The 56,237-nt window shown below is 67.5% G+C and carries 46 protein-coding genes and 1 tRNA gene; 23 read left to right on the top strand and 24 right to left on the bottom strand.

Annotated features, from left to right (window positions below; translation table 11 throughout):
• The first annotated feature begins 225 nt into the window (after positions 1–225).
• The gene (locus VSO01S_RS09910) at positions 226–2,127 is read left to right on the top strand and encodes an ATP-binding cassette domain-containing protein (protein ID WP_068641868.1); all 1,902 of its coding nucleotides are present in this window, start codon (positions 226–228) and stop codon (positions 2,125–2,127) included.
• Between the two features lie 35 nt (positions 2,128–2,162).
• Complete coding sequence (locus tag VSO01S_RS09915; RefSeq protein WP_068641870.1) at positions 2,163–3,869, top strand: phospholipase D family protein; 1,707 nt, start codon at positions 2,163–2,165, stop codon at positions 3,867–3,869.
• Positions 3,870–3,873: 4 nt separating this feature from the next.
• On the opposite strand, the gene VSO01S_RS09920 is transcribed toward VSO01S_RS09915, so the two are convergent.
• Entirely contained in the window at positions 3,874–5,289 is a 1,416-nt protein-coding gene (locus VSO01S_RS09920) for an aminotransferase-like domain-containing protein (RefSeq protein ID WP_068641871.1), read from the bottom strand.
• A gap of 98 nt (positions 5,290–5,387) precedes the next feature.
• On the opposite strand from VSO01S_RS09920, the gene VSO01S_RS09925 reads away from it, so the two are divergent.
• The 8 genes from VSO01S_RS09925 (at position 5,388) to VSO01S_RS09960 (ending at position 12,262) form a co-directional block, all read left to right on the top strand.
• Positions 5,388–5,987, top strand: coding sequence for a LysE family translocator (locus VSO01S_RS09925; RefSeq protein ID WP_068641872.1), 600 nt, complete (start codon positions 5,388–5,390; stop codon positions 5,985–5,987).
• Positions 5,984–6,961 (top strand): DMT family transporter, encoded by a 978-nt coding sequence (locus VSO01S_RS09930; protein ID WP_068641874.1) that lies wholly within the window; start codon positions 5,984–5,986, stop codon positions 6,959–6,961. The genes VSO01S_RS09925 and VSO01S_RS09930 overlap by 4 nt, the downstream gene beginning before the upstream one ends.
• Positions 6,958–8,175, top strand: coding sequence for an aminotransferase-like domain-containing protein (locus tag VSO01S_RS09935; protein WP_068641876.1), 1,218 nt, complete (start codon positions 6,958–6,960; stop codon positions 8,173–8,175). The genes VSO01S_RS09930 and VSO01S_RS09935 overlap by 4 nt, the downstream gene beginning before the upstream one ends.
• Before the next feature lie 34 nt (positions 8,176–8,209).
• Positions 8,210–8,851, top strand: coding sequence for a glutathione S-transferase family protein (locus tag VSO01S_RS09940; RefSeq protein WP_068641878.1), 642 nt, complete (start codon positions 8,210–8,212; stop codon positions 8,849–8,851).
• Between the two features lie 5 nt (positions 8,852–8,856).
• Positions 8,857–9,801 carry a PhzF family phenazine biosynthesis protein gene (locus VSO01S_RS09945; RefSeq protein WP_068641879.1) on the top strand — a complete coding sequence of 315 codons (945 nt, stop codon included), beginning with the start codon at positions 8,857–8,859 and terminating at the stop codon, positions 9,799–9,801.
• Between the two features lie 5 nt (positions 9,802–9,806).
• Complete coding sequence (locus VSO01S_RS09950) at positions 9,807–10,778, top strand: threonine dehydratase (protein ID WP_068641881.1); 972 nt, start codon at positions 9,807–9,809, stop codon at positions 10,776–10,778.
• Positions 10,779–10,814: 36 nt separating this feature from the next.
• Complete coding sequence (locus VSO01S_RS09955; RefSeq protein ID WP_068641883.1) at positions 10,815–11,525, top strand: VOC family protein; 711 nt, start codon at positions 10,815–10,817, stop codon at positions 11,523–11,525.
• Between the two features lie 62 nt (positions 11,526–11,587).
• Complete coding sequence (locus tag VSO01S_RS09960; protein ID WP_068641885.1) at positions 11,588–12,262, top strand: histidine phosphatase family protein; 675 nt, start codon at positions 11,588–11,590, stop codon at positions 12,260–12,262.
• On the opposite strand, the gene cutA is transcribed toward VSO01S_RS09960, so the two are convergent.
• The 5 genes from cutA to VSO01S_RS09985 are packed head-to-tail and all read right to left on the bottom strand — an operon-like array spanning position 12,253 to position 15,963.
• The gene (cutA, locus tag VSO01S_RS09965; RefSeq protein ID WP_068641887.1) at positions 12,253–12,606 is read right to left on the bottom strand and encodes a divalent-cation tolerance protein CutA; all 354 of its coding nucleotides are present in this window, start codon (positions 12,604–12,606) and stop codon (positions 12,253–12,255) included. The two genes, VSO01S_RS09960 and cutA, sit on opposite strands and share 10 nt — an antisense overlap.
• Position 12,607: 1 nt before the next feature.
• Positions 12,608–12,862, bottom strand: coding sequence for a GlsB/YeaQ/YmgE family stress response membrane protein (locus VSO01S_RS09970; protein ID WP_068641889.1), 255 nt, complete (start codon positions 12,860–12,862; stop codon positions 12,608–12,610).
• Positions 12,863–12,913: 51 nt separating this feature from the next.
• The gene (locus VSO01S_RS09975) at positions 12,914–13,732 is read right to left on the bottom strand and encodes a creatininase family protein (RefSeq protein WP_068641891.1); all 819 of its coding nucleotides are present in this window, start codon (positions 13,730–13,732) and stop codon (positions 12,914–12,916) included.
• Between the two features lie 22 nt (positions 13,733–13,754).
• Entirely contained in the window at positions 13,755–14,600 is an 846-nt protein-coding gene (locus VSO01S_RS09980; RefSeq protein ID WP_068641893.1) for a DMT family transporter, read from the bottom strand.
• A gap of 25 nt (positions 14,601–14,625) precedes the next feature.
• The gene (locus VSO01S_RS09985; RefSeq protein ID WP_245684171.1) at positions 14,626–15,963 is read right to left on the bottom strand and encodes a PQQ-dependent sugar dehydrogenase; all 1,338 of its coding nucleotides are present in this window, start codon (positions 15,961–15,963) and stop codon (positions 14,626–14,628) included.
• A gap of 127 nt (positions 15,964–16,090) precedes the next feature.
• Here VSO01S_RS09985 and VSO01S_RS09990 point away from each other — a divergent pair, with 127 nt between their 5' ends.
• The 6 genes from VSO01S_RS09990 (at position 16,091) to VSO01S_RS10015 (ending at position 24,559) form a co-directional block, all read left to right on the top strand.
• Positions 16,091–16,843 carry an alanyl-tRNA editing protein gene (locus VSO01S_RS09990; RefSeq protein WP_068641897.1) on the top strand — a complete coding sequence of 251 codons (753 nt, stop codon included), beginning with the start codon at positions 16,091–16,093 and terminating at the stop codon, positions 16,841–16,843.
• Between the two features lie 43 nt (positions 16,844–16,886).
• Positions 16,887–19,109 carry a protein-disulfide reductase DsbD family protein gene (locus VSO01S_RS09995; RefSeq protein ID WP_068641899.1) on the top strand — a complete coding sequence of 741 codons (2,223 nt, stop codon included), beginning with the start codon at positions 16,887–16,889 and terminating at the stop codon, positions 19,107–19,109.
• A gap of 152 nt (positions 19,110–19,261) precedes the next feature.
• Positions 19,262–19,924 (top strand): thioredoxin family protein, encoded by a 663-nt coding sequence (locus VSO01S_RS10000; RefSeq protein WP_068641939.1) that lies wholly within the window; start codon positions 19,262–19,264, stop codon positions 19,922–19,924.
• Positions 19,925–19,963: 39 nt separating this feature from the next.
• Positions 19,964–21,067, top strand: coding sequence for a uroporphyrinogen decarboxylase (hemE, locus tag VSO01S_RS10005; RefSeq protein WP_068641901.1), 1,104 nt, complete (start codon positions 19,964–19,966; stop codon positions 21,065–21,067).
• 377 nt (positions 21,068–21,444) lie between these two features.
• Positions 21,445–23,562: a replication restart helicase PriA gene (priA, locus tag VSO01S_RS10010; protein WP_068641902.1), complete on the top strand. Its 2,118-nt coding sequence runs from the start codon at positions 21,445–21,447 to the stop codon at positions 23,560–23,562.
• Positions 23,563–23,626: 64 nt separating this feature from the next.
• On the top strand, positions 23,627–24,559 hold the full coding sequence (locus VSO01S_RS10015; protein ID WP_068641903.1) for a hypothetical protein: 933 nt from the start codon (positions 23,627–23,629) through the stop codon (positions 24,557–24,559).
• A 4-nt stretch (positions 24,560–24,563) separates the two neighbouring features.
• On the opposite strand, the gene VSO01S_RS10020 is transcribed toward VSO01S_RS10015, so the two are convergent.
• Positions 24,564–24,770 (bottom strand): hypothetical protein, encoded by a 207-nt coding sequence (locus VSO01S_RS10020; protein WP_153305198.1) that lies wholly within the window; start codon positions 24,768–24,770, stop codon positions 24,564–24,566.
• Between the two features lie 205 nt (positions 24,771–24,975).
• Between VSO01S_RS10020 and VSO01S_RS10025 the strand changes: the two genes are divergently transcribed.
• Entirely contained in the window at positions 24,976–25,638 is a 663-nt protein-coding gene (locus VSO01S_RS10025) for a hypothetical protein (RefSeq protein WP_068641907.1), read from the top strand.
• A 25-nt stretch (positions 25,639–25,663) separates the two neighbouring features.
• Here VSO01S_RS10025 and VSO01S_RS10030 read toward each other — a convergent pair whose 3' ends face one another.
• The 7 genes from VSO01S_RS10030 to VSO01S_RS10060 all read right to left on the bottom strand — a co-directional run bounded on the left by VSO01S_RS10030 (position 25,664) and on the right by VSO01S_RS10060 (position 39,238).
• Positions 25,664–27,463, bottom strand: coding sequence for a tandem-95 repeat protein (locus tag VSO01S_RS10030; RefSeq protein ID WP_153305199.1), 1,800 nt, complete (start codon positions 27,461–27,463; stop codon positions 25,664–25,666).
• On the bottom strand, positions 27,457–31,419 hold the full coding sequence (locus VSO01S_RS10035) for a DUF4347 domain-containing protein (RefSeq protein ID WP_068641911.1): 3,963 nt from the start codon (positions 31,417–31,419) through the stop codon (positions 27,457–27,459). The genes VSO01S_RS10030 and VSO01S_RS10035 overlap by 7 nt, the downstream gene beginning before the upstream one ends.
• Positions 31,420–31,501: 82 nt before the next feature.
• A complete protein-coding gene (locus tag VSO01S_RS10040; RefSeq protein WP_068641916.1) occupies positions 31,502–33,673 on the bottom strand; it encodes a site-2 protease family protein in 2,172 nt (723 codons plus the stop codon).
• Between the two features lie 3 nt (positions 33,674–33,676).
• On the bottom strand, positions 33,677–34,960 hold the full coding sequence (locus VSO01S_RS10045) for an efflux RND transporter periplasmic adaptor subunit (protein WP_161944428.1): 1,284 nt from the start codon (positions 34,958–34,960) through the stop codon (positions 33,677–33,679).
• 255 nt (positions 34,961–35,215) lie between these two features.
• Positions 35,216–36,109: an efflux RND transporter periplasmic adaptor subunit gene (locus VSO01S_RS10050; RefSeq protein ID WP_153305200.1), complete on the bottom strand. Its 894-nt coding sequence runs from the start codon at positions 36,107–36,109 to the stop codon at positions 35,216–35,218.
• Complete coding sequence (locus VSO01S_RS10055; protein WP_245684168.1) at positions 36,097–37,638, bottom strand: TolC family protein; 1,542 nt, start codon at positions 37,636–37,638, stop codon at positions 36,097–36,099. Before VSO01S_RS10055 ends, VSO01S_RS10050 begins: the two co-directional genes overlap by 13 nt.
• Before the next feature lie 619 nt (positions 37,639–38,257).
• Positions 38,258–39,238: an AEC family transporter gene (locus VSO01S_RS10060; protein ID WP_068641921.1), complete on the bottom strand. Its 981-nt coding sequence runs from the start codon at positions 39,236–39,238 to the stop codon at positions 38,258–38,260.
• 126 nt (positions 39,239–39,364) lie between these two features.
• On the opposite strand from VSO01S_RS10060, the gene VSO01S_RS10065 reads away from it, so the two are divergent.
• Genes VSO01S_RS10065 through VSO01S_RS10075 form a run of 3 tightly spaced genes read left to right on the top strand, consistent with a single transcriptional unit; the run spans position 39,365 to position 43,118 of the window.
• The gene (locus VSO01S_RS10065; RefSeq protein WP_068641922.1) at positions 39,365–41,458 is read left to right on the top strand and encodes an ATP-dependent helicase; all 2,094 of its coding nucleotides are present in this window, start codon (positions 39,365–39,367) and stop codon (positions 41,456–41,458) included.
• Positions 41,455–41,898: a hypothetical protein gene (locus VSO01S_RS10070; protein ID WP_153305201.1), complete on the top strand. Its 444-nt coding sequence runs from the start codon at positions 41,455–41,457 to the stop codon at positions 41,896–41,898. Before VSO01S_RS10065 ends, VSO01S_RS10070 begins: the two co-directional genes overlap by 4 nt.
• Positions 41,889–43,118: a phospholipase A gene (locus tag VSO01S_RS10075; RefSeq protein ID WP_245684169.1), complete on the top strand. Its 1,230-nt coding sequence runs from the start codon at positions 41,889–41,891 to the stop codon at positions 43,116–43,118. The genes VSO01S_RS10070 and VSO01S_RS10075 overlap by 10 nt, the downstream gene beginning before the upstream one ends.
• Here VSO01S_RS10075 and VSO01S_RS10080 read toward each other — a convergent pair.
• A complete protein-coding gene (locus VSO01S_RS10080; protein WP_068641924.1) occupies positions 43,115–44,047 on the bottom strand; it encodes an SMP-30/gluconolactonase/LRE family protein in 933 nt (310 codons plus the stop codon). The genes VSO01S_RS10075 and VSO01S_RS10080 overlap by 4 nt on opposite strands.
• Positions 44,048–44,264: 217 nt before the next feature.
• On the opposite strand from VSO01S_RS10080, the gene VSO01S_RS10085 reads away from it, so the two are divergent.
• The gene (locus VSO01S_RS10085) at positions 44,265–45,578 is read left to right on the top strand and encodes a tyrosine-type recombinase/integrase (RefSeq protein WP_068641925.1); all 1,314 of its coding nucleotides are present in this window, start codon (positions 44,265–44,267) and stop codon (positions 45,576–45,578) included.
• A gap of 155 nt (positions 45,579–45,733) precedes the next feature.
• On the opposite strand, the gene VSO01S_RS10090 is transcribed toward VSO01S_RS10085, so the two are convergent.
• The 3 genes from VSO01S_RS10090 to VSO01S_RS10100 form a co-directional block, all read right to left on the bottom strand.
• A complete protein-coding gene (locus VSO01S_RS10090; protein WP_153305202.1) occupies positions 45,734–46,486 on the bottom strand; it encodes a hypothetical protein in 753 nt (250 codons plus the stop codon).
• A complete protein-coding gene (locus VSO01S_RS10095) occupies positions 46,470–47,984 on the bottom strand; it encodes a deoxyguanosinetriphosphate triphosphohydrolase family protein (protein WP_084241788.1) in 1,515 nt (504 codons plus the stop codon). Before VSO01S_RS10095 ends, VSO01S_RS10090 begins: the two co-directional genes overlap by 17 nt.
• A gap of 416 nt (positions 47,985–48,400) precedes the next feature.
• Positions 48,401–49,021 (bottom strand): GmrSD restriction endonuclease domain-containing protein, encoded by a 621-nt coding sequence (locus VSO01S_RS10100; protein WP_068641929.1) that lies wholly within the window; start codon positions 49,019–49,021, stop codon positions 48,401–48,403.
• A 638-nt stretch (positions 49,022–49,659) separates the two neighbouring features.
• On the opposite strand from VSO01S_RS10100, the gene VSO01S_RS10105 reads away from it, so the two are divergent.
• Both VSO01S_RS10105 and VSO01S_RS27095 read left to right on the top strand, forming a co-directional pair.
• On the top strand, positions 49,660–49,914 hold the full coding sequence (locus VSO01S_RS10105; RefSeq protein WP_068641931.1) for a hypothetical protein: 255 nt from the start codon (positions 49,660–49,662) through the stop codon (positions 49,912–49,914).
• 20 nt (positions 49,915–49,934) lie between these two features.
• A complete protein-coding gene (locus VSO01S_RS27095) occupies positions 49,935–50,237 on the top strand; it encodes a hypothetical protein (RefSeq protein WP_153305203.1) in 303 nt (100 codons plus the stop codon).
• A gap of 50 nt (positions 50,238–50,287) precedes the next feature.
• Here the strand turns inward: VSO01S_RS27095 and VSO01S_RS10110 are convergent, their stop codons facing one another.
• From VSO01S_RS10110 to rsmB, 6 genes are all read right to left on the bottom strand, one after another.
• Positions 50,288–50,989: a hypothetical protein gene (locus VSO01S_RS10110; protein ID WP_161944429.1), complete on the bottom strand. Its 702-nt coding sequence runs from the start codon at positions 50,987–50,989 to the stop codon at positions 50,288–50,290.
• 301 nt (positions 50,990–51,290) lie between these two features.
• Positions 51,291–51,366, bottom strand: a tRNA-Phe gene (locus tag VSO01S_RS10115).
• Positions 51,367–51,418: 52 nt separating this feature from the next.
• Entirely contained in the window at positions 51,419–52,114 is a 696-nt protein-coding gene (locus VSO01S_RS10120) for a response regulator (RefSeq protein ID WP_068641935.1), read from the bottom strand.
• A gap of 20 nt (positions 52,115–52,134) precedes the next feature.
• Positions 52,135–54,417: a sensor histidine kinase gene (locus tag VSO01S_RS10125; RefSeq protein ID WP_068641943.1), complete on the bottom strand. Its 2,283-nt coding sequence runs from the start codon at positions 54,415–54,417 to the stop codon at positions 52,135–52,137.
• Positions 54,418–54,479: 62 nt separating this feature from the next.
• Positions 54,480–55,061, bottom strand: a complete 582-nt coding sequence (locus VSO01S_RS10130; protein WP_084241791.1) for a DUF4390 domain-containing protein — start codon at positions 55,059–55,061, stop codon at positions 54,480–54,482.
• A 37-nt stretch (positions 55,062–55,098) separates the two neighbouring features.
• Positions 55,099–56,237: 16S rRNA (cytosine(967)-C(5))-methyltransferase RsmB (gene rsmB / locus VSO01S_RS10135; RefSeq protein WP_068641937.1), on the bottom strand; the 1,139-nt coding region annotated here is incomplete at its 5' end.

Consider the following 56,237-nt stretch of genomic DNA (forward strand, 5'->3'; position numbering starts at 1 on the left):
CGGTTCGTTGCATTCGCTTGTTTTACCAAGCAGAAAGATCTGTATTTACCGATCTCCCCTGCAACCAGTTCACGTTGCCGTGTACTGCCGAGCCCATGATTCTATGCCAGATTTTCCGGCCAGGGAAAGTACCTATGAAAAAATTTTTCCCCTCCCCGGCCAGTGCGCCTGCGGTGCGCCCTGCGCCGCTCCAAGCGCACACAGGCGCCTCCGGATAATCCCTGCATGGCTTTACTTACTCTATTGGATGCCCAACTGGCTTATGGCCATGTCCCGCTGCTCGACCATGCGGAGTTCTCCCTCCAGTCGAGCGAGCGCGTCGGGCTCATCGGGCGCAACGGCGCAGGCAAGTCGTCCCTGCTCAAGATACTAGGGGGGCTGGAGACGCCTGACGACGGAACGCTGCAGCTGCAACAGGATCTGCGGGTCGCCTACGTGGCGCAGGAGCCGCGCCTGGATCCTCAAGCCACCGTCTTCACCGCAGTGAGCGAGGGCCTGGCGCATGTGATCGCCGCGCGCGATATGTATCTGAATGCCCCGGAGGGCGCCGACCTGAACGCACTCCAGTCCGAGATCGAGGCCTATGACGCCTGGAACTGGGAGCAGCGCGTCGAAGAAGCGCTGGACCGCCTCCACCTGGACGCCAATGCCCTCGTCGGCGCCCTGTCGGGCGGGACGAAGAAGCGCGTGGCGCTGGCCCAGGCCCTGGTCACCGCGCCCGACGTCCTGCTGCTCGACGAGCCGACCAACCACCTGGACCTGGACTCCATCGAGTGGCTGGAGCAGCTGCTGATCGACTTCAAGGGCAGCGTGGTCACCATCACCCACGACCGCGCCTTTCTGGACCGCGTCGCCACCCGTATCGTCGAACTGGACCGCGGCCAGCTGCGCTCTTACCCCGGCAACTTTGCCCAGTACCAAATACAGAAGGAAGAGCAGCTGGCCCAGGAAGAAGTCATCAACGCCAAGGCCGACAAGCTGCTGGCCCAGGAAGAAGTGTGGATTCGCAAGGGCGTCGAAGCGCGCCGCACCCGCAGCCAGAGCCGGATCGTGCGGCTCGAGGCGCTGCGCCAGCGCCGCGCCAGCCGGCGGGAAGCCCTGGGCAGCGTGAACATGGACGTGGCCACCGGCCTGCCCAGCGGCAAGATCGTCGCCGAGTTGACCGAGGCCACCAAGGCATTCGGCGACAAGGTGGTGGTGCGCAAGTTCAGCGCCACCATCCTGCGCGGCGACAAGGTGGGCCTGATCGGCCCGAACGGCGCCGGAAAGACAACCTTGCTCAAGCTCATCCTGGGCGAACTCGAACCCGATTCCGGCAAGGTGCGGCGCGGCGCCAATCTCCAGGCGGCCTATTTCGACCAGATGCGCGATGCACTGAACCTCGACGCCACGCTGGAAGACTTCATCAGCCCCGGCAGCGAATGGATCGAGATCGGCAAGCAGCGCAAGCATGTGAAGAGCTACCTGTCCGACTTTCTCTTTTCGCCCGCGCGCGCTGCCTCGCCCGTGCGTTCGCTCAGCGGCGGCGAGCGCAACCGACTGCTGCTGGCCCGGCTGTTTGCGCGGCCGGCCAACGTGCTCGTGCTGGACGAGCCGACCAATGACCTGGACATCGACACGCTGGAACTGCTGGAAGACCTCCTGCAGAACTACGACGGCACGGTCTTCCTCGTGAGCCACGACCGCACCTTCCTGGACAACGTGGTGACCAGCACCATCGCCTTCGAGGGAGATGGCCGCTGGCGGGAGTACGAAGGCGGCGTCCAGGACTGGCTGACCCAATCGCAGCGCGCGCGGGAGCTGGCTGCCCAGCGTTCGCCGGCCCCGAAACCCGCCGCGAGCGCGCCGCCTCCGCCTGCAGCAGCGCCCGCTGCCGATCGAACGGCCGTGCGCAAGAAGCTCAGCTACAAGGAACAGCGCGAACTCGAAGGGCTGCCCGACCTCATCGCCCGGCTGGAAGATGAACAGAAGCAGATCGCCGAGGCCCTCGCCCAGGACGGCGGCGCCATCTATATGAACGAGGCCGCCCGCGCTGCGGAACTGGGCGAGCGGCATGCCCAGATCGATGACGAATTGATGGCTGCGCTCGAGCGCTGGGAGGAATTGGGCCGCAGCGCTGCGCGCTAGGGCGCACCCGGAGGCAGCCAGGGTAGGCTGATGCGATGATGGCCGCCATGCTGTCGCCCGCACCCGCTCCCACTCTGCGCCGCTGGCACCGCGGCCTCCTGGCCACCCTGGCAGGCATCGCGCTGTTTGCCGGCGGCTGCGCGGAACTGCCGGCACAAGTGGAGCGCCCCGCCTCCAAGGCCTGGGCCGCCCCCGAGAGCACCTCGCTGGGCAGCCTGACCCAGGGCCTGCGGCAGAACGCGGGCAGCGGCAACGCCTCGGGCTTCCTGTTGCTGAGCGGTCCGCAGGACGCCTATGCAGCCCGCCTGGCGCTGATCGCGTCCGCCCAGAAGACGCTGGACCTTCAGTACTACGCCATCCATGCGGATGCCAGCGCCGGCAAGTTGCTTCGGGCCATCCGTGCCGCGGCCGGCCGCGGCGTGCGCGTGCGCATCCTGCTCGACGACTTCCACAGCACCGGTCGCAACGCCGTGGTCATGCGGCTGGCCTTCGAGCCGAACATCGAAATGCGGATGTTCAACCCGCTGGCCGGCTCCCGCGCATCCTTCCTCGGCCGCATGGTCAACGCGCTCGACGACGCCAAGACCTTGCAGCAGCGCATGCACAACAAGCTGTTCATCGCCGACAACGCCATGGGCGTCACTGGCGGACGCAACCTGGGCGATGCCTATTTCGGCGCCGGAACCGACGCCAACTTCGTGGACCTGGACGTGCTGGCCGCCGGCGCGATCGTGAAAGACCTGTCCCGCAGCTTCGACGACTACTGGAACAACGAGCGCGCCTACCCGGTGCAATCGCTCGTGACCCGGGAGGAGCTCGACAAGATCCGCGAGCAGGCGCGGCGCGCCCGCGCCGAGGAGGAAGAGGCGGCCAAGGCCAGGCCGGCACCGCCGGACGACGTGCCGATGGACCTGCGCAAGGCGCAATTCGTGTGGGCCCCCGCCGTGGTGCTGGTGGACAAGCCCGGGAAGATTCCGCTGAATGCGAACGGCAAGCGCACCGGCACCGCCGAACCTGCGCAGCCGGGTCTTGTCGTGCGCGGCGGCAACCCCGCCGCCCGCCAGCCCGCCGCTGCGCCCCCTGACGACAACGTGGTCGACGGCCTCCTCAGCCTGTTCGACCGGGCGCGCTCGGAGCTGAACATCGTCTCGCCCTATTTCGTGCCGGGCCAGGACATGAAGCAAGCGCTGGCCGCCGCCACGTCGCGGGGCGTCAAGGTGCGCGTGCTGACCAACTCCCTGTCTTCCAACGACGCGGTGGCCGCGCACGCCGGCTACGCGCGGCACCGCGAGGAACTGCTGGGCATGGGCGTGGAGCTCTACGAGATGCGCAGCGACCCGGCGGCAGCGGGCACGGGGCTCGACAGTTCGGGCATGCTGGGCAGTTCGGGCAGCGGCTCGTCGGCAGGCGCATCCAAGGCCATGCTGCACTCCAAGCTCCTGACGATCGACGGGCGGCTCATCGTCATCGGCTCCATGAACCTGGACCTGCGCTCGCAACTGCAGAACACCGAGATCGCCCTGCTGATTCGAAGCGAGGAGCTTTCAGGAATTGCCAACCGGCAGATCTCGGAAGGCTTGCGCAAAGGCGCATGGCGGGTCGACCGCACGGACGGCGGCCTGATCTGGCGAGCCCCCGAGGGCAGCGGCCTGAGCGACACGACGACCGAACCGCAGACCACCCTTGGCCAGCGACTGATGATCCGAGTGATCGGCCCGCTGGCGCCGGACCGCTTGCTTTGAGCGCCTAACGCGCCAGCAACTCACCCCGCACGCGGGCGAAGGTCTTCCAGAATGCCGCGTCCTGCCCGGTGGCGAAGTTCACCCGCATCAAGGTGCTGGGCGGACGGCGCGCATGAAAGAGCGACCCCGGCGCTATGAGAAAGCCCTCGTCCAGCATGCGCTGGGTCATGGCGTCGGTGTCCACGCCCGTCTCGACCCAGCCGAACAATCCCGCGGGCTCCGACGCAAAGCTGCAGCCCGCCGCCAGCGCCAGCTTGACCGTGCGGCCGCGCGCCGCGTCGAGCCGCGCGCGGATGCGCTCGCAATGGCGGCGCAGTTGCCCCTGGTCGATGCACCAGGCCAGCGCCCGCTCGAAAAGGGCCGGGGTGGTCAGCGTGGCCATCAGCTTGGTTTCCAGCAGACGGCCAAAGAGCTGCGGCGGCGCCGCCATGTAGCCGATGCGCCAGTTCGGCGCCAGGATCTTGGCGAACCCGCTCACGTAGATGGTGCGCTGCAAGCCGTCGAGCGCGCACAGCCGCGTCGCGTGGTCGGGCGCCAGGTGGCTGTAGGTGTCGTCTTCGACGATGTGGAAGTCGTGCTGGCTGGCCAACTGCAGCAAGCGGTGCGCGCTGCCCGGCGCGAGGCTGTAGCCGGTGGGGTTGTGCAGCACGCTCACGCTCACGAAGAGCTTGGGCCGATGGCCCTCGCCCGCTTCGCAATAACGCGCCATCACCTCCAGGTCCGGCCCGTCCGCACGGCGCGGCACCGGCAGGATGCGCATGCCCAGCGACTCCAGCCGCGCGAACTCGATGGCCCAGCCCGGCTCCTCCACCATCACCGGGTCGCCGGCACGCAGCAAGGTGCGGCTGACGATGTCCAGCGCGTGGGTGGCGCCCACGGTGGTGATGATCTGGTCGGGCGAGGCCGGCACGTTGATGCCCATGAGCTTTTGCGACAGGCTCTGGCGCAGCGCCAGGTCGCCGGCGGGGTCGCCGTACTGCAGCGACAACTCCTGCAGCATCGGGCCGCTGGTCACGCGGCGCACGGCCGCCGGCATGAAGGTCGACTCCATCCAATCCGGCGGGAACACGCCCATGCCCGGCTGCGGCTTGTCGCTTTGCCGGTGGAACATTCCGCGGATGAGGGAGCTGGCATCGGCGGCGACGGGGGACGCACCGGCTGATTCGGGCGCGGACGACGCCTGGGCCGGCGCCACGTCGCGCACGAAAAAGCCGCGCTGGCGCCGCGCCTCGATCAGGCCCTGGGCCAGCAGCTGGTCGTACGCGGCCACCACGGTGTGCGGGCTCACGCCCTGCTGCTTGGCGCATTCGCGCACCGACGGCAGGCGCGCGCCGGGCGCCAGAAGACGCGTACGGATACGCTCCGCAAAGCGCGCGGAAAGCTGATCTGTGAGAGAAAGGCCGGAGGTGCGGGTCAGCATGGCGCCATCTGTGTCTAGCCGTGCACCGATACAGATCCGATTGTTGTACTCGTATCTGTACTGGTACTGTAATGGTCCTCAAGTTTAAAGTGTGTGCAATGAACTGGCAAGAATTCACCGCGCTGCTGGTACTCGCCACGGCGATGAGCTTCTCGCCCGGCCCGAACACCACCCTGTCGACCACGCTGGCTGCCAACGGAGGACTTCCGCGCGCCATGCGTTTCATCTTCGCGGTGCCCGTGGGCTGGTCGCTCCTGCTGTGCCTGTGCGCCGCGGGCGTGGGCGCACTGATCCTCGCGGCCCCGGCGCTGCGCATGACAGTTCAGGTGCTGGGCATCGGCTACCTGCTGTACCTGGCGTGGAAGCTGGCCGGCAGCGCCTCCTTCGCATCGGCCAAGGACGCGCCCCTGCAGGTGGGCTTCTGGCAAGGCGTCGGCCTTCAATTCCTCAACATCAAGGCCTGGCTGCTCGCGCTGACCATCGTGGCCGGATGGATCGCGGGCCAGGCCGATGCGCTGCATCGCTTTGCCATCGTGGCGCCGGTGATGCTGGTCTTTGCCTTCACCAGCAACTTCGTCTATGCGCTGGCGGGTGCGCTGCTGCGCAACTGGCTGGCCCAGGGCCGTCGCCTGCTGTGGTTCAACCGGGTGATGGCCGCGGTGCTGGTGCTCACCGCCTACTGGATGGCCCGCGCATGAACGGCGCAGCCTCCACCCCGCGCCGGGCGCTGGGCATCCAGGAAGAAACGCTGGGCATGTGGCTGGGCGTGCTGGGCGTCGCCATCTTTGCGCTCACCCTGCCCATGACCCGCCTGGCCACCGGCACGCAAGCGGCGCCGCAGCTCTCGCCGTGGTTCGTGACCCTGGGGCGCGCCGCACTGGCCGGCGTGCTCTCGCTGGTCTTCCTGCTGGCAACCCGCTCGCCGCTGCCCAAGGCCGGGCACTGGAAGCCGCTTTGGATGGCGGTGCTGGGCAATGCGCTGGGTTATCCGCTGTTGCTGGCCTACGCGTTGCGCGTGGTGAGCGCCAGCCATGCCGCGGTCGTGACCGCATTGCTGCCGCTGGGCACGGCCGCGGTGGCTGCCTGGGTGCTGCACCAACGGGCGCGCCTCGGATTCTGGCTGTGCGCGGTGGCGGGCAGCCTGCTGGTGGTGGTGTTCTCGCTTCTTCGCGCACACCAGAGCGGCGCGGCCGGCGGCTTCTTCGAATGGGCCGACCTCCTGCTGGTGGCGGCCGTGCTGGCCGCCTCCCTGGGCTATGTCTACGGCGCGCAGATCACGCCGGAGCTGGGCGCCGAACGTGTCATCTGCTGGGTGTGCGTGCTGGCGCTGCCCTTCACCCTGCCGGGCGCCATCTGGCTGTGGCCGCAGCAGGAAGTGGCGGCGTCCGCATGGGTGGGCTTTGCCTACGTCGGCATCTTCTCCATGTGGGTCGGCTTCTTCGCCTGGTACCGGGGCCTGGCCCTGGGCGGCGCGCTGCGCGTGAGCCAGACACAACTGCTGCAACCCTTTGTCTCGATCCTGGCGGCCGTGCCGCTGCTGGGCGAATCCATCGATACGCTCACCATCGGCTTCGCGTGCGCCGTGGTGGCCACCGTGGTGGCCGGCAAGAAGCTGTCGCAGGCTCGCCCTGCCCCCTCATCCCCGAACGCAACATCCAAGGAAAAGCCATGAACTGGAAACTCGCCGCGCGCGCCGAAAAGATGAACCCCTCGGTGCTGCGCGAAATCCTCAAGGTCACCGAGCGCCCCGGCATCATCAGCCTGGCCGGCGGCCTGCCCTCGCCCAAGACCTTCCCGGTGCAGGCCTTCGCCGATGCCTGCGCCGAAGTGCTGCACAAGGACGGCAACGCCGCCCTCCAGTACGCGGCCAGCGAAGGCTACGCCCCGCTGCGCGAGGCCGTGGCGCAGATGCTGCCCTGGGACGTCGACCCGGCGCAGGTGCTCATCACCACCGGCTCGCAGCAGGGCCTGGACCTGATCGCCAAGGTGCTGCTCGATCCGGGCAGCCGCGTGCTGGTCGAAACGCCCACCTACCTGGGCGCGCTGCAGGCCTTCTCGCCCATGGAACCCGTGCCGGTGGGCGTGGCCAGCGACGCGGAGGGCGTGCTGGCCGACGACCTCGAAGCCAAGGCCAGGGACGCCCGCTTCGTCTACCTGCTGCCCAATTTCCAGAACCCCACCGGCCGCACCATGACCGAGGCGCGCCGCGCCGCCGTGAGCGCCGCTGCCCAGCGGGCCGGCCTGCCGATCGTGGAAGACAACCCCTACGGCGAACTCTGGTTCGACGAAGCGCCCGCGCTGCCGCTGACGGCGCGCAACCCGGAAGGCTGCATCTACCTGGGCTCCTTCTCGAAGGTGCTGGCGCCTGGCCTGCGCCTGGGCTTCCTGGTGGCGCCCAAGTCCATCTTCCCCAAGCTGCTGCAGGCCAAGCAGGCCGCCGACCTGCACAGCCCGATCTTCAACCAGCGCATGGTGTACGAGGTGATGAAGGACGGCTTCCTCGACCGCCACGTGCCCACCATCCGCGCGCTCTACAAGCGCCAGCGCGACGCCATGCTGGCCGCCCTGCGCCGCGAGATGAAGGGCCTGGACGTGCAGTTCAACAGCCCCGCCGGCGGCATGTTCCTGTGGCTGCGCATGCCCGAAGGCATCGACACGGTGAGCCTGCTGCCCAAGGCGGTGGAGCGCGGCGTGGCCTTCGTGCCGGGCGCCCCCTTCTACGCCGGCGCGGGCGACTCGCGCACCATGCGTCTTTCCTTTGTGACGGCGAGCGAACAGGAGATCGCCACCGCCATCGCCGCGCTGGCCGAGACCGTGCGCGAGGCCCTGGCGCACCACATGGCCGCCAAGACGCAACAATCGCTGGCTTCCATGGCCACGCCATGACCCCTCCAACCGAACACGACAGGACATTCAAACCATGCTGAAGATCTGGGGCCGCATCAGTTCGATCAATGTGCGCAAGGTGGTCTGGTGCGCGCAGGAGCTGGGCCTGAGCTTCCAGCGCACCGAGGCCGGCGGCAAGTTCGGCGTGGTGCAGACCGACGAATACCGGGCGCTCAATCCCAACGCCCTGGTTCCCGCCATCGAGGATGGCGAAGGCGCGCAGAAGATGCTGCTGTGGGAGTCGAACGTGATCGTGCGCTACCTGTGCGCGAAGTATTCGTCCGGCAACCTCTATCCGACCGAGCTCGTCCAGCGCTTCGACGCCGAGCGCTGGATGGACTGGCAGCAGACCACGCTGAACCGCGTCAGCGGCCCGGCCTTCCTGCAGCTCGTGCGCACGCCGGCGGACAAGCGCGATGCGGCGGTGATCGCGAATTCGATCACCGCCACCGAGCCGCTGTTCGCGCTGCTCGATGCGCACCTGGCCAAGAACGAATACATGCTGGGCGAGCGCTTTTCCATGGCCGACATCCCGCTGGGCTGCGAGGCCCACCGCTGGTTCGGCTTGCCGGCCACCGACTACACGCGGCCGTCCTGGCCGAATGTGGAGCGCTGGTTCGGCCAGCTGCGCACGCGCTCGGGCGCGCTCGGCGTGCTCGACCTCACGCTGGAGTAGCCGCCATGGCCCGCGCGCGCGCCTTCAAGCAACTCGACGTCTTCACCGACACCCCCTTCTTCGGCAACCCGCTGGCCGTGGTGCTGGACGGCACGGACCTGTCCGACGAGGACATGCAGCGCTTCGCGCGCTGGACGAACCTGTCGGAAACCACCTTCGTGCTGCCGCCCACCGATGCCGGCGCCGACTACCGGGTGCGCATCTTCACGCCCGGCGGCGAGCTCGGCTTTGCCGGCCACCCCACGCTGGGCACCTGCCACGCGTGGCTGGCGGCCGGCAACGAAGCGCGCCGCAAGGACCTGGTCGTGCAGCAATGCAATGTCGGCCTGGTGCGCATCCGGCGCGATGCGGCTCAAGCCGGCAGCCTCGCCTTCGAGGCGCCGCCGCTGCGCCGCAGCTCGCCCAGCCCCACCGTGCTGGCCAAGGTGGCCGCGGCGCTGGGCCTGAAGGCCCACCAGGTGCTGGCCGCGCAGATGCTGGACAACGGCACCGTCTGGCTCGGCCTGCTGCTGCAGGACGCAGACACGGTGCTGACCCTGTCGCCCGACCACCGCGCGCTCAAGGACATCGGCCTGAAGATCGGCGTGGCCGGCCTGCCCACGGCCACCACCGAAGACGCCCCCGCGCTGATCGGCCGCTCGAACCGGGAGGCCCGCGCCTTCGCGGGTTCGAGCCGCAAGGCCGAACTGCCGCCGTCATGCACGGCCGACCTGGAAGTGCGCGCCTTCGCAGCCGCCACCGGCATCGACGAAGACCCGGTCACCGGCAGCCTCAACGCCAGCCTGGCGCAGTGGCTCATCGCCGATGACCGCATGCCGCTTCGCTACGAGGCCGCGCAGGGGCAATGCCTGGGGCGCGACGGCCGCGTGCGCATCGAGCGCGACGACAGTGGCCAGGTCTGGGTCGGCGGGCAGTCGGTCATCTGCATCGACGGCAGCGCCACGCTGTAGCCGCCATGCGCTTCACGCCCGACGAGATGGCCGGCGCCCAGCGCACAATCTACGCCGCGATGCCGCCCACGCCGCAGTACGCCTGGCCCCTGCTGGGCCAGCGGCTCGGCTGCCGCCTGTGGACCAAGCACGAAAACCACACGCCGGCCGGCGCCTTCAAGATGCGCGGCGGCCTGGTCTACTTGGCGGCGCTGCGGCGCGAGCAGCCGCAGGTGCAGCGGGTGATCAGCGCCACGCGCGGCAACCACGGCCAGTCGATCGGCATTGCCGCGGCGCGCCATGGCCTGCAGGCCACCATCGTGGTGCCGCATGGCAATTCGGTCGAGAAGAATGCGGCCATGCGCGCGCTCGGCGTCCAGCTCATCGAGCATGGCGAAGACTTCCAGGCGGCCGCGGAGCACGCGCGCCAGCTGGCCGCGGGCGAAGGCATGCACATGATCGCCTCCTTCGCGCGCGACCTGGTGCTGGGCGTGAGCACCTACTGGATCGAGTTCTTCGAGCATCTCAAGCAGGCGGGCGAGGTGCCCGACGTGGTCTACGTGCCCATCGGCATGGGCTCCGGCTTTGCCGCCGCGGCCGCGGCGCGCGCCCACTGCGGCGTCGGCACGCGGCTGGTGGGCGTGGTGTCGGCCCACGCGACTGCGTACCTCGATTCCTGGCGTGCCGGCCGCGTGGTGCAGTCGCCGGCCAACACCTGGCTGGCCGACGGCATGGCCTGCCGGTCTCCCGATGCCGAAGCCCTGGCCATCGTGCAGCGCGAGGCCGAGGACGTGATCGCCGTCACCGACGCCGAAGTGGCATGGGCCATGCGCGCGCTGTACACCGACACGCACAACCTGGCCGAGGGGGCAGGCGCGGCCGCGCTGGCCGGCGCCTGGCAGCAACGCGAGCGATGGAAGGGCCGCGCCGTGGGCATCACCGTGAGCGGCGGCAACGTCGATGCCCCGGTGTTCGCCAAGGTTCTGCAGGGCAGCTGATTCTCGACAGGCCGGCGCGCTGCCAGAATCGCCGGCATGCCAAAACCCGCTCCACCCCGCGCAGAGGTCGATCACCTGGTGGTCGCGGGCCGAACGCTCGACGAATGCGTGCAATGGTGCGAAGCCACGCTGGGCTTGCTGCCGGGGCCGGGGGGCGCCCATCCGCTGATGGGGACGCACAACCGGCTGGTCCCGTGCTCGGCTAACGGCTTCGAGCGCAGCTACCTGGAGCTGATCGCCATCGAGCGCGGCAAGCAGCCCACGCGTTCGAAGAAGCAGCGCCGCTGGTTCGACCTGGACGACGAAGCGCTGCAGGCCACCTTGCAGCGCAAGGGGCCGCGACTCATCCATTTCGTGGCCCGCGTGCCCGATGCCCACCGGGCGGTCCACGCACTCGCGGCAGGCTCGCCGGCCATCGACCGCGGCGCGGTCATCGAAGCCTCTCGCGACACGCCGGCGGGCCGGCTCGAATGGCAGATCACGGTGCGCGACGACGGCCAGCGGCTGATGTACGGCGTGCTCCCCACGCTCATCCAGTGGGGCCCGGTGCATCCCACCGACAGCATGCCGGCGGCCGGGCTCGAACTGGTTTCGCTCACGGCGTCCCATCCGCGGGCCGATCTGCTGCGCGAAGCGTATGCGCGCATCGGACTGGCCGGCGTGGACGTCCTGCAAGGCGCGCCCGACCTGGTGGCCAGCCTGCGCACGCCCCGCGGCCTGGTCACGCTCGAATCCGAAGGGTACTGACGCCTTCGCGACGGTCGCACGCGAGACCGATTCCGCCCCGGCGCTTTGCCAGAATTCCGGCCATGGGAACCCTCTATCTCGTGCGCCACGGCCAGGCCTCCTTCGGTGCCGACGACTACGACCAGCTGAGCGAGCTGGGCCAGCGCCAGAGCCAGCGCCTGGGCGAATACTGGCGCGAGCGCGGCATGGAGTTCGACGCCGTCATCACCGGCACCCTCAAGCGCCACCGCCAGACATGGGAAGGCATCGCCCAGGGCCTGGGGCTCACGCGGGACGACGTGCTGCCCTGGCCCGGACTGAATGAATACGACAGCGAAGCGGTGATCGCCGCCATCCATCCGGACAAGCTCGCCAAGCCCGACACGCCCGAGATGTATCGCCACCACTTCCGCCTGCTGCGCGACGGACTCGGCGCCTGGATGCAGGGCAAGACGGCGCCCACCGGCATGCCGAGCTATCTCGACTTCCTGGCCGGTGTCACCTCGGCGCTGGACCATGTGCGCGACCGGCACCACGGCGCGCGCGTGCTGGTGGTGTCCAGCGGCGGGCCGATCAGCACCGCCGTCGGCCATGTGCTGGGCACGAGCCCCGAGACGACCATCGAGCTGAACCTGCGCATCCGCAACACGGCCGTGACCGAGTTCGCCTTCACGCCCAAGCGGCACATGCTGGTGACCTACAACACGCTGCCGCACCTGGACGGCCCGGCCTGGAAGGATTGGGTGACCTACGCCTGAGGCTTGGCGCCGGCCGGGCTGGTGGAGTCGAGCAGCCAGCGCAGGTAGTCGGGCGCGCCGCCGCTGACGGGCAGCTGCAGCACTTCGGGCAGTTCGTAGCTGTGCCGCTCGCGGATGAAGGCCTCGACCTCGGCAAAGCGCGCGCTGCGCGTCTTGACGAGGAGCACCCATTCGGGCTCGCGCTTGAGCTCGCCCTCCCAGCGATAGAAGCTGCGCACATGCATCACCTGCACGCAGGCGGCCAGCCCTGCTTCGACCAAGGCAGCCGCCAGCGACTCGGCTTCGTTCTCGGTGCCGAGCGCGGTGGTCACCACGCAAGGGTGGTCGGCAGGGGCCGCCGTCATCTCAGCCTGACTTCTTCTTGGCGATCAGGCCCCAGACGAACAGCAGCACGATGGCGCCCACCACCGAGGCGATGAAGCCCGCGCCCTGCCCCGCCGTGTACCAGCCCATCGCCTGGCCAAGATACGTGGCAGCCAATGCGCCCAGGATGCCTACGACGGTGGTCATGATGATCCCCATCGAGTCATCGCCCGGCTTGATCGCACGGGCGATGAGCCCTGCAACGAAGCCAATCAGGATGGTCCAGACAATGCCCATGACTGCAGCCCTTCTAGATGACGCCGGCCGCGGCGCAGCCGGTCGAGGCCATCATAGCGGCGGGGATGGATCGGTCCAGCGCGGCGAATCGACCAGGGTGGACAGCGGCAGGCGCGACACCTCCGCCAGCAGCAGCGCCAGTTGCTGCGCCGACGCATCCACCAGCGCCCGCCCCTGCTGCGCAGTCGCGGCCGCGGCATTGCCGGCCGCACCCTCGGCGTTGTAGTCCTGCATGGCCCAGCCCAGCTTGGCGCTGCGCCCGTTGCCCAGCAGCGGATACGCCTGCGCCCGCTGCTGCGAGGTGGAGTCGAAATTCTTGGCCGCGCCCATGTTCACCAGCTGGGGGGCCACGGCCAGCATCATGGCCGTTTCCGATTCGCCGGCATGCACGTCGAAGCGGCCGGGCGCATGTTCGCCCAGCGGCAGGTTGAACCAGCTCACGCTGTAGACGATGAGGTCGTGCGCTTCGCGCAGCTCGCGCGCCACGACGTCCATGGCGCCGGTGTGGCCGCCGTGCGCGTTGAACAGCACCAGCTTGCGCACCCCGGCGCGGGCCACGCCGGCGCCGATTTCCTTCCACATGCGGATCAGCGTTTCGGCCGACAGGGTGAGCGTGCCGGCAAAGCGCGCGTGCTCCGGGCTGAGGCCGATGTGCTGGGTGGGCAGGAAAATCGCCGGCAGCTCGGCCGGCAAGAGCGGCAGCGCCGCCTGGACGATGCCGTCGACCAGCAGGCTGTCCACCCCCAGGGGCAGGTGCGGCCCGTGCTGCTCAGTGGCGCCCAGCGGGAGCACGGCCACGGTCGTCGCCGGGTCGAGGGCGGCAAAGTCGCGGGTGCCGAGTTCGGCCCAGAAGCGGCGCAAAGCAGTCATCCCCGCATCTTAGTTCTCGTTCCTATCGTTGCTTGCTCAGCAACACCAGGGCGATGCCGCCCAGGATGGCGATTCCCGCCAGCCCCAGCCGCAGGGTCGGCGTCTCCGCGATGAGCAGCACCCCGCCGAGGGCGGCGATGAGCGGCACCGACAGCTGCACCGTGGCGGCGCGCAAAGCGCCCAGCCCCGGCAGTGCCGCATACCAGATCACGTAGCCCAGCCCCGAGGTGACGGCACCGGAAACAACGGCCAGCCAGGCACCCCGGGCATCGGCATGCGCATTCAGAGCCAGCACCAGGCTCAGCATCAGCGCCAGGGGCGCGGCACGCATGAAGTTTCCGGCGGTGGCGGCCAGGGGGTCGGCCACGCCGCGGCCGCGCAGCGAATAGATGCCCCAGGCCACGCCGGCTGCGGCCATCAGCGCAGCCCCCAACGGGGCGGGTGCGTTCACGCCGGGGGCCACCAGCCCCACCAAGCCGCCCACCGCCAGCACGAAGCCGACCCAGCCCCACCCGCCGAAGGACTCGCCGGCGCGCCACCCCACGCTCAGCATCGTGATCTGAACCGCGCCGAACAGCACCAAGGCGCCGGTGCCGGCCGGCAGGCTCAGGTAGGCAAAGGAGAAGCAGGCCACGTAGGCGAAGAGCATGGCCGCCGCCAGCCAGTCGCTGCGCGCCGGCGCACCCGCCGGCGCCCGCCGCAGCCGAAGCACCAGCGCCAGCGTGAGGGCGCCCGACACCAGGCGCAGGCTGCCGAAGCTCGCCGGATCGATGCTGCCCTGGGCCAGGGCGAGCCGGCACAGGATCGAATTGGCGGCAAAGGCCAGCATGGCCGCCATCGTCAAGGCGATGGTGCGAAGCGCGGGCATGGCCCGCTTTATAGGCTGCTTCAGCTCATTTGGCGGGACTCAGGCGCCAGACGGCGTTGCCCACGTCGTCCGCCACCAGCAGGGCGCCGGACTTGTCCAGCGCCACGCCCACCGGCCGGCCGCGGGCCTCGCCGCCTTCGGTGAGAAAGCCGGTGAGCACATCCATGGGCTGGCCGGAAGGACGGCCACCAGTGAACGGCACGAACACCACCTTGTAGCCCGAATGCGGACGCCGGTTCCACGAGCCGTGCTCGCCGATGAATGCGCCGGATGCGAAGCCCGGCGGCATGCCCCGCGCGTCCGAAAACACCAGGCCCAGCGCCGCCACATGGGCGCCCAGCGCGTAGTCCGGCACCACCGCCTTGGACACCATGTCCGGCCGCGGCGGCTTCACCCGCTCGTCCACATGCGCGCCGTAGTAGCTCCAGGGCCAGCCGTAGAAAGCGCCGTCCCGCACCGCAGTGAGGAAGTCGGGCACCAGGTCGCTGCCGATCTCGTCGCGCTCGTTCACCACGGTCCAGAGGGTGCCGCTGGTGGGCTCCCACCCCATGCCGTTGGGATTGCGCAGGCCGGTGGCGTACAGGCGCTTGCTGCCCGTGCGGGGGTCCACCTCCCAGATGGCGGCGCGGCCCTCTTCCGCAGGCAGCCCGCGCTCACCGACGTTGCTGTTGGAGCCCACCGTCACATACAGCCGGCGGCCGTCCGGGCTGGCGATCACGTTCTTGGTCCAGTGGTGGTTCACGCCCGCGGGCAACTCTGTCACTTGCACCGGGGCGCCTGCCGCCTCGGTCTGGCCAGCGCGATAGGGCACCTTGACCAGCGCGTCCGCATTGGCGATGAACAGCTCGTTGCCCACCAGCGCCATGCCGAAGGGCGACTGCAGGCCGGACAGAAAAACCGTGCGAATGTCGGCCACCCCGTCGCCATCGGCATCGCGCAGCAGGGTGATGCGGTTGGCACTGGGGACGTCGGCACCGGCACGCTTCATCACCATCCCCTGCACCTTGCCCCGGATCCGGCGGTACAGCGACTCATCTTCCTTCGGCTTGGGCGGCCGGTTGCTCTCCGCCACCAGCACGTCGCCGTTGGGCAGCGTGTACAGCCAGCGCGGATGCTCGAGCCCGCGCGCCAGTGCCGCCACCTTGAAGGGCGCGGCAGGCGTGGGCGCCGCGGTATCGCCCCAACCGGTGGCGGTGGCGATGTTCATGGTGGGCAGCAGGGTCTTGTTCGGGGCAGGCAATTGGGGACTGGGCCCCACACCCGCTTCGACCGGCAGCTTGGCCGTCTCGCCGCAGCCGGCCAAGGCCAGGGCGAGCAGGGCCGGGCCGGCGAGTCGCAAGGTGCCGGGAGAGGGCAGTGACATGGACAGTGACATGGCAGGCTCCTTCATGCTGACCCCATCTTGTGCGGCCGGCGCCCGCGCAACTGTCGGCAAGGGGCCTCTTGGCGCGTCGGCGCAGCCAAACAAAGAGGCCGCTACCATCGGGCGCATGACCCAGGATCTGTTCCGTTCCGACGCCTATCTGCGCGAATGCGAGGCCAAGGTGCTGCGCATCGAAGAAGGCGGCATTGTGCTGGACCGCACCGTGTTCTATCCGCAAGGCGGCGGCCAGGCGGGCGACAGCGGCAGCCTGGGCGGACCGAACGGCCTTGCCATTGCCATTGCCGATTCCCGCAAAGCCAAGGACGAACGGGGCAAGCCCACCGCCGACATCCTGCATGTGCCGGCGCCGGACCAGGAAGCAGCGCTGGCCGCCCTGCGGCCCGGCGATACCGTCGTGGCCCGCATCGACTGGGAACGCCGCCACAAGCTGATGCGCTTCCATACCGCCACGCACCTGCTGTGCCACCTGGTGCCGCAGCCGGTGGACGGCTGCTCCATCACGCCGGAATACGCCCGCCTGGACTTCCACATGACCGATCCGCTGGACAAGGACGCGCTCACCGCCGGCTTGGCCCGGCTGGTGGCCGAGGCCCATGCACTCGAAGTCGGCGCCATCAGCGACGCTGAACTCGATGCCAACCCGGCCCTGGTCAAGAGCATGAGCGTGCAGCCGCCGCGCGGCAGCGGCCAGGTGCGCACCATCCGCATCGGCGGCGCGGACGATGGGGCCCGCATCGACTACCAGCCCTGCGGCGGCACCCATGTGGCCAACACCCGCGAGATCGGCGCGGTGGTGGTGAGCAAGATCGAGAAGAAAAGCGCCCACACCCGCCGCGTCGTGCTCGGGTGGGCGGCCTGAAGGCCATGGAACTTCGGCCTTCGTGCGAGCTCCGACCGCTGCCATGCTGATTTCGACATTGCGCAAGGGATTTGCGCTCTCCCTGTTCCTGGCCGCCAGCGCGGCCGCCCTGCCGCCACTGGCCCATGCGCAGCTGCCGGCCCAGGCCCAGGCCCAGACGGTGGTCAGCACCCCGCGCGTGCGGGCGGAACTCATGGCCTATGCGCCCGACGGCGTGGCGCCCGGCGCGCAGATCTGGGTCGGCCTGCAACTGCAGCATCAGCCCGAGTGGCACACCTACTGGAAGAACGCCGGCGACTCCGGGCTCCCGACCGAGCTGAACTGGACGCTGCCGGCCGGCGTGAGCGCCGGCGACATCGCCTGGCCCGCCCCGCACAAGATTCCGGTGGGCACGCTGGCCAACTTCGGCTACGAGAACACGGTTCTGCTGCCGGTGCCGCTGACCGTCTCGCCCGAATTCAAGGCACCGGCCTCGCTCACCGGCACCAGCAACCTGGACGTGCGGCTGAAGGCCACGTGGCTGGTGTGCAAGCAGGAGTGCATTCCCGAAGAAGGCAACTTCACGCTCAAGCTGCCGGTGCAAGGCACCACCGCCCTGAACCGCCCGGCCTTCGAGGCCGCCTTCGACGCCCAGCCGGCCGAACTGGCGCAGCCGGCACAAGCCGAAGTGGAGGGCCAGCAGCTCAAGCTGCGCGTCGACGGCCTGCCGGCCTCGGCGCAAGGGCGCACGCTGGAGTTCTTCCCGGAAACCGGCGAAGTGGTGCACAACGCCGCGGTGTCCGGCCGCGACTGGAAACAGGCCTGGCAGGGCAGTACCTGGACCGCCACCTATCCCCTGGCCGAGCAGCGCAGCGCCAGTCCCGGCGCCCTGCCGGTCGTGCTGACGCTGGCCGAGCCAAAAGCAGGCGACAAGCCCTGGGCCTGGCGCGCCCAGGCGACGATTTCCGGGACCTGGCCCGCCAATGCCGTGCCGGCGGCGCGCGCCGAGGTATCGCCCGCGCTGCAGGCCGCGCTGGCTGAAAACGCCGCAACCCCGGCGCCCTCGACCACGCCGTTCGCGGCCACCAGCCTCGCGGTGGCGCTGATCGGCGCCCTTCTGGGCGGCCTGCTGCTGAACCTGATGCCCTGCGTGTTTCCGGTGCTGGCCATCAAGGTGCTGGGCTTCGCACGGCAGAGTGGCGACCACGGCGGGCACCGCCGTGCCGCCCTGGCCTACACCGCGGGCGTGATGCTCTCGCTGCTGGTCCTCGCGGGCGCCATGCTGGCCCTGCGCGCGGCTGGCGCCCAGTTGGGCTGGGGCTTCCAGTTGCAGTCGCCGGCGGTGGTGGCCGGGCTTGCGGCCCTGTTCACGCTGATCGGGCTGAACCTCGCTGGCGTGTTCGAGTTCGGCCGCATGGCGCCGGCCTCGGTGTGCGGCATGCAGTCACGCCGGCCGCTGGTCAACGACTTCCTGTCAGGCGTGCTGGCGGTGGTCATCGCCTCGCCCTGCACTGCGCCCTTCATGGGGGCCTCGCTCGGCTTTGCCATCACCCTGCCGGCGCCCCAGGCGATGCTGCTTTTCGCGGCACTGGGCTTCGGGCTGGCGCTGCCCTACCTGCTGGCTGGCTTCATCCCGGCGGTGGCGCGCCTGCTGCCGCGGCCCGGCCCCTGGATGCGTACGCTCCAGCGCCTGCTGGCCTTCCCGATGTTCGGCACCGTGGCGTGGCTGGTGTGGGTGCTGGGCCAGCAAAGCGGCATCGACGGCGCGGGCGCGCTGCTGGCGCTGCTGGTGAGCCTGGCGGCGCTGGTCTGGGCGCTCAGCTTGCGTGGCCGGGCGCGCCTGGTCATCGCTTCGGTGTTCCTGGTCTTCACGTTGGTGCTGGCGGGCGGCCTGGGGCCGAACATCGTCCAGGGGACGCCGGCGGTGGCCGCCGCATCCAACGCGCAGGACCGCTGGCAGCCCTGGTCCAGCCAGCGCGTGGCGGAACTGAAGGCCGAGGGCCGTCCGGTTTTCGTCGACTTCACCGCCGCCTGGTGCGTGACCTGCCAGTACAACAAGAAGACCACCCTGGCCGATGCCGAGGTGCTGGCGCAGTTCCAGGCCAAGAACGTGGCCCTGCTGCGCGCCGACTGGACCCGGCGCGACCAGGCCATCACCGCGGCGCTCACGGCATTGGGCCGCAGCGGCGTGCCGGTCTACGTGCTGCACGCGCCGGGCAAGCCGCCGGTGGTGCTGAGCGAGATCCTGCGCAAGGACGAACTGGGCGCCGCCCTGTCGGGTCTATAAAGAGGGCTGGCCCACGCGTCCGGGCCTTGACCATGGGCGCTTACTGGTTGTAGCAGGAGCTTCAAAAAACCAGTCTAAGCTCTGGCCGCAGTTGAAATTTTCGAGGAGTCAAATCGACGATGTCGAAGCTTTCCACCTCCGCCGACCGATCCATGCGCGCTGCGCGCCAGGCCCGTGCGGCGCTCACCCGCGCATCACGCCGCGCCATCATGACGGCAGCCGTCGCGCTCGGCGCCACGCTGCTCATGGGCAGCAACGCCCACGCAGCACCCGCGGTCGGCCAGCCCGCGCCCGACTTCGTGGCCACCGACACCCGTGGCCAGCAGCACAAGCTGTCCGACTTTGCGGGCAAGTACGTGGTGCTCGAGTGGACCAACCCGGGCTGCCCCTTCGTGCAGAAGCACTACAACAGCGGCAACATGCCGGCCACCCAGAAATCGGCCACCGACAAGGGCGTGGTCTGGCTGGCCATCAATTCCACGGAGCGTGCCGCGTCCGACTTCATGCAGCCGGCAGCGCTCGACAACTGGCTCAAGGAGCGCAAGGCGGCGCCCACCGCCACCCTGATGGACGCGGACGGCACCATCGGCCAGGCCTACGGCGCGCGCACCACGCCGCACCTGTTCATCATCGACCCCAAGGGCGTGCTCATCTATGCCGGCGGCATCGACAGCATTGCGTCGGCGCGCCAGGAAGACATCAAGAGCGCAACCAACTACGTGAACCAGGCGCTGGCCGAAACCTTCGGCGGCAAGCCGGTCTCGGCCGCCACCACGCGCGCCTACGGCTGCTCGATCAAGTACAAGGCCGCCTGAGCGGGCGCCGCGCCGCGGCCCGCCTGCGACAATCGCGGGATGGCCTTTGCTCCCCTGAAGAACGACACCTTCCTGCGCGCCTGCTGGCGCCAGGCCACCGACTACACGCCCCTGTGGCTGATGCGCCAGGCGGGGCGCTACCTGCCGGAATACGTGGCCACGCGGGCCAAGGCCGGCAGCTTCATGGGGCTGGCCACCAACGTCGACTACGCGACCGAGGTCACGCTGCAGCCGCTGGCGCGTTACCCGCTGGACGCCGCCATCCTGTTCTCCGACATCCTCACCGTGCCCGACGCCATGGGCCTGGGCCTGTCTTTCGAGGCGGGCGAAGGGCCGCGCTTTGCCACCCCGGTGCGCGATGAAGCGGCGGTGGCCGCCCTGGCCGTGCCCGACCTGGACAAGCTGCGCTACGTGTTCGACGCCGTGCGCTCGATCCGCCAGGCGCTTGATGGCCGCGTGCCGCTCATCGGCTTTTCCGGCAGCCCCTGGACGCTGGCCTGCTACATGGTGGAAGGCGCCGGCTCCAGCGACTACCGCCTGGTCAAGTCGATGCTCTACGCCCGCCCCGACCTCATGCACCGAGTGCTGACAGTGAATGCCGATGCGGTGGCCGCCTACCTCAACGCGCAGATCGACGCCGGCGCCCAGGCGGTGATGGTGTTCGACAGCTGGGGCGGCGTGCTGGCCGACGGCGCGTTCCAGACCTTCAGCCTGGCCTACACGGCGCGCGTGCTGTCGCAGCTCAAGCGCAACGGCGCCGACGGCCAGCCGGTGCCGCGCATCGTCTTCACCAAGGGCGGCGGCCTGTGGCTGGAAGACATGCGCGCGCTCGATTGCGAAGTGCTCGGGCTGGACTGGACCGTCAACCTGGGCCAGGCGCGCCAGCGCGTGGGCGAAGGCGCGCAAGGCAAGGCGCTGCAGGGGAATATTGACCCGAATGTGTTGTTTGCGCCCCCCAGGCAGATCGCCGAGGAAGTGGGCAAGGTGCTCGCCAGCTTCGGAAAACCGCACCAGGATGTTTCAAAAACCGGTCCGACGCACATCTTCAACCTGGGCCACGGCATCAGCCAATTCACGCCGCCGGAGCATGTGGCGGCACTCGTGGAAGCAGTACACAGCCAGTCGCGCGCGTTGCGCGGGTAGCGACCACTCACGCGCCAGTTGCCGAATGCACGCAGCGAATCGGCTTTGCGCTTTGTCAAGGTCGCAGCAGTAAAGACCGACTGACTTATGCACAAAGATCTTGCTGCGCCGCGCAAACCGGCCGCCCATGCCGCTGCCGGTGCTCCTAAAGCGATAGCGCAGCTAAGTTGTTGATTTATATATGCTTTGAACTTTGCCCTTTTTGCGGGCAAACCAGCGCAGGCCTTGATTTTCCGAGGCTTGGGCGGCATTCGGGGCCCAATATCAACAAAGTTATCCACAAGCTCTCTGGAAAGATGTGCAAAGCGCAATCAAATCAACGGCTTAGTCCATCTTCTTACAGCTCTATTTAAGAACGTTTCCCATCTTGCTGCCTCATGACCTGGCGCCTTGAGATCGCGCTGCAAACCCCGGCGCACAGCGCCCTGGGCGACCTGCTGAGCTATGCCAGCGCCGAGCCGCTGGCGGCCGGCACGCTGGTGCGGGTGCCGCTCGGTCGGCGCGAAGTGCTCGGGGTCGTGTGGTCGGCCGACGCCGCGGCGCCCGATCCGCAGGCCGAGGCGGTGGCGCTTCGCGACATCGCCGGCGCCCTGGATGCCCTGCCGCCGCTGGGTGCCGCCTGGCGCGACCTGGTGAGCTTTGCCGCCCGCTACTACCAGCGGTCGCTGGGCGAAGTGGCGCTGGCGGCCCTGCCGCCCCAACTGCGCGACCTGAGCGCAGTACAGCTCGCGCGCCGGCTCAAGCGCCGCGACACGGCGCCGGCCCCGCCAACCGACACCACCCAGCCGGCGCCCACGCCCACCGCCGAGCAGGCCCGGGCCCTGGAGCGGCTGGCCGCGGAACCCGGCCCCTTCCTGCTGTTCGGCAGCACCGGCAGCGGCAAGACCGAGGTCTACCTGCGCGCCGTCGCCTCGCTGCTCGAGCGCGCCCCGCAGGCCCAGGCGCTGGTGATGGTGCCCGAGATCAACCTCACGCCGCAGCTGGAAGCCCGTTTCGCGGAGCGATTCGGCGCCGGCGCCGTTGTCTCGCTGCACAGCGGCATGACGAATCCGCAGCGCTTGGCCAGCTGGCTGGCCGCGCACATGGGCACGGCCCGCATCGTCCTGGGCACACGCATGGCAGTGTTCGCCTCGATGCCGCGGCTGGCGCTGATCGTGGTCGACGAAGAGCACGACCCCAGCTACAAGCAGCAGGAAGGCGCCCGCTATTCCGCGCGTGACCTGGCGGTGTGGCGCGGCCGGCGCGAGGGCGCCAAGGTGCTGCTGGGCTCGGCCACGCCCTCGCTGGAAAGCTGGCAGCAAAGCCGCCCGCCCTCGGCCGACGATGCCGGCGGACGCTACACGCGCCTGGAAATGCCTTCGCGCATTCGCGACCGGAACGGCGACAGCGAGGCTACGCTGCCTGCCGTGCGCCTGGTCGACATGAACCTGCAGCCGCCCAGGACGGTGCTTTCCGCCGCCTTGCTGGACGCCATCGGCCAGCGCATTGCGCGCGGCGAGCAGAGCATGGTGTTTCTCAACCGCCGCGGCTACGCGCCGGTGCTGGCCTGCGGCGACTGCGGCTGGAAGAGCGAGTGCCCGCATTGCAGCGCCTACCGCGTCTTCCACAAGATCGACCGCAGCCTGCGCTGCCACCACTGCGGCTTTGCCGAACGCGTGCCGCGCGCCTGCCCGAGTTGCGGCAACCTGGACATCGCGCCCATCGGCCGAGGCACCGAGCGGCTGGAAGAACATCTGGCCGAACTCTTCGAGCCGGTGCGCCGGCCGGACGGCTCGCCGGTGCGCATTGCGCGCATCGACGCGGACAGCACCCGCAAGCAAGGCGCGCTCGAGCAGCAACTGGCGGCCGTGCATGCGGGCGAGGTGGACATCCTGGTGGGCACCCAGATGATCGCCAAGGGCCACGACTTCCGCCGCATCACGCTGGTGGCCGCCCTCAACCCGGACGGTGCGCTGTTCTCCAGCGATTTCCGTGCGCCCGAGCGGCTGTTCAGCCTGCTGATGCAGGCAGCCGGACGCGCCGGCCGCGACGCGGCCTACCTGGCGGCGCAGGGCAGCACGGCGCAGATGTGGATCCAGACCCACCATCCGCAGCACCCCTTGTTTGCCGCGCTTCGCCAGCACGACTATCCGGCATTCGCAGCCCAGGAGCTGGACGAGCGCCGCGCCGCCGGCATGCCGCCCTTCGCCTTCCAGGCGCTGCTGCGGGCCGACGCGCGAACGCAGGAGGCGGCGCAGGCCTTTCTGCAGGCGGCGGCCGAGTCGGCCGCGTCGCTGGAAGCAGCCGCGCAGGTCAGCTGCTATCCGGCAGTGCCGCTGGCCATCCAGCGGGTGGCCAACGTGGAGCGGGCGCAGATGCTCATCGAAAGCGGCTCGCGCGCAGCGCTGCAGAAGTTCCTCGCGGGAAGCCTTCCGATGCTGCACGCGCTGCGGCAGCAGCCGGTGGGCAAGGGCGTGATCCGCTGGCTGGTGGATGTCGATCCGCAAGCCATCTGACCACTGGCGCGGCGCGTGGCTTAGGACTATCGTGTCGGGCTCCACGACGCCTGCAGGGCCCACCATGACGCACGCCAACCACCCTCTCCTGCGCCTCCTGGGCGCTTGCATGCTGTTGGGCCTGATGCTCGTCCAGAGCGCGCAGGCGCAGACGCCGGCCCCGGCCGAGGCACCGAATGGTGCGGATTCGGGCGGCGGCGGCGCCGCGGCGCTGCGCGCCAAATACCAGGCGCTGCAGCCGCAGCTGGCCAGCAACCCGTTCAAGCGCCGCATCACGCTCGAATCCACCGAGAACCCCAGCAAGCTCAGCGGCGACATCTACGCCGTGGTGGACCATCCCTTCGAGCGCGTGCGCGACGGCCTCAAGAGCGCCGGCAACTGGTGCGAAGTGCTCATGCTGCACCTCAACACCAAGCAGTGCCTGGTGCAAAGCGAAGCCAGCGGCCCCATGCTGGCAGTGGCGCTGGGCCGCAAGTTCGACCAGCCGCTGTCGGAAGCGCAGGTGGTCAAGTTCCAGTACCGGCTCGCAGCCGCCACCAGCGACTACCTGGACGCACGATTGAGCGCCGACCAGGGCCCGCTGTCCACGCGCAACTACCGCATCGAACTCACGGGCACGCCCATCGACGGCGGCAAGTCATTCATCCACCTGAGCTACTCGTATGCCTATGGCACCGCGGCGCGCCTGGCCATGCAGGCCTACCTGGCCACGCTGGGCAGCGACAAGGTGGGCTTCACCGCCACCGGCAAGGAATCGGACGGCAGCCCGCAATACATCGGCGGCGTGCGCGGCGTGGTCGAGCGCAACACCATGCGCTATTACCTGGCGATCGACTCCTTCCTCGACCATCCGACCCCCCCCGAGCTGGACAAGCGCCTGGCCAGCTGGTTCGACGCCACCGAGCAGTACGCCCGGCAACTGCACGAAACCGAGCGCAGCGACTACCTGGCCATGAAGCGCAATGAATACCGCCGAATGAAGGACGGCGGCAACTGACAGGTCAGCCGAGCGGCTGCTTGGCCATCTCGACGTAGCGCAGTTCTCCGCTGCGTCTGCGCCTGGCCGTGGAGGCGGGCCATGCGAACAGGACCAGTCCCAGCGCGCAGGCCGTGAGTACGGGGCCCGTGCTCATCCAATGCGCCCACCACAGCCAGCCCATGGCGCCGCACCAGACGATCCACAACACAAGGCGAAGAGGTGTTGTCATCGAAGTGCTCCTTGGTTGGCCACACTTTAAAACAATCTGAATACCTAAGCACTAGCTGGAAGCGCTACCCCGACCCGGTCGAAGGTAGGGGCGTTATGACAGGCGCAAGATTCTGAAACAGGCATTGACGCCGAGGCCCGGCGCTGAGAGCTTCGGACGGGGATTGGTACGCATTTGTCCAGCGTAAAAAAGGGGGAACAAGAAGATGAGAGCCCTGCACAAGATCTACCTGGCTTCGTGGCTGGCTGTTGCCGGCGTTTCGGCGCCTGCGGCAGACCTTACCCTGGAGGGCCATCGGCTCATCGTGTCGGGCCCGCTCGACGGCAGCATGGTCCAGGTCTTCCTGGACCTGGTGCGAAGCGCCAATGTGCGCACGGTTGTGTTCGAGGATTCGCTGGGCGGATCGGCCGAAGTGGCCAGCCAGTACGCCGCCGCCATCCGCGAGACCGGCGTGAACACCGAAGTCGTCGGCCAGTGCCATGCCGCCTGTGCCTACGCTTTTCTGGCCGGAAAGGCGCACCAGTTTGGCGAGGGCGATCAGGTGAACGCATTGCTCATTCCCGTGGGCACCCGGCCGCAGCCCAGCGAGCTGGCATCGCGCTGGCGCGGCGACGCAGCGCAGAAGACTTTGGCCGAATTCATCATGCCGGCCGACCCGGCGCGCGAAGGCGACCTGGCCCGCGAGATGGATGCACCGCTGAAGGAAAAATGGCGGCCCGAGCACGGCGTGCTCTTCCTGGCCAGGCCGACACTCTTTGGCCGCGTCTACAACACCTACTACTGCGACGGAACGCAGGGGCGCGACTTCACGCGCTGCGAGCTGCTGGCCGACGCCGATCCGCGCAAGCTGGGTGTGATCGTCGACTGACGCGCCCGGCGCCCGGCTGGAGTCTTTACCCCGCCGCCTCCAGCGCCTGCAAGAGCTGCGCGTCGGCTTCGCTGGTGCGCTGTGCGGCGCGCTCCAGCTGGGCCACAAAGTCCATGGCGGGCGCCGAGGCCAAAGCAGTTGCACCGCTTTGGTTGGCATCTATGCCCACCCGCGTGCCCGCGCCGCGCGCCGGGATCTGCCTGAGCTCACCCGCGTTGAAGTCGATCTCGATGGTGTGCGTGACCGACGCGCCGTTTTGCTTGACCACCGTGAAGCGCAGGCGCACCTGTTCCACGGCCGCGGGCCGGTCCATCAGCAGGTAGCCGCGGCTGTCCATCCGCATCCAGGGCGGCAGCGGCCGGCCATCGGCCAGCGTGGCCCGCACTTCCCGCACCGGCTCGCCGCTGGTGAGCTCGACCGACACCTGCTGGCGGCCCGCCGTGAATTCCACCGAGAGACCATCGCCCAGGCGCAGGCTCGACACCACCTCGGCTCGCGGCCCCGTGGCGTCGATCGACAGCAACTCGCGCTCCATCGAGGTGTCCAGCCGGTCGTACGAGGCGCTGCCGTACAGCGGACTGACGGAATTGACCGCCTGCAGCACAGCCCCCTCTTCGCCCAGGTAAGCCGTGCCATCCAGCGAATCGACACCGTTGACCGCCTGCAGCACCACGCCAGACAAGGCGGTGAGTTCGCGCGTACCGCCCAGCGAGCGGGCGCTGTTGACCGCCTGCACCACCGTCGGCTCGGCATTGACATGCCACCTCTGGAAGGGGGTCGCGGTGTATTCGCGCGCCTGTGCCTGCGGCTGGAAGACGAAGGGGAAGTCGTCGCGCGCCGTCGCCAGCTGCGCGACGGGCGTCACGTCCACAAACACGGTCGAGGTGATGAACCCGCCCTGGCCGTCGCTCATGCGCACCACGAAGCTGTCGCTGCCCACGTAGCCTGGCTTGGGCGTGTAGACATAGCGGCCGTCCGGCTGCAGGACCACGCTGCCATTGCTCGGCGGGCTTTCCAGCTCATGGAGGATGGCGTCACCGTCCGGGTCGGCCGAACCCACGCGGCCAGAGAACGCCGTGTCCTGCGGCGTGGTGACGCGGTAGTTGCCCGAGCTGGGGTCGAAGTCCTGGCCCGGCACGTCGCCCGGGTCTGCAGCGGCCGGCGGCGCATTGACGTGCAGGACGTTGACCACCACGGCGGCGGTCTCGGTCACGCCGCCGGAGCTCACCGTGTAGGTGAAGCTGGTCAGGCCCGTGAAGCCGGCGTTGGGCGTGAAGCCCAGCGTGCCATCGGCATTGAGCGTGACGCTGCCGTTGGCGACGGGCACCGACGCACCCACCGTGATCGAGCCACCGTTGATCCCGCTGACCACATGACCGGCGTTCTCGAAGGTGTCGTTGGCGTCGACGTAGATGATGGTCGAGGTGTCCCTGGGCGTATGGGCGTTGTCGTCGGCAATGTCGGCCACCGGCGTCACGGTCATGTTCACCGTGGCCTGCACCGCGCCGCCGTAGTCGTCGCGGATCTCGATCACGAAGCTGTCGGTGCCGTTGAAGTCGGCGCCGGGCGTGTAGACGTACGCGCCGGTGGCCGGGTCCACCGTCACCGTGCCGCGGCTTGGGCCGCCGACCAGGGTGTAGTTCAGCGGATCGCCGTCTGCATCTGTGGCGCTGACCTGGCCGGTGAAGGGAGCATCCTCCGGGGTGATGGCGGAGTAGGCGCCCGTGGCTGGATCGAAGGTCTGTCCGGGCGGGTTGCCACCGGGCGGATCGGTGATCACCGGCGGGTCGTTCACCGTCACGGTCAGCGTGGTGCCCTTCAACATACCGCCCACGCCTGCCGAGCCGCCCGGCGGCAAGCCCCCCTCTCCCCCGTCGGGCGCGCAACGCCCAGCACGATGACGGGCTGCGTTGTCTTGGCAGTGAATGTGATCTGGCCCGGTGACCACTCCTTGGGGTTGTTTCCGTTATAGAACAGCATTTCGGCATTGAAGGCCACGCCGTCAATGGTGAACAGGAAGTTCGCCGGCATGTTCAAGGGCGTCATCCCGTTGACGCCGCCGAAGATCTGCTGGAAATCGATGCGGATCACATCCCCCACCTGCACGCCTGCGCTGGCAGGAATCTGCAGCCGCACAGCCTCGCCGTCGAAGATGGACATGAACACGTCGCCCTCGGCAGCGCCTGGCACCCCGTTGTTGGCACCGGCCCAGGCGCCCGAACCATTGAGCGAGAAGGCCCCCTTCCAGGTGTCCGCCGACCCGATCCAATTGGTCCAGCCGGTGCCGGCGACTGTCGAGTTCAGGCTGCCCGGGTTGGTGTCCTCCGTCCAGGCCCGGTCCGCTGCGCCTTCCATCGTGGTTTCGAAGGTCGGCGGCGGCAGGCTCGCCTGGCTTTCCACGGAGTCGATGAGTCCGTCGTTGTCGTCGTCGATGTCGCCTGCGTTGGCAACGCCGTCGCCGTCGGTGTCGATCGGCGTGATGGTGGCCACGGCGATGTTCGATGCAGTGGGTGCAACGGTCGAGGTCGCCTGCACCGTGATCGTCCGCGCCGCCGTGCTTCCCGAGGTGGTCGAAAACACGACACCGGCCAGGGCCGTCTGGTAGTTCGCCAGCGTGGTGTTTCCGGTGAGCGTGAGAACGCCGGTGGCGGCGTTGTACGACGCAGTGATGCCCGGGACTGCCGCAGCCAGGGACAGCAGGTCCGCCGCGGTCGCATTCGCCAGCGTGATGGTCATCGAGCTCAGGTTGTTGTTCTCCGCGTCGGTGACGGTGATGCCGCTGCCGATGGGCGCCTTGTCCTGGTCGATGGTGGCCGTGTAGTCGGTGCCCGCCGCGCTGCCGTTCAGGTCGATGACCGGCGGATCGCCTACGGCCGTGACCGTGACCGTGATGTTGGCCGTCTCGGTCACGCCGCCGGATGTGACGGTGTAGCTGAAGGTGCTGGTGCCAGTGAAATTCAGCGCGCCCAGGAAGGTGAGGGTCTGTCCGTCTGCACCCAGGGTGACCGTGCCGTTGGGCACCGCCACGGTGCCGCCGGGCGCAATGGCTTGTCCGGCAATGGCCGTGATCTGAGCCGCGGCCCCGCCTTCGAAGCTGTCCGCCGTGCCGCCGCCCGCCGCGGTGAGCGGGTTGAACACCTTGATCGTATCTTCCAATGCTGCGTTGGCCAGGTTGATCGCGTCGGCCGTGATGTCGGCCACGGCGGTGACGGTGTGCGTGCCCACGGCCGTGGTGCTCGAGAAGGCGCTGGTGCCGCCCGTTCCGCCCCCGGCGGTGATGTCGAACAACTGCCCTGCCGTTCCCTGCGTGCCGTCCCACGCACGCAGCGTGAGGGTGGTCGTGCCGTTCCAGTCGGCATTGGGCTGGAAGAACACGCGCGTGGCGGCATTGCGGGTCAGCAGCACCGCATTGGCGTCCGACAGGTTGCTCATCGCCGTCCAGGTGGCGCCCGAATCGAGCGAGAACCACCACTGCCCGTTCGTGTTGTCGGCGCCGACGATGGCATAGCCGGTGGCCGCGGCGCCCGTGTCGATGTCCGCGGTGGTGGTGACGAAAGTCGTCAAGGCAACGCCTGCGCGCGCCGGCGGCGAATTCGGATCGCCCACCGGCGTGCTCTGGCTCAGGTCCTCGGTGATGCTCGACGCGGAGAATGGCGTCGTGCTCAGGGTGGGCGCATCGTTCACCGGCGCCACATTCACCGTCACCGTGTCCGTGGCCACGGAATAGGCCGAGGTTCCGCCGTTGGTGGCCGTGGTGCCCAGGCTGCCGTTGGCCAACCCGTTGGTGCGATCCCACGCGCGCAGCGTGAGCGAGGAAGCCACGGCACCGCTGAAGTTGGCGGTCGGTTGGAAATACACGCGCGTCTGCGCATCCGCGGCCAGCAGACGCGCACTGGCGCCGCTCACTGTGCCCATCGCGAGCCAGGTCGCTCCATTGTCGGTGCTGTACCACCACGTGCCGTTGGCGGCAGAGGTTGCCGTGACGGCAATCCCGGACACGGCCCCCTGGTCGGGATCGGTCACACCGCCGGTAAGGGTGGAGACGAGCGAGCCGACGGCCCCAGAAGGCGGACCGGCGTCTTCCGTCTGCGCCACCGTCAGGTCGGTGTTGGCCAAGATCGGCGCGTCGTTGATCGCCGTCACGTTGATGGTGGTGGTGGCCGGTGCGGAACTGAGCGTTCCGTCGTTGACCGTGGTGGTGAGCACCCGCGGGGTGGTGCTTGGCGAATCGGTGCTGTTGGAGAAGGTGATGGCGCGAATGGCCGTGGCATAGTTGGCCAGCGAGGACGATCCGGTGAGCGTGACCCTGATCTGGCCTGGCACCGATGTGTCGATGCTCGAGGTGATGCCGGCAGGGAGCGTGCCCACCGAGAGAACGTCGCCGGCCTGTGCGTTGGTCAGCGTGATGGTTGCCGACACCATGTTGGTGTTGTCGGTGTCGCGGATGCTCATGTCGACATCTGCGACCGATACCGGGGGGCCGTTCTCGGTGTACGAGGCCGTGAAGTTGTTGCCGGGCGTGATGTCCACCATCTGCCGGACGGACACGCCCCCGACGGAAATTTGATCGCCCCGCAAGCCGGTCGAGGTGTAGTTGAAACGCAAGTCGCCCGACGACGCGACATTGGCCGGCAGGTCGAGGGAGATCGTCGGGAAGGTACCTGCGGCGATGGTCGTCCGACTGCCGCTGGCACCATTGAGGTACTGGATGGTGGCCGGCGTGCCCGTCCCCGCGCTGGTCGTCAGGCGCATGTAGACCACCCCACCCACCGAAACTTCCAGCGTCGCCGATTGGAGGACGCCAGCCCCCAAGGCATTCGACCAGGCCAACGTGAAGCTCACCCGAGCGGCACCGGATGGCGCCAGCCCGTCGTCCCAGCCGGTGATGGTCGTCTGCGTCAGCGACGCCGAGGTCGTACCTTCGAAACGGTAGGTGCCGCCGGTTGTGGCGCCTGACGCGTTGGAGCCGCCCAGGACCCATCCGGCGGTGGATTGCGTGCCGCCGCCGAAGTTTCCGTTGGTCACCCGTTCGACGCTGTTGGCGCCGGAATTGAGGTCCACCACGGGTGCGGCCATCAGGTGGTCCCAATCGTCCGCCTGCAGCGACGCCGTTTCGATCGAGCCCTGATGCACTTCCAGCATCCAGTCCCCGTCAAGGCGTGCCGCGCCGGTGTCGTCGTTGGAAGCGGCCACGTCGGCGCCGGTGAGTTCTGCCAGCACCTGTACCGCCTGCTGCCCGTCGGCGCCGGCGGCAAAGTCGCAGCCGTAGATGAGGATGTCGCCGTCGGCCGTCATCGACTGGCCGATGGCGGAAAGCGCAGCGCGGTAATCGCCCTGCATGTGCTGCACGTCCAGGAAGGCCGTGCCCAGGCGCAGCTGCCCCTCCACGCCGTGGCTGAGGATGTGGATGGCTTCCACGTCGGTGCGCCCCTGCAGCGTCTGGGCGATGAACTGCACACCGTCGACGTTGCTTTCGATGAAATGCACTTCGGCGCCCGGCGGCAGGCTCTGGGCGAGGCGGTCGACGTCGGCCACTTGCCGGTCGATGAAGTAGACCTCGGTGTGGGCCGGTTCAGCGGGCGCCTGCGGCGCGGCCTGCGCCTGCTGCACCGCCGCCAGTGCATCCACCAGCGCGGCATGGTGGTCGGAGGCCTGGTCCACGGGCTCGGGAGCGGGCGCCGGGGCGGCCTCCTGCACGGTCTTTGCCGCCGCGGCGTCCAGCAGCACGCGTGGCTCCAGCGGCTGCAGGTACAGCCTGGCGGACTGCGCCTGGGCTCTCAAAGGCGCTGATACAGACTTGGATTTTCCGGACCCGAAAGATGTCTTCAGCTTCATCTTCTTCTCCCCAAGAGCAATCTGGAACCTACGCGCCCGCCTCGCGGACCAGTACGTGGGACACCCTGCGCAACACGCGCAGGCCAAGGCTTTGCGGCTTGCCGCGGATCTGCATCTCGCCGCGGATCTCGGTCAGCGGCAGCCCGGCGTGCGCATCGCCGATCGCAGCGGCAGCCACTTCGAAGGCCGCATGCTCGGCCAGCGCCTTGCCGCCCTGCATGCGGGCAGGCACGGGCCCGCCGAAGGTCGACGCCAGGACCCAGTTGTCCAACGGGTCTGCTGCCGCCGCCCCCACACGCACCACATCGATGTCACGCGAATCCAGAAGGCGCAGCTCGTCCACGAAGCGGCCCTTGTCGCCCGCCTCGATGCGCCGCAGGTCTTCGGCATCCACATAGCCGCGCGCCTCCAGTGCACCGGGCTTGGCGACCAGCGCCAGGCGCGTCTTCTCGTCGATCCAGCGACCCGGCGAGAGCTCGGAGGTCAGCTCGGCCACCACGCCATCGATGGGCGCGCGCACGGCCAGGCGCGAGCGCTCGCGTTCCAGGCCGTGGATGCGGTCGGCCTCGAGATGCAACTCGCGGGCCAGCACCAGGCTCTCGGAGAGGTCGCGGCCATCGGCGCTGCGGCGGCCCAGGCGATCCTGGATCAGCTGGTGCCGCTCGTGGGCGCTTTGCAGCTGCTGCTCGATTTCCGGCGCGCTCAGCTCGATCAGCACCTGGCCCGCTCGCACCGCCTGGCCCTGGCGCACGTGCACCGACTCGATCCGCGCTGGGCGCGGCGCAAAGGCGGGCGCCTGTTGTGTTGCAGTGAGAACGGCTGGAATGCGCACCACATACGGGAACGGCACCAGCAGCGCGCCCGCCAGGCCCAGTATGACCAGCGCCGTGACGACCGCGCGCGAACCCGACTCCTGGCGCCGCCCGAACCAGACCTTCATCTCGCGCCACACCGGCATGGCAATGAACCAGCCGACCTCGACCGCGAACAGGAAGATGCCCAGCAGCTTGAAGAAGTAGTGGTAGACCAGCAGCGCGATGCCCAGGAACAGGAAGAACCGGTAGATCCACGTGGCATACGCAAAGCCCACCAGCAGCGCCTTGCGCCGCCCATGCGCGGGCTCTGGTTGCGGGTCGCCATAGCCGAAGAGCAGCTCGCGCAGCCACCACCGCCCCATGGCGAACGAGCGCTCCTGCAAGTTGGGAATGCCCAGCAGGTCGCTGAACAGGTAGTAGCCGTCGAAGCGCATCAACGGGTTCAGGTTGACGGCCAGGCTCAACACCCAGCCGGTGGTGGCCAGCGCAAAGGCCGCGTGCCGCACACCGCCATCGGGCAGGAACACCCAGGCCAGCGTGGCCAGCACGGCGACGAGCAGTTCGACCACCATGCCGGCCGCATCGATCATCACCCGCTGGCGGCGCCGGGGCAGCCGCCAGGCATCGGTGGTGTCGGTGTAGAGGATGGGCGTCATCACGACGAAGGCCACGCCCATGGTGGTCACGCGCGAGCCCATGCGCACCGCCGTGTAGCCGTGGCCGAGTTCATGCAGCGTCTTGACCAGGGCCAGGCTCAGGCCGAAGCTGACGATGCCCGACACCGAGAACATGTCTGCGAACGTGGCGAGGAAGGCCTCCCACTGGCGGGACACGAGATAGAGCCCCAGCAGCCCCAGCACCAGCGCACCGGCCCAGAAGGCGGGATGGAAAAGGCCGCCGACGTAAGGCAGGGTGCGGCGCAGGAAGGCGTCTGGGCGCGCCAGCGGCACCTTGAAGAAGAGATAGTTGTGCAGCAGCCACTCGCCCGGCGATCGCTTCATGGCCTGTCGCTGCCGCATGACCCGCGCGAAGGTCTGCTCGGGCACCGGATGCACCAGCTCGTTGACCTGGAGAAATTCGATGAGCCGCTGCACGTTGTCGAGATCGAGCTCCCGGCCGTCCCGCGCCCTGACGGCTGCACGCAGGCGGCCCACGGTGCCCACCCGCCACAGGGCCAGCAAGTCGACGGCAGCCCGGTCGATGGCGAAGAAGCGCTGGGCCGCGGGGTCGTGGATGCGCCAATGCGCCGGCGCCTCGCCCGCCTCTTGGCCATCGGCACCGCCTTCGATCAGGCGCAGGTCCTGGCGCAGCTGCGGCAGCGGGAGCGAATCGACATCGATGTCGTCCTTGGCACCGGTCGGCTCGAGTGTCGCGGCGGCCGTCATGCGCTAGACACCGGTCCATTGCCGTACCGCGGTAATCGGCCGGCGCAACAGGTAGTAGAAGAGCGAGACCGGCTCGCCATACACGCGGGCCGTGCCGCGCAGGCCGAGCCGCTCGGGCCGGGCATTCGGGTCGGCAAACCGCGCCGTGACCGTGAAGGCGGCCACGCCCGCCGCATCCGCCTCGGCCTTGTAGGCCGCGCGAAGAATGTGCGCCTCGATCGGCTCGAGCGGCGCCGCATCCAGGAAGACCTTCACGCGGGCGCCTTCCTGCAGGTTGACCGCATCGGCCACCGGCACCTTGATCTGGAACTCCACCCGATTCGGATCGGCCACGCGCATGATGGCCTCGCCCACGGCCACCGGGCGGCCGATCCAGTCGCGCGGATCACCGAACAGGGCCACGCCGCTCTGGCGCGCACGGATGACGGACTTGTCGAGCATGGCGCGGGCATAGTCGCGCTCGGCCATGGCCACGCTTTCCTCGGTCTGCGCAACGGCCAGGTCGCGCTTGGCGGTGGCGTCTTCCACCGAGGCCTGCTGCAGGCGCAATGTCTTGGCGCGCGCCACCTCCACCTTCTGGTCGGCCACCTCGAAGTCGCTGCGCAGCGTGGTGTCCACGAGCTGCACCAGTGCGGCGCCCTGGGCCACCTGCGCACCGGGCGCGACCAGAATGCGCTCCACCACGGCCGCCACCGGCGCGGCGACGACGAAGGGCTCCTGCGGCGTGACTTCGACCGGCGCCAGCGTCGTCAATGGAACGCGCACAAACGCGAGCAAGGCCGCGATAGCGATGGCCGCCAGCGCCAGCCTGGATGGGTGGCGCCGCCACGCCGGCGCGGGCCTGGCACGGCCGGCCAGCGCGCTCTCGGCATGCGCATAGGCGCCTGCCAAGCGGGCCGCCAGCTTGTGGTGTGCGTCTTCCCACGGGGCCGAGCGCGCGAGCAGCCAACCCGCCCGTACGGGCTGGTCGAGATCCGCCAGCGGCACCCACAGAAGGTGCCGAAGGGCGGCGTCCGCGGTGCACGGATCGGCCGGGTCGGCATGCTCGGGCAGTTCGAAAGCGCGGACGCCCCGCGTCGCATCGCCCTCGCGCCTCAACGAGCGCACGATGTTCTCGTACCAGCGGATCATGGGCGCGTCGCGGTTGACCCGCGTCATGCCGGAAACCGCGACAGTGGTCCAATGCGCTCGCGGGGCGACCTTGTCGCTCCCTTGCGCTTCCAGAACCAATGCCTGCCCGAAGGGCAGCAATGCAACCGGCTCGTTGGCGAGGTGCTGCCACAACATCTCACGTGTCTTGCAGCGGCGCACCTCGCCTTCGATCCGGATCAACTGGATGCCGGCGTTGTTTCCCTCGCCTTGGGCACCCTCGACCGCGCCTCTTGCAGCGCTTCCCCCACTGTCAACATCTCGCGCATTGGAAGCCGTACGTGACCGATGCTCTTGCCTGCCGGTTGGCACGGTGGCCGGTTCCGCCGTGGCGGCTTCGCTGATGCGCATTCCATTCCCCTGATCGCCTGTGACAGATTCGTTTGTCTCTTGTTATCTGTTTTGCCGCGGCGTTGTTGCCGGCGGCGGCTGTGACTGCGGCGCGCCCGGCCGGGCAGACGTCAGCTGCGTGTCGGCCGTGGAGGCCGTGGCGCGCGCCATGTCGGTCTCCAGCGTCGCGCGCCCGCTCATGCCGGGCAGCACGCCGGCGGGCGACTGGGGCACGGCGGCGATGACCTTCACCGTCTGGCTCACCGCGTCGACCGCGCCCGAGATTCGCAGGACGCGGGCCTGCAAGGTGCCCCCGGTCTCGTCGACCGTGAACGCGAGCTGCGAGCCCGGCTTGAGCCACGTCAGCCATTTGGAGGGCACGACCATGTGCAGCTCCAGCGGGCCGGCGCTCACGATCTTGATCAGCTTCTCGTTGGCGGCCGGCGTCTCGTTGACGCGCACGAGGGCCTCCACCACGCGCCCGGCAAAGGGTGCGACGACCTTGCAGCCCACCATGCGCTGGCGGATCGCGTCCGCCTGTGCGACCTTCTCCTGCTCCTTGAACTTTGCGATGTCCGCATCGGCGCGGCCCGTGGCATCCATGGACAGCAGTTCGGCCTGCACCACGGCATTGCGGGATTCCACTTCCGCACTGGCGCGTGCGGCGCGGAGTTCGGCGGCCAGCTGGCTGCAGTCGAAACTCACCAGCACGTCGCCGCGCCTGAAGCTGTCCCCTTCGCGAAACGGCATCTGCACGATCCGCTCGGACACGGGCGAGGCCAGCACCGCCTCGTTCTCGGCGCGCAGCACGCCCCGGGCCGTGTTCGTATCGGCCACCGGAGCGGCTGCCCAGGCCTGTGCGGCCGCCAGCAGCGAACCGGTGCACCAGAACGCCAGCCGGACACGGCCGGCGCCGCCCCATGGACGCATGACGCTGCCCACCCCTACCCCGCGCACGCGGCCGTGGGTTGCCAGGGTGCGCCGCAGCGCGCCACGTCCCGCGCAGAGACGGCGACAGCGTCATTGCGCTTGGACCACATGGTGCGCAGCCGCCCCGCCAGTTCGGACACCGACTGCGTGCTGCTCATGTCCGCCTCGACCGGGTCGATGCCCAGCGACGCGTAGACGTTGGCATAAGCGTTCTGCAGGTCGGCCAGCGCCAGGTCGTAACGGACGTTGGAGACCAGCGTATTCATCTGCTCGCGGATCTGCGTCTGCCGGCTCAGCTTCTCGGCCTTGTAGCCGGCATCGATCTGCTGGCCGATGCGCCCCTGCACGTCGTTGTAGCGCTGCGCCGTCTTGAGCTCTTCGAGCCGCAGCGCGTAGCGCGCCCGGCTGACTTCGACCTGCGTGGCCACGGCGGTGGTCAGCGCCAGCTGGCGCTGGTCGAGCAGCTGCCCGGCCGCCTTGACCTGCTCCTGGTCGGCCGGAAGTCGGAACACGTTCAGGAGGTTCCAGCTGGCGCGGGCGCCCCAGCCGACCCAGTTGTTGTTCCAGAGGAAGTCGTTGGTGCTGTAGTCGGCGCCGAAGAACAGGCGCAGGCTCGGCAGGCTGCGCAGGTAGGCCGCGGTGGACTCCTGGTCGTTGCTGCGCAGCTGGTAGGCCACCTCGCGAAGCTCAGGCCTGTTCTCGATGGCGATCTTCAGCAGCGCGGCCGAGTTGTTGCCGTCGACACCCGGAATGTCCAGGTTGCGCCATTGAATGCTCTGCGAGGGCAAGGCCACGGTATACGGTGTGTTGGGCGCGAGATTCATCAGCGCAGCCAGCTGCTGCTTCGCCACACCGAGCTCGCGGCCCAGCGACTGCGCGTCGCGGCGGATGCTGAGCAGCTCGCGCTGGTAGCTCAAGGGGCCCAGCGGCGCCGAGAGGCCCACCTTTTCCTGGCGCTCGGACTGGTCCAGCGCGGTTTGCGTGGCGCGCTCGAGCTCCTGGATCTGCGTCAGCAGGCGCTCGGCGCTCACCGCACGCCAGTAGGCGGTGCGCACGTCTTCGATCAGCCGGTTGATGACCTTGCGCTTGCGCTCATCCGCAATGCTCACGCGGTCCGCCGCCTGCTTGGCGCGCACATACGACAGGCCGAAGTCCAGAACGTCCCAACTGAGGGTGAGGTCGCTCTGGACAACGTTCTTCTCCGAAGACGTCGATGGCTCCAGCGAAGTCTGGCCGGTGAGCAGCGACTTGCTGATGCCGCCCGAGTAGTTGTCCCTGCCGCCGTAGTCGACCGTGGCCACCAGCTTGGGCAGCATGTCGTAGCGCGACAGGTCGAGTTCGCGCTGTGCCAGCGCCAGGTTCATCAGCTCGACGCGGCCGTCGAGGTTGTACTTGATGGCACGGGCCATCGCCTCGTACAGGTCGATCGGGCCGGTGACCGGCTCCTGGTCCGCATTGGCACGCACCACCAGGTCTGCGGATCGCGCTTGGTTCTCGTTGGCGTCGAACGCCTTGGGCTGCACGGAACAGCCGGCGAGCAGCAGTGCGAGGAGCACGGCATGGGAAGTGCGAGTGCGGCGAGCGACGGCGCTCGGTGGGTTCAACGTGACAGTTGTTGTCTTGCTCATACTCCTCCTTCGAACCGAAGAAAAATCGAAGAGCGGGGGCGCTATGGCGTCGCCTGCCTCGATGAATCCAGATTCAGTTTTGAGCACTCCGTAGGAAAGCCTCGGAGGCCACATTTGTTATCAACTGCATGTCGCAGCGGTTGCGCAACGATAGAACCGCTTATTGGGCTTTCAACATCCCAATTTGGTAACAAGGTGTACAAAATCGAGCTCTATCACCCCGTTTCCCAGGAAATTCTTTCTAAATCAAGCAACTTTCTCAATTACAAATTTTTTCAACTGATTCGATTTATCCAGCCCAATTAGGTTCAAAATGCGCAATACTTTTCGGATTTCGGATAATCAAACCGCAGTCCATTAACGGAACGAGGCTATTGGAAATGGTCGGTGGCCAATCAAACATCCGGCACGAGACGCATTTTTAATACAAAAGTTGACCATCAATTTGGATTAGAAAAACCCATTCGCGACTAGAAATCGGCCGAGTTTTTTCCAAGCCAGGAAATGAAGGTGAACCGGCGACGCAACTGCGCCCCGCCATCGGCGCTCAGGCCGTTTGGCGCAGGTACGCGGTCCAACCGACCACCAGCGGAAAGCTGAAGAAGGCGGCGACCGTGGTCCAGAGGATGATGCGCGCGATGCGCCCGTTGTCGGCCCCGAATCGCTCCGCCAGCATCGACACGTTGCTCGCACTCGGCAGGGCAGCCATCAGCACCAGCGCACCGCAGGTCGGAAGGCTCAGCGGCATCCCCATGGCGCGTACCACCAGGGCCGCGGCAAGCACCAGCAGCGGGTGGACAACCAGCTTCACCAGCACGACGGGCAGCACGTCGCCCAGCGGCGCCCGGCCTCTCGCCTCGCGTGCCAGCATGGCCGAGCGCGCCAGCACCGCGCCGATGGTGAAGAGCGCGACCGGTGATGCGGCGTCGCCCAGCATCGCGATGGTTCGCTCGGCCGGCCCCGGCAGCTTGTAGCCGGCCGCCGAGGCCAGCCCGCCCAGCAGGATGGCCCAGGGCATCGGGTTGCGCAGCACACCCGCCAGGGCCTTGCGCATGGCTTGCGCAGCGCCGTGGCTGCCCGCCGCATCCAGCCGAGACAGGGCGATGCACAGCGATGTGGTGATCACCATGTCGAAGGTCATGCTGATGATCACCGGCCCCACCGCCTGCGCCCCCAGGATGGCCGTCAGCAGCGGCACCCCCATGAAGCCCGTATTGGGAAAGGCCGCCACCAGGGCGCCGAAGGAGGCGTCGTTCCAGCCGATGCGCTCGTTGCGGCTGAAGGCCACCACCGCGCCCACCGTGACCAGCGCACACGCGCCCCATACCAGCGCCACGCTGCCGTCAAGCAGTTGCGCAATGGGCGTGCCAGCGCCGAAGCGATACAGCATGCACGGCAGCGCAAAGTACAGAACGAAGGCGTTGAGCCCGGGAATGGCCTCCAGCGGCAGCACCCGGCTGCGGGCGGCCACATAGCCGGCGGCGACCAGGGCAAAGAAGGGGATGGTGACGAGGAAGATTTGAAGCACGAGGCTGCGGATTGTCGCTGCCTGCCCTCTTTCGGGCGCTTCGTCCGGCTTCGTGATGCGAAAAGCACCGCCCGTATCATTGGCCCGCCCCGCCGTCCCCCGCCTCGCGCGACTCCTCTTTCTCCAATGTCCGGTCTCAATCTCGCTCAACAGGAAGCTGTCAACTACATGCACGGGCCCTGCCTGGTCCTGGCCGGCGCGGGCTCGGGCAAGACGCGGGTGATCACCATGAAGATCGCGCGCCTGATCCAGGCCGGGCTGGAGCCGCAGCGCATTGCCGCCATCACCTTCACCAACAAGGCGGCCGCGGAAATGCGCGAGCGCGCCAAGGGGCTGATCGGCAAGGATGCGCGCAAGGTGGTGGTGTGCACCTTCCACGCGCTGGGCGTTCGAATGATGCGCGAGGACGGCGCGGTGCTGGGCCTCAAGCCCCAGTTCAGCATCCTCGACGCGGACGACGTGACCAAGATCCTGAAGGACGCCGGCGGCACGTCGGATGCCGCCACGGCGCGCATCTGGCAGTGGACCATCAGCAAATGGAAGAACATGGGCCTGAACTCGGCGCAGGCCGAGGCGCAGGCCGCGGACGACAACGAGCGAATCATCGCGCGCATCATGGCCCGCTATGAAGAGCGCCTGACGGCCTACCAGAGCGTGGACTTCGACGACCTGATCGGCATGCCGCTGAAGCTGCTGAAGGACTTCGAGCAGGTGCGATCGAAATGGCAGGCGGCCCTGGGACATGTGCTGGTGGACGAGTACCAGGACACCAACGCCACCCAGTACGAGGTGCTCAAGGCCCTGGTGGGCGAGCGCGGCCGCTTCACCGCCGTGGGCGACGACGACCAGTCCATCTACGGCTGGCGCGGCGCCACGCTGGACAACCTGCGCAAGCTGCCGGTGGACTTTCCCAGCCTCAAGGTGGTGAAGCTCGAGCAGAACTACCGCTCGACCAGCGCCATCCTGCGTGCGGCCAATAACGTGATCGGCCCCAACCCCAAGCTCTTTCCCAAGACGCTGTTCTCCGAACTGGGCGAGGGCGAGCCGGTGCGCGTGGTCGACTGCGACAACGAGCAGCACGAGGCCGAGCGCGCAGTGGCCCGCATCAAGAGCCTGCGCGAGAACAGCGCGCACAAGGAGTTTCGCGACTTCGCGGTGCTCTACCGCGCCAACCACCAGGCCCGCGTGTTCGAGCAGGCGCTGCGCCGCGCGCAGATTCCGTACAAGGTCTCGGGCGGCCAGAGTTTCTTCGACAAGGCCGAGATCAAGGACCTGTGCGGCTGGTTTCGCCTGTGGGTCAACAACGACGACGACCCGGCCTTCCTGCGCGCCGTCACCACACCCAAGCGCGGCATCGGCCACACCACGCTGCAGAGCCTGGGCGTGTTCGCCAGCCAGTACAAGCTCAGCCTGTTCGAGGCGCTGTTCAGCTCCTCGCTGCCCAGCGTGATGAGCAAACGCGCACTCGACGGCCTGCACGAGTTCGGCCGCTACATCAACGACCTGGAATACCGCGCCCGCCACACCCTGGGCGCAGAAGATGCGCGCGCTTTTCTCAACACCTGGCTCAAGGAAATCGAGTACGAGAAGCATTTGTACGACGGCGAGGACAGCGAGCAGGCCGCGGCCAGCCGCTGGACCAACGTGATGGAGTTCTGCGACTGGATGGCCCAGCGCTGCGGCGGCCAGGTCGACGATGCCTCCGGCGCGAACATGGCCGACGGCGAACGCAAGAGCCTGATGGAAGTGGCGCAGACCATCTCGCTGCTTTCCACCATCAGCGAGCGCGAGCAGGAGCAGAACGTGGTCACGCTGTCGACGCTGCATGCATCCAAGGGACTGGAGTGGCCGCATGTGCTGCTCGTGGGCGTGAACGAAGGCCTGCTGCCCTTCAAGCTCGACGATGACGAAGGCCGGCAGGAGAAGGTGGCGGAGAACACCCTGGAGCGCCTGCAGGAAGAACGCCGCCTGATGTACGTGGGCATCACCCGCGCGCAGCGCAGCCTGGCGGTGAGCTGGACCAAGAAGCGCAAGAAGGGCCGCGAGATGGTGGCCGCGCAGCCCAGCCGCTTCATCGCCGAAATGGCGCTGGACAAGAGCACCGCCAAGGAAGACCCGCGCGAAAAGCTCAAGGCGTTGCGTGCCGAGTTCGCCAAGCGCGCTGCCGACAACGCCGTGGCTGCCGCGGCCTCCGCCGGCGCTGCGCCCACCGGCTCATGATGCGCGGCAAGATCGCTGCCGCCGCCCTGGTGGCCTGTTGCTGCCTGCTGGCGGCCTGCGCCCAGCAGCCGCCCAGGAATCCAAATTGCCCGCAAAGCGCATCGGAGCTTCCCATCCAGTCGCTCTACGGCAGTTGGGAAGCGCGCATCGAGGGCCAGGACGGCAGCGCCACCATGGTGCTGCGGCGCCATCCCGAATACGACGGTGTGCGCGGCACCATCCAGCGCGCCGGCCAGCCGCCTGCGCAATTGGCGGGCGACATCGACCCCGAGGGCCAGCTCGCGCTCGACGAGTCGCAGGACGGCAAATCGATCAGCGCCAGCTGGTCGGGCGCCCTGAAACCCGACTCCTGCGGCAAGGAGTTCACCGGCAGCTGGTACCGGTCCTCCGACGACAGCCATCACCCCTTCGTGCTGCGCCGAAGCGGCACATGGAACTGAAAACGACGATGCACCACTCCTCCATCGCGCGCGCGGTGGCGAGCCTGCTCGCCACTTCGTGCACATCCTCTTTTCTTCTTCTTGCGCTGCCTGCCCATGCGCAAGGCACATCCAAGCCCTGGCCGGGCAGCGACCTGGGCTGGCAGCAATGCCAACGCATCACAGGCGACAACGACGCGCGCCTTGCCTGTTTCGACCGGTGGGCACGCGACCAGCAGGCGCAGCCAGCCACGGCCACGGGCGTTGCGCCCGCCGCTGCGGCGAACGCCTCCGCCAGCCCGGCACCCGCAAGCCCTGCAGCGAGCGCGGCAACAGCACAGCCGCTGCCCCCGGTGGACTCGACCATCCCCGCCACCCGCGTCATCACCGCAAGCGACGATGCCTGCCGCGATCGCCAGTACTCGACCCTGTCGCGCTTCTGGGAACTGGAAGACGGCACCAGTTGCGGCACCTTCAGCCTGCGCGGCTACCGGCCCATCGACGTGAGCTTTGCAATGGCCACCGAGCCGCCACAGACGCCCACCTCGCCCGCGCCCAACCACACCGGCACACCCATGGACTACCAGCCGGGCGAGATGCGGCTGAACCTTTCGCTGCGCACCAAGCTCGCGCAGGGCATGCTCACCGGCGCCGACCCGACGCGCAAGGACTCGCTGTGGTTCGGCTACACGCAGCAGTCGACCTGGCAGGTGTTCAACACCGATCTGTCGCGCCCCTTCCGCACCACCGACCATGAACCCGAGGTGATGTACGTCTACCCGACGGACATGCACCTGCCCGGCGGCTGGCGCTGGCGCTACGCCGGCGCCGGCCTGGCACACCAGTCCAACGGCCAGAGCGATCCGTATTCGCGCAGCTGGAACCGCATCTACCTGATGGGCGGCGTGGAACTGGACAACCGCTTTGTTTTCAACGCCCGCGCCTGGAAGCGCATCAGCGAAGACCCAGAGGACGACGACAACCCCGACATCACCGACTACATCGGCCGCATCGAGCTGGCCGGCTGGTGGTATCCGGACAGCAAGAACGCGCTGGGCCTGACGGTGCGCACCTGGGGCAAGGGATCGCAGCGCCTGGAATGGACGCACACCCTGGGCGACCCGGCCACCAGCAACGTGCGCCTCGTGGCGCAGGTGTTCAACGGCTACGGCGACACGCTGGTGGACTACAACCGCAAGCGCACCGTGTTCAGTGTCGGCTTGCGGCTGGTGGATTTCTAGCGCTTTGCCGGCCGCGTATTCACGTAAATCGAATACAGCGACGAGGTGGCGCAGATGAAAAGGCGGTTGAGCTTGGGCCCGCCGAAGCAGACATTGGCCACCGCTTCGGGCACTCGGATCTTGCCCAGCAGCGTGCCGTCGGGCGCGATGCAATGCACGCCGTCGCCGGCGCCCGCCCACAGGTTGCCATGCGCGTCGACGCGGAAGCCGTCGAAGAGGCCGCTCTCGCATTCGGCGAACACCTCGCCGCCTGACAGACCGATGCCGTCCGCGCCCACCCGGTAGCGCCGGATGTGATGCGGCCCGCCTTCCACATGGGTCGCGCCGGTGTCGGCCACATACAGCAGCTGCTCGTCGGGCGAGAAGGCCAGGCCGTTGGGCTGCACGAAGCCCTCGGCCACGCAGCGCACCTCGTCCAGGGATGGCGCGATGCGGTAGACGCACTGCGCGCCGATCTCGTTGGGCGACTTGTCGCCTTCATAGTCGCTGTCGATGCCGTAGCTCGGATCGGTGAACCAGATACTGCCGTCGGACTTCACCACCACGTCGTTGGGCGAATTGAAGCGCTTGCCGCCGATGTGCGAGGCGAGGATGCGGCGCGTGCCGTCATGCTCGGTGCGGGAGATGCAGCGTCCGCGGTGCTCGCAGGACACGAGCCGGCCTTCGTGGTCGACCGTGTGCCCGTTGGTGTTCATCGCCGGCTGGCGGAACACCGAGACGGAGCCGTCGCACTCGTCCCAGCGCAGCATGCGGTCGTTGGGAATGTCGGACCACACGAGGTACCGGCCCGCGGCGAACCACGCAGGGCCCTCGGCCCAGCGGCTGCCTGTGTGCAGCTTTTCGAGCGAGACGTGGCCGAAGACGAACTGGCGAAAACGCGGGTCGCGCACCTCGAGGGTGGGATGCTGCGGTTGTGTTTCGACGGACAAAGGCGAGGCCCTCCAGGGTTTGGGACGCGCGTATGGTGCCCAAATCCTGCGGATCGCCAAAAGGAAAAGCCCCAAGTGCTTTTGAAACACTTGGGGCTTGAATTTGGTGGCTGGGGCTCTATTGAAAGATGGGCGCCAGGCCGCCAAAAACCTCGGCCTGACCTAGCGGACATCGACTGGTTACTGCAATAGTTACTTCAGATCGGAGTCCCCATAGATGCCACGCGACCTTATCTCCTCAGACCTCATCCTCAGAAATATCAAGCCAGGTGACGCGCGAAAACGCATCACCGATGGCGACGGGTTGTACTTGTTGCTATTCGTCAAGGGCGGGGCGCATGGTTGGCGCCTTGATTACACCGTGCAGGGCAGGCGAAAAACGCTTTCCCTCGGGACGTATCCGGATACTGGGCTCAAGCTGGCGCGGGAGAAAGCGGCATCCGCTCGCCAGCTGGTCGCAGCCGGCATCGATCCCAGCGAAAGCCGGAAGGAGGCGAAATCCAGGCAGGCCGCCGCCAACTTGGCCTCGAAGCGGGCAGAAGCCGGCCTTCCAATTCTTGACAGTTTCGAAGATGTTGCCCGTGAGTGGTTCAACACTAGGCGCGACGATTGGGCTCCTAGCTATGGAGACAAAATCATCCGACGACTCGAAGTTGACGTGTTTCCGTGGCTCGGCCGTACACCTGTGGCGGAAGTCACGCCACCTCAGCTACTGGTCGTGCTGCGCCGTATTGAAAGCCGCGGTGTCTTAGAGACAGCGCATCGAGCACTTGAAAACTGCGGCCAAGTTTTCCGCTTTGCGGTTGCCACCGGCAAGGCTTCCAGCAACCCCGCCCGTGATCTGAAGGATGCGCTTCGCAAGCCAACGGTCCGACACTTCCCCGCAATCACGAACCCGGTGCGCCTTGGCGAACTCCTTCGGGCCTGCGATGCATACAAGGGCACTCACGTTGTCCGTACCGCGTTGCGGCTGCTTCCCATGGTGCTTCTACGTCCTGGCGAGCTACGCCAAGCGCGTTGGGATGAATTTGACTTGGAAGCAGGCGTATGGACCGTCCCGGCCGCCCGGATGAAACGCGAGAAGGCAGGAAAGCTGCACGGCAAACCTCACGTGGTACCACTCGCTTTGCAGGCCGTGGCCGCGCTGCGTGACTTGGCGCCGCTGACGGGCCCAGACGGCTACGTTTTCCGTGGCGAGCGCCATCACGATCGTCCAATGAGTGACGCAGCGATCAACGCCGCGTTCCGGGCAATGGGGTTCGCAAAGGACGAAGTGACCGCGCACGGATTTCGAGCAACGGCCCGCACGATGATGGCGGAACGCCTGGGCGAGTCCGAATCGGTGATCGAGGCGCAACTGGCGCATGCAGTGAAAGACAGTCTGGGCAGGGCCTACAACCGCACGGAATTCCAAGCAGAGCGCAAATCGCTGATGCAGTCTTGGGCCGACTACCTTGACCGTCTGCGGCGAGGTGCCGACGTCATTGCACTTCCCTCGGAGCCGGGAGGCCGTCTGCCCAAGGCAGCCTGATGGGCGCAAAGCGTGGCCAGCAGAACAGGGCCGCTGCGCATAGCGCCCCACCTTCAGCGGCGCGGAGTATCGAGCCAGAAGGGCCGCCGGCGCCGCGCCTGCGCCGGCCGGCATAGCGCCGCGTCACGCACGTGCAACGCCGAGCGCGTCAAGTGTCAATCCAGATGCAGCTCGAACTGCGCGCCTTTGCGGCCACGGACATTCGAGAGCAGCGCCGCTCGGGCCTCGTCGGCCGTGTTCCAGCGGGTGGAGACCGGCGAAGCGTAGAGCTCAGCCTCCTTCGCATGTATGAAACGCAACGCCGCTTCATCCAGGTGCTCGCAAATGAAGTGCTGCAGCGACGGGCCCGCTTGCACCTTCCAAAGCACCAAGCGGCGCACGGCTCGCACCAGATTGCCCATCGGGGAAGGATTTGGCAGGAGATTGATGTCCAGCGTTCTCTTACGAATCCGGCCCAGATAATTGTCCGCGCAGATCAAGCGCCGCCCCTTCAGATCGTAGGCAATGGCATCCCAGTCGAAGAATGTGCACGCGACTATATCTTCCAGCTTTTGCACAGGCACGTGTCGGCGCGCCCAGGTGGTCTCCAGCGCCCAGAAATCGATCTTCCAGGGCCCCTGCTTGCAGCCAAATCCGCCGAAGCGGTTCGAAGTCGCGCCCAACTCGGCGGCAAGCGCCGCGACGCGATCGGCCGGCGCGTCGATTACCAGGTCGATGTCGGAGCGAAAGCCCGCGCGTCCCTCGTGCGCAAAGTCGCGCACGAGCCCGCCGATGACGGCGATCCGATCGAACGCGTTGAACCGATCCTCAAGCACCTGCCGCAAGAAGACCATCTCGCCGGTGTCGTTCGCCCAGAAGTATCGATCGAGCCGACGCTTCAACGCGAGGTTGTTAGGTGCTGTTGGCATGGGGCAGGGCCTGGAACTCGCTCCAAAGACGCATCGCATAAGTATCGGTCATGCCGGAAATCATGTCTGTTAGCAGGCGCAGTTCCCGATAGCGCATACCGTTGGCTGACGAGCTGGGAGTGTCGGCCGCACAGGCCTCTTGGACATAGTTTGGGCTGATCAAAGAAAAGATGTAGCTCGAGCGCGCGCTTCGCTTTCTCGATTCGATGTTGCCCATGTCATTGCGATCGGAAATGGCCGACCAGAAGGCAGACATCAACCCGTCCAGCGCGGCCGCGCCGAGCGCTTCCGTCCGCAGTACCAATGGGTTGTTGAACGCGTATCTCTTTGCAATCTTCTTCAAGTCGCTGCAAAGCTCGGAGTTGTCCATCAAGGGCATCTGATGGCTGAAATCGAAAATGGGGCGCAAATTCCGAATGAACTGCTCGCTCGCGTGCGTGACCAAAGCCTCGATGAAGAACGCGCGCAGATATTGAATCTTGATATCGCGCTGCGCATCGGGGCGCAGCGGCTTTTGCTCAACGTCCGTGAAGCGCGACAGCAGTTTCAGCACCGTCGGGTCGTCTCGCCGGCTGCGTTGCAGGACGACGAGCACATCGTCGGGCGACATCACCAGCTTCTTAAGCACGTCGTCGACGTCCAGCACCGAGTAGGCAATGTCGTCGCACGCTTCCATGATCCATGTCAGTGGGTGACGCTGACCCTCCTCAAGGCCCGTTTGCTCTCGTACCCAGTCGACGACGTCCTTCTCCGAAGAGAAATAGCCGCCCTTTTTGCGGATCGGATTGCGCGGATCAGCAGCGGCGAAGGAGACCGGGTATTTTAGTCCTGCGGCCAGCGTAGCTGCGGTCAGGTCGAGACCGACCCCGTCCACGTGCGTCTGCAGTCGCGTCAACAGCCGCAAGGCCTGTGGATTGCCGTCAAACCGCGTGAACTCCAGACGAAGTGCTTCCGGGACCGCTTGCGATTGCTCCAGCTCCCGGCCGTCCCGAGCGGTCTTGCTGAAGATCCAGTCCTGGCGATTCTCGAACCAGCGGCCAATAGCCGCCTCGCCCTGATGGCCGAAGGGCGGATTGCCCAAGTCGTGCCCGAGCCCAGTCGCCAGCAGGATCGGCTGGATGACGTTGAGCAGGGCATCAGGGCCGATGCCGCTGCGCTTGAATTCCTCAGGGCTGCTCAGGAAGACGCGCACCCCGATGGAGCGTGCGAGATTGGCGACCTCGTGTGAGTGCGTCAGACGCGTGCGCACGCTGTCGTTCTCATCCATGGGCCAGACCTGTGTCTTGTCCGCCAAGCGCCGAACTGGCGTCGAGAACAGAAGGCGGTCGTAGTCGTGCTGGAACTCGGAGCGCAGATCACCCGAGCCGGGGCTATCCGGCGCGCCGTCGTCGTTCGAAGGGGCTTGGCCCGGAACGGAGTTTTCTGGCGCGGAAGCGGGACGGGGGCGCGGCCGGCGCGCGGGCGACCAGATGCTTGACGAGGGAATGTGTGCAACCATGAGGCATCTTACCCAGGCTGCGGCAAGCGACCGCGATCAGGTGTGCCGGGTGAGAAGAGACGCCGAGCGTCTTCTTCTGATCACAGCAGTCGTTTCGCGTGGTCAAGTGATCGGCGGTCCCCTGTATTAAGGCAGTCATCAAACTGGTCTGCGCCGATGACCACAACAGGCCCTTTGCAGTGAACCGGGCGCGGTCCCCGGCAACAACTGCACTGCGAGTTGTAGCGTTCCTCCGGCGTCTCGCTGCCGACTTCCACTTGCATGCAAGCAAGAGTGCTGGTCACAGGTCGCCACTTCGCCCCGGTCTTCAGAATCTTGCCACGCCGACGTGGGCAGGCCGTCGCCTTTCCATAGATCCACGGTAGGGATGATGTTGCTCTAGGCCACTGCCGAAGGCACCGTCGCGCGCCTCTCGCCTACTGCAACCAGGCGTAAAGTTCATCCCATGCGAGCCCCAGAAGACGCTTCGAGCGCTCTTCCACGAACTCGTTGGTCCAGGTATCGCTGCGATTTCCGATCGCGCTAAGTTGCGGCATGAACGATGCCTTGGTGACGATTTCCTGAGTTGAGTCGCCAAACTCAATACCGGCCGCGGCTGCCGCAGCCAAGATTTTTTCTGCATCCGCATGCGACGAGGCACCGAGCGCTTGGTAAAGGACGCGCTTATATGGCCAAGCCCTGGACGAGAATGAGGAGTTTGCCACCGTCGGAACAAGAACCATATTGCCAATGCGGTGCACCAAGTCGCGGTTGGCATAGATGGCGCTGTCCCAGTCGGAAGACCCTGCCAGAGGCGCAATGTGCTCTAGTGTGAGATTGCGGTCATCCCGAAATCCGTCATAGGTTAAGCAGGGCGACACAGCTGGCCGCCCTTTTTTGATCAGCCCAGGAGCGTCCGCATCTTCGACGGCATCGTGATACGCGGCCAACAGAATGAACCTTGTCACCTCACGGCTGTTCGTGTATGCGGCAATCGCCGCACCTTCAGTCACGAACTTATCCTTGTCCGTCAAGCCACCCAACTTGTCTTCGAGCAATCGTTGCCTCAATTCGGCCTTAAGGGCATCTAGGTCGACGGACGGTTCTGGCGAATCCGCCGAACTGCCGCGCCTAAGGCTGCGCGCCAGCGCAGGCATGCTTGTTTGGTTAGCGCCACTAAGGATCTCTCGATATTGGGTACCTCCCGGCGCTGGCCATCCCACCAGGGGAGGGTGCGCATCGCTGTGCGACGCGCACGCCGCGTTTCGGCAGCTCGCTGCGCTCGACGGCCTGCGGCCTTGTCAGTGCCCGGCACGCCGGGCAAGGGGCGCTCGCCGCGCGGCGTCTCGTTCGCACATGGCACGTGTACGAACCGTCCGCTCCAGTCTCGCACCCATTCCTCCGGCAGTGTTGCCCACGTCCGCGCTGCGCGCTCGATGGTCTGTGCGAGCGTTCGCGCTTCGCGCCCCGTACTCGCCCGGTCCTCGCTGCGCTCGGCTGCGGCCTCTGTGCGGTCACTTGCACAGACCATCGCCATGGGCACCGCTGCCTTCGGGGTGCGGGACTGGAGTGGACGGTGTGAAACCGACGCGAACCAATGCCCGAACGGGACCGGTTCCGAAGGGGAACAGGCCAAGAGCCCCGGTGTACTTAAAAGACCAATGCATGCCGCGCTGCGGCAAAGAAAGGAACCCAGATGACAGCACCGAACAACGTTGAGAGCTGGCTCGGGCTCGATGCGCTCTGCGGCACCGCCGAAGCGTGGACGTGGCTCGAAGAAAACCAAACCGACTGGTACGACGCATATCAAGCGGTCAGTCCGTGGGCCGCGACGAAGGCCGAGCTGGTGGATCTTGCGACCACGGCGCCCAACGGATTTGCGCGGGGGGTGATCTATGGCTGGCTGGCCGCGCGACAGGACATTGCAAGCCAAACGGGCATCACCTTCTGAATGCCGGCAAGGGAAACACAGTGGCCAGCTTCAAACCCTTATCGAACGCGCCGGCGCTGGCGCGAATCGCGGCGCGGCTTGAATTCGAAGCTCGATGCGCGGCGCTCGACGCCAGATTGGCTTCGATCAGCTACGAACTCGAAGCCATTCAGGCACAGCAGCGTGCGCACGCACAGCGTGCTCAGGTGATCCGGGCCAGGCGTGAGGCTGCACTGCGAGGCCTACTGGGCGGGCTCGCTACTGGCCTGGGCGCGATCGGTTGCGCCGCCCACGCCCATCGTCCGGCGCTGGGGTTGCCCGAGCTGGGCGGAAGGCGCCGATGACCGCGCATTACGCTAGCGAAGCACTGGGTCGGTTTGTTCGCTTAGCCGACTCAGTGACCACAGTTGCGAGTCGTCGGTTGCGGGATGTGCCTGACGTTGATCGCGCAACGCCCGACGCGTTCCAGGCTCAGCACGGCGCTCACGTCGATCCTGTGGCCTGAATACGGTCGCTCAAGGTCAACCTCCATGTTGATGTGCCCCGCAATTTCCACGTGGTGCGTCTCGCCGGGCGGCGGAAGTTCGTCAAGCGAAAAATCAAAGGGCAAGTAGATCTCGTCGTATCCGTTGCTGTTCGTGGAGGCTATGGCGCCGGAGACCTCCCCGTCATTGAGAGTCTTCCTATCGATCAAGTTGACGATCTCATTGAAGAGATCGTTCTCATTCTGGAAGCGCCGGGCCCGGGGGAGGCAGGTGGCAAACGCGTTCAGAACCATTTCCAGGTGCGTCAACGAGGGGGCCATAAACGACAACTGCGCCGCTCGATCAATGATGGCTTGGCCGTTGAGCACCAGGTTGCCCGCTTCGGCGAGGTCAGCGCGCTCGTCGCCTTCGGCGATGCCGGCCTTGTACGCGGCCAGCGAGCCGTAGCCCAGCGCAGCTGCGATCAGCTCCATCGCGTGGCCGTGCCTCAATGGATGGGAAGAACCTTCACTGGCCGTGCGAAGCGCGTAGGCCAGGCTCGAGATATCGACAGACATGCAGATCTCCAAAGTGAGGTCGGGCAATCCAGCGATTACTTGCCCGACGCCCATGGAGTGCATGAGTCGTTGGGAAAGGGAAGGTATGAGGTCGGTCTGTTTTGCAGCCGCTGGAAGCTGAGGCGGACGCCTGGCCACCATTATGCTTGCAGACGCGCCACCGCGGTCCTTGCCTCTACGTCTACGCAGTAACTTTTCGACTGCGCGTGGCCAACTTGCCAGTTACTTTAGAAGTTGCTGCAAAATCCTGCGGACGTCGATGGCCGCAGACGGATGAATGCGGAAAACAAAAAAGCCCCAAGTTGTTGATCTACTTGGGGCTTTTAGGGTTTCGCCTTTGATGGGCGAAGTAATTTGGTGGCCTGGGGCGGAATCGAACCACCGACACGCGGATTTTCAATCCGCTGCTCTACCAACTGAGCTACCGGGCCATTCTCTTTTGATCGAGACGCCCAACCCAAGAATTCGGGTTGGAGCCCACGATTATACAGCGCTTCTACGGCCTCTCGAAAGATCGACGCCCAACTGCTTCAATTTTCTGTACAGGTGGGTGCGCTCCAGGCCGGTCTTCTCGGCCACGCGGGTCATGGAGCCGTTCTCCATGGCCAGGTGGAACTCGAAGTAGGCCTTCTCGAATCCGTCGCGCGCGTCGCGCAGCGGGCGGTCGAGGTCGAAGCTCTGGGTGGACTGCGGGCCGGGGTCGGGCAAGGGCGACATCGAGGGCGCGGGCACCAGCGAGCTTTCGCCGGTGGTGGTCACCACGGGCGAGTAGGTGCTGGTGGTGGGCACCACGGCGGCGGCGGCCCGGCGTGCGCTTTCGCGGGCCAAGCCCTGCTCCACGGCCTTGAGCAGTTTCTGCATGGTGATCGGCTTCTCGAGGAAGGCGAAGGCACCGATGCGGGTGGCGTCCACGGCGGTGTCGATGGTGGCGTGCCCGCTCATCATGATGACCGGCATGGTCAGCAGGTTGGCGGTCGACCACTCCTTGAGCAGGGTGACGCCGTCGGTGTCGGGCATCCAGATGTCGAGCAGGACCAGGTCGGGCCGCGCACGCTGGCGCGCCGCGCGTGCCTCGGCGGCGTTTTCAGCCAGCTCGACGTTGTGGCCTTCGTCATTGAGGATTTCGAAGAGCAGGTCGCGGATGCCCAGCTCATCGTCGACCACGAGTATGTTTGCCATGAATGCTTGTAGGTGCGCGCTCAGGCGACGGTGTTTTCTTCGGAAGGCGGGTTGGGGGCGGCAGGCCGTTGTTCTGCCGCCAATGCGAATGATAGCGACACTTGCGCCCCTACCACAGCCCCGTCCTGCATGCGATTGGAAAGTTCGATGCGGGCGCCGTGTTCGTCAGCTATTTTCTTTACAACCGCCAGCCCCAGGCCGGTGCCCTTGGACTTGGTGGTGACGTAGGGTTCGAAGGCGCGCTTGAGGATGTTCTCGGCAAAGCCCGCGCCGCAGTCCTGCACCGTGAGGCGCGCGCGCTCCCCCGAGTCGGACAGGCGCGTGCGCACCAGCACTGGCTGGCGCGGCACTTCGGGGTGCGCGGCGGCGGCGGCCTCGGTGGCGTCCTGGGCGTTTTGCAACAGGTTGTGGATCACCTGGCGAAGTTGCTGCGCATCGCCGCGGATGGGCGGGCAGCGCGGGTCCAGTTCGGCATGCACCTTCACGGCGTGCCCGGCCTCGTTGTCGTACAGATGCAGCACGTCGGAAACGAGCGCATTCAGGTCCACCGGCTTGAGCTCGGCCGCGGGCAGCCGGGCGTAGTCGCGGAATTCGTTGACCAGGCGCTTCATGGCGTCGACCTGGTCGACGATGGTCTTGACCGACTTGGCCAGCACCGCCTGCTCGCCCGAGGCCAGCTTGCCCGAGAGCTTGTGCTCCAGCCGCTCGGCCGAGAGCTGGATGGGCGTGAGCGGGTTCTTGATCTCGTGCGCCAGCCGGCGGGCCACCTCACCCCACGCCTGGGCGCGCTGGGCCGAGACGATTTCCGAGATGTCGTCGAACACCAGCAGGCGGGTCTGCCCCGGCAGCTCGGCGCCCCGCGCCACGATGTTGACGGCGGCCTCCTGCCCGCCACCCGGGCCGTCCGGGTGGAGTTCGAAGGCGTGCTGCCAATGGTCCAGCCCGTGCTGGGCCTGCTCGACCTCGAAGTCGTCGAACTGCTGCTGCACCGCATTGCCGAACGCCTCCAGCCCCGGGACCTCCGCCAGCTTCTGTCCTTCGTACGCTGCCAACGGCGCCCGCAGCACACGGGTGGCGCCCGGGTTGGTCGACAACACCGTGCCCGACTCGTTCAGCACGATCACGCCGGAGGTCAGGTTGTCCAGAATGGTCTGCAGGTTGGCGCGCGCCGCATCCAGCTCGCCCACCGTCTTCTCGACGGCGCCGCGGGCCTCGGCCAGCTGCTGCGTCATCATGGCAAAGGAGCGGGTCAGGCCGCCCAGTTCATCCTTGCCGGGCAGCACGGCGGTCGGCCGAAGGTCGCCAGCCGCCACCTGGCGCACGCCGTCGGCCAGCACCAGCAGCGGGCGCGCCAGCTGGTTGCCGAACAGCACGGCCAGCAGCACGGCGCCGAACACGGCCAGGAACAGGCTCAGGGTCAGGGTGCCGATGTACATGCGCAGCAGGCCCTCGCGGGCCAGGGCGCGCTCCTGGTATTCGCGGTTGGCCTCCTGCACGGCCAGCGCATTGGCCACCACAGCGGGCGGCAGGGGCACCGTCACCTGCAGGTAGCGCGTCTCGCCGCCCAGATCGAAACCCGGCCGGCGCACCAGGGCCAGCGCGCGGATGCTGGCGGCCGGCGGCCCGGTGCCGGCCTGCGCCCCCTCGACTTCGTCCAGCCCTTCGATGTGCGCCACCGCCCGGTCGCTGCGCGCCTGCCGGAACTGCTGGGCGCTGGGCCGCGACGGGCTCAGCTGGAAACGCGCGGTGCCGGTGCCCGCAATCTGCTGGCCGCTGCCGCTCCACAGCACCACCTCGCTGGCACCCAGCTGTTCGCGCACCCGCTCGAGCGCGAGGCCGGCGCTGGCATCGGGCACGTTTTCCAGTTGCGCGCTGGCCGTGCGAGCCTTGTTGGAAAGGTCCTGCGTGAGCGAATCGAGGGTGGCGCGGCCCAGGTTGAGGCCGGCGTCGAGTGCGCCCTCCACCTTCACGTCGAACCAGCTTTCGATGGAGCGCGAGACGAACTGGTAGGACACCACGTAGATGAGCACCCCCGGCACGACCCCCACCAGCGCGAAGATCGCCGCGAGCTTGATGAGCAGCCGGCTGCCGAACTTGCCGCGCCGCAGGCGCTGGATGAGCCGGAACGCCACCCAGCCGAGCACCAGCACCAGCAGCACCGCCACCACCACGTTGATGCCGAACAGGCGCGCGTAGTTGCGTTCGTACAGGGCGCGGTTGTTGGTGGCCTGCGCCAGCAGGAACATCAGCACCAGGCCGATGGCCGTGACCAGCGCCGCACCCACGCCGATCGCCCAGCGCATGGCCTTGGCGCGGCGCGCGGCCGGCGTTGCCGGGGCACGCGCACGCCCGCGCGGCTGATCAGTCACCTGCTTTTCTCCATGGGAAGCTTCACACTGCGCTCGACGGCGATGTTCCAGTCGGACTGGCCGACCACGCCGATCTGGAACGGCCGAGGCAACTGTGAAGTATCCAGCCGGAAGCGAAACACCACCGGTTGCACGGGATCGTCGTTGATCTCCGAGTTGTCGCCCAGGCGCAGGCGCCCGATGCGCTTGACCGCGTCGAGTGCATCGCCGAGGGAGTCGAAGTTCTGCGCCACCGAGGCGCCGAAGCCGGCGTTGGTGATGGGCACCGGCGACACGTTCAGCCGCCAGCGCCGGGTGAGGGGCTGGTAGGCCAGGCGCATGTGGCGGGCGACCTGCGCCACACGGGTGTCCATCCAGTACCAGCGCTCGCGGTAAATCTCGGCTTCTGCCACGAAATAGATGGCAATGCCCTTGTCCAGCACGTCTTCTACCAGGTCCGGCAGCTCGAACTGGACGGCGGCGCTCAGGTAGACGCCGTCGTCGCCGCGCTCCAGGCGCAGTTGGGTCACCTCGATGTTCGCGTTGTTGGCTTGGGCGCCAGGCAGCCAGAAGACAAGAAGGGCAACCAGCAGGATCAGGCCCAGCGCCCGCAGCGCCCCGACCGGGCGCCGGGCCTCAGCCAGGGTGCTTTTCCAGCAGGGCGTAGAAGAAACCGTCGTGATCACCTAAGGGATTGTCCGGGAGGCCGCGGGCATTCCGCCCGCTTTGCGGCAGCAAATGACCCGGGGAAGGCAGCAATCCGGCATCGGTGTTGTGTGCAAGAAACGCATCAATCTGGTGCACCCCCTCGTCCCGGAAGACCGAGCAGGTGCAATAAAGAAGGCGGCCACCCGGCCTGACCAGCGGCCAGAGGCTGGCCAGCAAGGTCGCCTGCTGAACCGCCAACTGCTCGATGTCGCTCTCGCGCCGGAGCCAGCGCACGTCCGGATGGCGGCGCACGATGCCCGAGGCGGTGCAGGGTGCGTCCAGCAGGATGGCGTCGTAGGGCGTGCCGTCCCACCATTGCTCGGGCCGGGCGGCGTCGGCCACCACGACACGGGCCGAGAGCCCCAGGCGCTGCAGCGTCTCGCCGATGCGCAAGCTGCGCTGCGCATCGACTTCGAGGGCCGTGACTTCCACCGGCTGCTGGCCGGCATGTTCCAGCAGATGCGCCGTCTTTCCGCCGGGGGCGGCACAGGCATCCAGCACGCGCAAGGGGCGCCCCACCGGCGGCGCGAGGCCGTCCAGCAGCAAGGGGGCAGCCAGTTGCGCCGCCGCGTCCTGCACCGAGAACTCGCCCTCCTCGAAACCGGGCAACTGGCGCACCGGGCGGGCCCGGTCCAGTTGCACGCCGCTGCTGCCCACGGCATGCGCCTTCATTTGCAGCAGCTCCAGGGCATGCAAGTACTCACCGACGCCTGTCTTGAGCTGGTTCACGCGCAGCGTCATGGGCGCATGCGCGTTGTTGGCTTCCAGCACTTTCTGCCAGGAACGCGGGTGATCCCGCTTGAGCCGTTCGATCCACCAGCGGGGATGGTTCCACTGGGCGACCGGCTCGCGGTCTGTCGCGGCCACGAGTTCGGCACGCTCGCGCAGGAAGCGGCGCAGGCAGGCATTGATGAAGCTCGCCTGGGCGCGCGTGGTGCTGTCGCGCTTGGCAGCCTCCACCGTCTGGTCCACCAGGGTGAAAGGTTCGTACGGCGCCTGCTCGGCTTGCCAGGCCAGCGCCAGCGCGCTGCACAGCAGCGCATCGGCCGGCGGCGGCGGCGTGCGGC

The organism is Variovorax soli NBRC 106424 (assembly GCF_001591385.1).
In the GTDB taxonomy this organism is placed as follows: Bacteria; Pseudomonadota; Gammaproteobacteria; order Burkholderiales; family Burkholderiaceae_C; genus Variovorax; species Variovorax soli.

Bases quoted from the DNA above. Each gene is read 5' to 3' on its own strand.
- VSO01S_RS09910 (WP_068641868.1), top strand. From the start codon at position 226: ATGGCTTTACTTACTCTATTGGATGCCCAACTGGCTTATGGCCATGTC.
- VSO01S_RS09915 (WP_068641870.1), top strand. From the start codon at position 2,163: ATGATGGCCGCCATGCTGTCGCCCGCACCCGCTCCCACTCTGCGCCGC.
- VSO01S_RS09920 (WP_068641871.1), bottom strand. From the start codon at position 5,289: ATGCTGACCCGCACCTCCGGCCTTTCTCTCACAGATCAGCTTTCCGCG.
- VSO01S_RS09925 (WP_068641872.1), top strand. From the start codon at position 5,388: ATGAACTGGCAAGAATTCACCGCGCTGCTGGTACTCGCCACGGCGATG.
- VSO01S_RS09930 (WP_068641874.1), top strand. From the start codon at position 5,984: ATGAACGGCGCAGCCTCCACCCCGCGCCGGGCGCTGGGCATCCAGGAA.
- VSO01S_RS09935 (WP_068641876.1), top strand. From the start codon at position 6,958: ATGAACTGGAAACTCGCCGCGCGCGCCGAAAAGATGAACCCCTCGGTG.
- VSO01S_RS09940 (WP_068641878.1), top strand. From the start codon at position 8,210: ATGCTGAAGATCTGGGGCCGCATCAGTTCGATCAATGTGCGCAAGGTG.
- VSO01S_RS09945 (WP_068641879.1), top strand. From the start codon at position 8,857: ATGGCCCGCGCGCGCGCCTTCAAGCAACTCGACGTCTTCACCGACACC.
- VSO01S_RS09950 (WP_068641881.1), top strand. From the start codon at position 9,807: ATGCGCTTCACGCCCGACGAGATGGCCGGCGCCCAGCGCACAATCTAC.
- VSO01S_RS09955 (WP_068641883.1), top strand. From the start codon at position 10,815: ATGCCAAAACCCGCTCCACCCCGCGCAGAGGTCGATCACCTGGTGGTC.
- VSO01S_RS09960 (WP_068641885.1), top strand. From the start codon at position 11,588: ATGGGAACCCTCTATCTCGTGCGCCACGGCCAGGCCTCCTTCGGTGCC.
- cutA (WP_068641887.1), bottom strand. From the start codon at position 12,606: ATGACGGCGGCCCCTGCCGACCACCCTTGCGTGGTGACCACCGCGCTC.
- VSO01S_RS09970 (WP_068641889.1), bottom strand. From the start codon at position 12,862: ATGGGCATTGTCTGGACCATCCTGATTGGCTTCGTTGCAGGGCTCATC.
- VSO01S_RS09975 (WP_068641891.1), bottom strand. From the start codon at position 13,732: ATGACTGCTTTGCGCCGCTTCTGGGCCGAACTCGGCACCCGCGACTTT.
- VSO01S_RS09980 (WP_068641893.1), bottom strand. From the start codon at position 14,600: ATGCCCGCGCTTCGCACCATCGCCTTGACGATGGCGGCCATGCTGGCC.
- VSO01S_RS09985 (WP_245684171.1), bottom strand. From the start codon at position 15,963: ATGTCACTGCCCTCTCCCGGCACCTTGCGACTCGCCGGCCCGGCCCTG.
- VSO01S_RS09990 (WP_068641897.1), top strand. From the start codon at position 16,091: ATGACCCAGGATCTGTTCCGTTCCGACGCCTATCTGCGCGAATGCGAG.
- VSO01S_RS09995 (WP_068641899.1), top strand. From the start codon at position 16,887: ATGCTGATTTCGACATTGCGCAAGGGATTTGCGCTCTCCCTGTTCCTG.
- VSO01S_RS10000 (WP_068641939.1), top strand. From the start codon at position 19,262: ATGCGCGCTGCGCGCCAGGCCCGTGCGGCGCTCACCCGCGCATCACGC.
- hemE (WP_068641901.1), top strand. From the start codon at position 19,964: ATGGCCTTTGCTCCCCTGAAGAACGACACCTTCCTGCGCGCCTGCTGG.
- priA (WP_068641902.1), top strand. From the start codon at position 21,445: ATGACCTGGCGCCTTGAGATCGCGCTGCAAACCCCGGCGCACAGCGCC.
- VSO01S_RS10015 (WP_068641903.1), top strand. From the start codon at position 23,627: ATGACGCACGCCAACCACCCTCTCCTGCGCCTCCTGGGCGCTTGCATG.
- VSO01S_RS10020 (WP_153305198.1), bottom strand. From the start codon at position 24,770: ATGACAACACCTCTTCGCCTTGTGTTGTGGATCGTCTGGTGCGGCGCC.
- VSO01S_RS10025 (WP_068641907.1), top strand. From the start codon at position 24,976: ATGAGAGCCCTGCACAAGATCTACCTGGCTTCGTGGCTGGCTGTTGCC.
- VSO01S_RS10030 (WP_153305199.1), bottom strand. From the start codon at position 27,463: ATGTTGAAGGGCACCACGCTGACCGTGACGGTGAACGACCCGCCGGTG.
- VSO01S_RS10040 (WP_068641916.1), bottom strand. From the start codon at position 33,673: ATGACGGCCGCCGCGACACTCGAGCCGACCGGTGCCAAGGACGACATC.
- VSO01S_RS10045 (WP_161944428.1), bottom strand. From the start codon at position 34,960: ATGTTGTGGCAGCACCTCGCCAACGAGCCGGTTGCATTGCTGCCCTTC.
- VSO01S_RS10065 (WP_068641922.1), top strand. From the start codon at position 39,365: ATGTCCGGTCTCAATCTCGCTCAACAGGAAGCTGTCAACTACATGCAC.
- VSO01S_RS10070 (WP_153305201.1), top strand. From the start codon at position 41,455: ATGATGCGCGGCAAGATCGCTGCCGCCGCCCTGGTGGCCTGTTGCTGC.
- VSO01S_RS10075 (WP_245684169.1), top strand. From the start codon at position 41,889: ATGGAACTGAAAACGACGATGCACCACTCCTCCATCGCGCGCGCGGTG.
- VSO01S_RS10085 (WP_068641925.1), top strand. From the start codon at position 44,265: ATGCCACGCGACCTTATCTCCTCAGACCTCATCCTCAGAAATATCAAG.
- VSO01S_RS10090 (WP_153305202.1), bottom strand. From the start codon at position 46,486: ATGCCAACAGCACCTAACAACCTCGCGTTGAAGCGTCGGCTCGATCGA.
- VSO01S_RS10095 (WP_084241788.1), bottom strand. From the start codon at position 47,984: ATGGTTGCACACATTCCCTCGTCAAGCATCTGGTCGCCCGCGCGCCGG.
- VSO01S_RS10105 (WP_068641931.1), top strand. From the start codon at position 49,660: ATGACAGCACCGAACAACGTTGAGAGCTGGCTCGGGCTCGATGCGCTC.
- VSO01S_RS10110 (WP_161944429.1), bottom strand. From the start codon at position 50,989: ATGGGCGTCGGGCAAGTAATCGCTGGATTGCCCGACCTCACTTTGGAG.
- VSO01S_RS10120 (WP_068641935.1), bottom strand. From the start codon at position 52,114: ATGGCAAACATACTCGTGGTCGACGATGAGCTGGGCATCCGCGACCTG.
- VSO01S_RS10125 (WP_068641943.1), bottom strand. From the start codon at position 54,417: ATGCGCTGGGCGATCGGCGTGGGTGCGGCGCTGGTCACGGCCATCGGC.